Annotated in this window: 48 protein-coding genes and 2 pseudogenes (2 of these 50 cut by a window edge); 17 read left to right on the top strand and 33 right to left on the bottom strand. The window is 60.0% G+C overall.

The annotated features are described in order from the left end of the window. From FQ182_RS08430 to iolC, 12 genes are all read right to left on the bottom strand, one after another. A protein-coding gene (locus FQ182_RS08430; protein WP_178114411.1) for an ABC transporter permease crosses the window boundary here: on the bottom strand, nt 1-433 show its 5' portion. It extends 620 nt beyond the left edge of the window; the window shows 433 of its 1053 coding nt (coding positions 1-433); the start codon lies at nt 431-433; its stop codon lies off the left edge, out of view. Between the two features lie 60 nt (nt 434-493). Continuing rightward, nucleotides 494-2053, bottom strand: a complete 1560-nt coding sequence (locus tag FQ182_RS08425; protein ID WP_149412704.1) for a sugar ABC transporter ATP-binding protein — start codon at nt 2051-2053, stop codon at nt 494-496. Nucleotides 2054-2120: 67 nt separating this feature from the next. Beyond that, nucleotides 2121-3056, bottom strand: a complete 936-nt coding sequence (locus FQ182_RS08420; RefSeq protein WP_149412705.1) for a sugar ABC transporter substrate-binding protein — start codon at nt 3054-3056, stop codon at nt 2121-2123. Between the two features lie 374 nt (nt 3057-3430). Further along, nucleotides 3431-4483 (bottom strand): Gfo/Idh/MocA family oxidoreductase, encoded by a 1053-nt coding sequence (locus FQ182_RS08415; protein WP_149412706.1) that lies wholly within the window; start codon nt 4481-4483, stop codon nt 3431-3433. A gap of 12 nt (nt 4484-4495) precedes the next feature. Next, nucleotides 4496-5356 carry a sugar phosphate isomerase/epimerase family protein gene (locus FQ182_RS08410; RefSeq protein WP_149412707.1) on the bottom strand — a complete coding sequence of 287 codons (861 nt, stop codon included), beginning with the start codon at nt 5354-5356 and terminating at the stop codon, nt 4496-4498. Nucleotides 5357-5374: 18 nt separating this feature from the next. Beyond that, nucleotides 5375-6385, bottom strand: coding sequence for a Gfo/Idh/MocA family protein (locus tag FQ182_RS08405; RefSeq protein WP_149412708.1), 1011 nt, complete (start codon nt 6383-6385; stop codon nt 5375-5377). Nucleotides 6386-6400: 15 nt separating this feature from the next. Continuing rightward, complete coding sequence (iolD, locus tag FQ182_RS08400; protein ID WP_149412709.1) at nt 6401-8332, bottom strand: 3D-(3,5/4)-trihydroxycyclohexane-1,2-dione acylhydrolase (decyclizing); 1932 nt, start codon at nt 8330-8332, stop codon at nt 6401-6403. A gap of 64 nt (nt 8333-8396) precedes the next feature. Beyond that, nucleotides 8397-9218, bottom strand: coding sequence for a TIM barrel protein (locus tag FQ182_RS08395; protein ID WP_149412710.1), 822 nt, complete (start codon nt 9216-9218; stop codon nt 8397-8399). 27 nt (nt 9219-9245) lie between these two features. Further along, the gene (locus FQ182_RS08390) at nt 9246-10748 is read right to left on the bottom strand and encodes a CoA-acylating methylmalonate-semialdehyde dehydrogenase (RefSeq protein ID WP_149412711.1); all 1503 of its coding nucleotides are present in this window, start codon (nt 10746-10748) and stop codon (nt 9246-9248) included. 21 nt (nt 10749-10769) lie between these two features. Continuing rightward, nucleotides 10770-11564, bottom strand: coding sequence for a 5-deoxy-glucuronate isomerase (iolB, locus tag FQ182_RS08385; RefSeq protein ID WP_149412712.1), 795 nt, complete (start codon nt 11562-11564; stop codon nt 10770-10772). Then, nucleotides 11561-12469, bottom strand: coding sequence for a myo-inosose-2 dehydratase (gene iolE, locus FQ182_RS08380; protein ID WP_149412713.1), 909 nt, complete (start codon nt 12467-12469; stop codon nt 11561-11563). The genes iolB and iolE overlap by 4 nt, the downstream gene beginning before the upstream one ends. 157 nt (nt 12470-12626) lie before the next feature. Then, nucleotides 12627-14564 (bottom strand): 5-dehydro-2-deoxygluconokinase, encoded by a 1938-nt coding sequence (gene iolC / locus FQ182_RS08375; protein WP_149412714.1) that lies wholly within the window; start codon nt 14562-14564, stop codon nt 12627-12629. Nucleotides 14565-14865: 301 nt separating this feature from the next. Here iolC and FQ182_RS08370 point away from each other — a divergent pair, with 301 nt between their 5' ends. The 3 genes from FQ182_RS08370 (at nt 14866) to FQ182_RS08360 (ending at nt 18016) form a co-directional block, all read left to right on the top strand. Beyond that, nucleotides 14866-15786 carry a MurR/RpiR family transcriptional regulator gene (locus FQ182_RS08370; RefSeq protein ID WP_149412715.1) on the top strand — a complete coding sequence of 307 codons (921 nt, stop codon included), beginning with the start codon at nt 14866-14868 and terminating at the stop codon, nt 15784-15786. A gap of 174 nt (nt 15787-15960) precedes the next feature. After that, nucleotides 15961-16644: a response regulator transcription factor gene (locus FQ182_RS08365; RefSeq protein ID WP_133101168.1), complete on the top strand. Its 684-nt coding sequence runs from the start codon at nt 15961-15963 to the stop codon at nt 16642-16644. Then, entirely contained in the window at nt 16622-18016 is a 1395-nt protein-coding gene (locus tag FQ182_RS08360; protein WP_149412716.1) for a HAMP domain-containing sensor histidine kinase, read from the top strand. The genes FQ182_RS08365 and FQ182_RS08360 overlap by 23 nt, the downstream gene beginning before the upstream one ends. A gap of 479 nt (nt 18017-18495) precedes the next feature. On the opposite strand, the gene FQ182_RS08355 is transcribed toward FQ182_RS08360, so the two are convergent. The 3 genes and pseudogenes from FQ182_RS08355 to FQ182_RS08345 form a co-directional block, all read right to left on the bottom strand. After that, the gene (locus tag FQ182_RS08355; RefSeq protein ID WP_149413639.1) at nt 18496-18912 is read right to left on the bottom strand and encodes an SRPBCC family protein; all 417 of its coding nucleotides are present in this window, start codon (nt 18910-18912) and stop codon (nt 18496-18498) included. Between the two features lie 112 nt (nt 18913-19024). Next, nucleotides 19025-19798, bottom strand: a complete 774-nt coding sequence (locus FQ182_RS08350) for an L-iditol 2-dehydrogenase (RefSeq protein ID WP_149413640.1) — start codon at nt 19796-19798, stop codon at nt 19025-19027. Nucleotides 19799-19870: 72 nt separating this feature from the next. Next, nucleotides 19871-20263: pseudogene (locus tag FQ182_RS08345) on the bottom strand (extracellular solute-binding protein); the annotation flags it as partial. Nucleotides 20264-20499: 236 nt separating this feature from the next. Here FQ182_RS08345 and FQ182_RS08340 point away from each other — a divergent pair. Continuing rightward, on the top strand, nt 20500-21447 hold the full coding sequence (locus FQ182_RS08340) for an AraC family transcriptional regulator (protein ID WP_149413641.1): 948 nt from the start codon (nt 20500-20502) through the stop codon (nt 21445-21447). Here the strand turns inward: FQ182_RS08340 and FQ182_RS08335 are convergent. Next, a complete protein-coding gene (locus tag FQ182_RS08335; RefSeq protein ID WP_149413642.1) occupies nt 21417-21608 on the bottom strand; it encodes a hypothetical protein in 192 nt (63 codons plus the stop codon). The two genes, FQ182_RS08340 and FQ182_RS08335, sit on opposite strands and share 31 nt — an antisense overlap. Nucleotides 21609-21831: 223 nt before the next feature. Between FQ182_RS08335 and FQ182_RS08330 the strand changes: the two genes are divergently transcribed. The 3 genes from FQ182_RS08330 to FQ182_RS08320 all read left to right on the top strand — a co-directional run bounded on the left by FQ182_RS08330 (nt 21832) and on the right by FQ182_RS08320 (nt 24297). Beyond that, nucleotides 21832-22788 carry a nucleoside-specific channel-forming protein Tsx gene (locus FQ182_RS08330; RefSeq protein WP_149413643.1) on the top strand — a complete coding sequence of 319 codons (957 nt, stop codon included), beginning with the start codon at nt 21832-21834 and terminating at the stop codon, nt 22786-22788. 46 nt (nt 22789-22834) lie between these two features. Beyond that, nucleotides 22835-23872 (top strand): purine nucleoside permease, encoded by a 1038-nt coding sequence (locus tag FQ182_RS08325; protein WP_149413644.1) that lies wholly within the window; start codon nt 22835-22837, stop codon nt 23870-23872. 188 nt (nt 23873-24060) lie between these two features. Then, a complete protein-coding gene (locus tag FQ182_RS08320) occupies nt 24061-24297 on the top strand; it encodes a DUF6555 family protein (RefSeq protein ID WP_149413645.1) in 237 nt (78 codons plus the stop codon). 84 nt (nt 24298-24381) lie between these two features. On the opposite strand, the gene FQ182_RS08315 is transcribed toward FQ182_RS08320, so the two are convergent. The 3 genes from FQ182_RS08315 to FQ182_RS08305 form a co-directional block, all read right to left on the bottom strand. After that, nucleotides 24382-24552: a metallothionein gene (locus FQ182_RS08315; protein ID WP_149413646.1), complete on the bottom strand. Its 171-nt coding sequence runs from the start codon at nt 24550-24552 to the stop codon at nt 24382-24384. 90 nt (nt 24553-24642) lie between these two features. Then, the gene (locus FQ182_RS08310; RefSeq protein WP_133101180.1) at nt 24643-25095 is read right to left on the bottom strand and encodes a DMT family transporter; all 453 of its coding nucleotides are present in this window, start codon (nt 25093-25095) and stop codon (nt 24643-24645) included. A gap of 4 nt (nt 25096-25099) precedes the next feature. Beyond that, the gene (locus FQ182_RS08305) at nt 25100-25591 is read right to left on the bottom strand and encodes a DMT family transporter (RefSeq protein WP_133101181.1); all 492 of its coding nucleotides are present in this window, start codon (nt 25589-25591) and stop codon (nt 25100-25102) included. A 116-nt stretch (nt 25592-25707) separates the two neighbouring features. Here FQ182_RS08305 and FQ182_RS08300 point away from each other — a divergent pair, with 116 nt between their 5' ends. Next, the gene (locus FQ182_RS08300) at nt 25708-26640 is read left to right on the top strand and encodes a LysR family transcriptional regulator (RefSeq protein WP_149413647.1); all 933 of its coding nucleotides are present in this window, start codon (nt 25708-25710) and stop codon (nt 26638-26640) included. Here FQ182_RS08300 and FQ182_RS08295 read toward each other — a convergent pair whose 3' ends face one another. The 4 genes from FQ182_RS08295 to FQ182_RS08280 all read right to left on the bottom strand — a co-directional run bounded on the left by FQ182_RS08295 (nt 26641) and on the right by FQ182_RS08280 (nt 30416). Further along, nucleotides 26641-27960, bottom strand: a complete 1320-nt coding sequence (locus FQ182_RS08295; RefSeq protein WP_149413648.1) for an Nramp family divalent metal transporter — start codon at nt 27958-27960, stop codon at nt 26641-26643. It abuts the gene before it with no gap. 41 nt (nt 27961-28001) lie between these two features. Next, nucleotides 28002-29555 carry a DUF726 domain-containing protein gene (locus FQ182_RS08290; RefSeq protein WP_149413649.1) on the bottom strand — a complete coding sequence of 518 codons (1554 nt, stop codon included), beginning with the start codon at nt 29553-29555 and terminating at the stop codon, nt 28002-28004. Between the two features lie 197 nt (nt 29556-29752). Continuing rightward, a complete protein-coding gene (locus tag FQ182_RS08285; RefSeq protein ID WP_149413650.1) occupies nt 29753-30058 on the bottom strand; it encodes an XRE family transcriptional regulator in 306 nt (101 codons plus the stop codon). After that, nucleotides 30051-30416 (bottom strand): type II toxin-antitoxin system RelE/ParE family toxin, encoded by a 366-nt coding sequence (locus FQ182_RS08280; protein WP_149413651.1) that lies wholly within the window; start codon nt 30414-30416, stop codon nt 30051-30053. The genes FQ182_RS08285 and FQ182_RS08280 overlap by 8 nt, the downstream gene beginning before the upstream one ends. 335 nt (nt 30417-30751) lie before the next feature. On the opposite strand from FQ182_RS08280, the gene FQ182_RS08275 reads away from it, so the two are divergent. Together FQ182_RS08275 and FQ182_RS08270 are read left to right on the top strand one after the other, a co-directional pair. Then, nucleotides 30752-32560 carry a monovalent cation:proton antiporter-2 (CPA2) family protein gene (locus FQ182_RS08275; protein WP_149413652.1) on the top strand — a complete coding sequence of 603 codons (1809 nt, stop codon included), beginning with the start codon at nt 30752-30754 and terminating at the stop codon, nt 32558-32560. A 71-nt stretch (nt 32561-32631) separates the two neighbouring features. Further along, nucleotides 32632-33198 (top strand): hypothetical protein, encoded by a 567-nt coding sequence (locus FQ182_RS08270; RefSeq protein ID WP_149413653.1) that lies wholly within the window; start codon nt 32632-32634, stop codon nt 33196-33198. A 26-nt stretch (nt 33199-33224) separates the two neighbouring features. Here the strand turns inward: FQ182_RS08270 and FQ182_RS08265 are convergent, their stop codons facing one another. From FQ182_RS08265 to FQ182_RS08225, 9 genes and pseudogenes are all read right to left on the bottom strand, one after another. Beyond that, a complete protein-coding gene (locus tag FQ182_RS08265) occupies nt 33225-33968 on the bottom strand; it encodes an alpha/beta hydrolase (protein ID WP_149413654.1) in 744 nt (247 codons plus the stop codon). 11 nt (nt 33969-33979) lie between these two features. Continuing rightward, nucleotides 33980-34735, bottom strand: coding sequence for a precorrin-6A synthase (deacetylating) (cobF, locus tag FQ182_RS08260; RefSeq protein ID WP_149413655.1), 756 nt, complete (start codon nt 34733-34735; stop codon nt 33980-33982). Between the two features lie 56 nt (nt 34736-34791). Next, nucleotides 34792-35349 carry a histidine phosphatase family protein gene (locus FQ182_RS08255; protein ID WP_149413656.1) on the bottom strand — a complete coding sequence of 186 codons (558 nt, stop codon included), beginning with the start codon at nt 35347-35349 and terminating at the stop codon, nt 34792-34794. A 338-nt stretch (nt 35350-35687) separates the two neighbouring features. Then, nucleotides 35688-37229 (bottom strand): annotated as a pseudogene (locus FQ182_RS08250) (transporter substrate-binding domain-containing protein); the annotation flags it as partial. Between the two features lie 43 nt (nt 37230-37272). Further along, nucleotides 37273-37899, bottom strand: a complete 627-nt coding sequence (locus tag FQ182_RS08245) for a response regulator transcription factor (protein WP_149413658.1) — start codon at nt 37897-37899, stop codon at nt 37273-37275. Nucleotides 37900-38288: 389 nt separating this feature from the next. Continuing rightward, nucleotides 38289-39005, bottom strand: coding sequence for an MgtC/SapB family protein (locus FQ182_RS08240; RefSeq protein WP_149413659.1), 717 nt, complete (start codon nt 39003-39005; stop codon nt 38289-38291). A gap of 13 nt (nt 39006-39018) precedes the next feature. Continuing rightward, a complete protein-coding gene (gene mgtA, locus FQ182_RS08235) occupies nt 39019-41721 on the bottom strand; it encodes a magnesium-translocating P-type ATPase (protein ID WP_149413660.1) in 2703 nt (900 codons plus the stop codon). Nucleotides 41722-42196: 475 nt separating this feature from the next. Beyond that, nucleotides 42197-43534, bottom strand: coding sequence for a lysine N(6)-hydroxylase/L-ornithine N(5)-oxygenase family protein (locus FQ182_RS08230; protein WP_149413661.1), 1338 nt, complete (start codon nt 43532-43534; stop codon nt 42197-42199). A gap of 125 nt (nt 43535-43659) precedes the next feature. Then, the gene (locus FQ182_RS08225) at nt 43660-44139 is read right to left on the bottom strand and encodes a sigma-70 family RNA polymerase sigma factor (protein WP_149413694.1); all 480 of its coding nucleotides are present in this window, start codon (nt 44137-44139) and stop codon (nt 43660-43662) included. A 305-nt stretch (nt 44140-44444) separates the two neighbouring features. Between FQ182_RS08225 and FQ182_RS08220 the strand changes: the two genes are divergently transcribed. Genes FQ182_RS08220 through FQ182_RS08210 form a run of 3 tightly spaced genes read left to right on the top strand, consistent with a single transcriptional unit; the run spans nt 44445 to nt 48993 of the window. Beyond that, nucleotides 44445-45617, top strand: coding sequence for an efflux RND transporter periplasmic adaptor subunit (locus tag FQ182_RS08220; protein ID WP_149413662.1), 1173 nt, complete (start codon nt 44445-44447; stop codon nt 45615-45617). Then, nucleotides 45618-47591: a MacB family efflux pump subunit gene (locus tag FQ182_RS08215; protein WP_149413663.1), complete on the top strand. Its 1974-nt coding sequence runs from the start codon at nt 45618-45620 to the stop codon at nt 47589-47591. Between the two features lie 7 nt (nt 47592-47598). After that, on the top strand, nt 47599-48993 hold the full coding sequence (locus tag FQ182_RS08210; RefSeq protein WP_149493977.1) for an efflux transporter outer membrane subunit: 1395 nt from the start codon (nt 47599-47601) through the stop codon (nt 48991-48993). A 40-nt stretch (nt 48994-49033) separates the two neighbouring features. On the opposite strand, the gene FQ182_RS08205 is transcribed toward FQ182_RS08210, so the two are convergent. Next, the gene (locus FQ182_RS08205; RefSeq protein ID WP_149413665.1) at nt 49034-50659 is read right to left on the bottom strand and encodes a PvdJ/PvdD/PvdP-like protein; all 1626 of its coding nucleotides are present in this window, start codon (nt 50657-50659) and stop codon (nt 49034-49036) included. A gap of 358 nt (nt 50660-51017) precedes the next feature. Here FQ182_RS08205 and pvdM point away from each other — a divergent pair, with 358 nt between their 5' ends. The 4 genes from pvdM to FQ182_RS08180 form a co-directional block, all read left to right on the top strand. Further along, nucleotides 51018-52367: a pyoverdine-tailoring dipeptidase-like protein PvdM gene (gene pvdM / locus FQ182_RS08195; protein ID WP_149413667.1), complete on the top strand. Its 1350-nt coding sequence runs from the start codon at nt 51018-51020 to the stop codon at nt 52365-52367. Between the two features lie 33 nt (nt 52368-52400). Next, nucleotides 52401-53294 carry a formylglycine-generating enzyme family protein gene (locus tag FQ182_RS08190; RefSeq protein ID WP_149413668.1) on the top strand — a complete coding sequence of 298 codons (894 nt, stop codon included), beginning with the start codon at nt 52401-52403 and terminating at the stop codon, nt 53292-53294. Nucleotides 53295-53411: 117 nt separating this feature from the next. Beyond that, entirely contained in the window at nt 53412-55061 is a 1650-nt protein-coding gene (locus tag FQ182_RS08185; RefSeq protein WP_149413669.1) for a cyclic peptide export ABC transporter, read from the top strand. A gap of 263 nt (nt 55062-55324) precedes the next feature. Continuing rightward, on the top strand, nt 55325-57671 hold the 5' portion of the coding sequence (locus FQ182_RS08180; RefSeq protein ID WP_256666311.1) for a TonB-dependent receptor. It continues 80 nt past the right edge of the window; the window shows 2347 of its 2427 coding nt (coding positions 1-2347); its start codon is at nt 55325-55327; its stop codon lies off the right edge, out of view.

The raw sequence follows: 57671 nt of genomic DNA, 5'->3' as shown, positions 1-57671 counted from the left end.
CCCCCGCCAGTAGCCCGACCCCCAACCCCACTACCACCGGAATCCACACCGGCAAGTCGGTCAGCGACGGAAACACCGCCCGGGAAAAATCGGACGTCTGCGCCAGGCTGGCGGCAATCATCGCCGACAACGCCAATACCGAGCCGGAAGACAGGTCAATACCGGTGGTGATGATCACCTGCGTCACGCCAATCGCCAGCAACCCGATGATCGACACTTGCAGGATCATCAGCACCAGGCGCTGGGAGTTCATCAAAAAACTCTGGTCACGGACGATCCAGCCGAACACTTCGAACACCAGGCCGATACCGATCAGCACCAGGAAGATGCTCAGTTCCGTGGGGAACCGCCGACGGCTCTTGACCGGCGCCGTGAGTGGTTTGTTTTCCGCCGGCTTTTTTTCCGAAGATTGGTTTTCCAGTATCGCGTTCATAACCACTCACCTTTTTTATTCCGTTGCGCCAGCCAACCGCAGGCTCGCGCGCTGTGTTCGTTAGTGGACCGCCGTCATACCGGAAGCCAGTTGCATGACTTTTTCCTGGGTCGCCTCAGCGCGGTCCAGGGTGCCCATCAGGTCGCCTTCATGCATAACCATCACCCGGTCGCTCATGCCCAGCACTTCCGGCAGCTCCGAAGAAATCATGATCACTGCCATGCCTTCGCTGGCCAGGTAGGAAATCAGCCGGTAAATCTCGGCCTTGGCGCCAACGTCGATACCACGGGTGGGTTCGTCGAGAATCAGCAAGCGCGGGTTGGTCATCAGCCAGCGGGCCAGCAAGGCCTTCTGCTGGTTGCCACCGGAGAGAGTATCAATGCACTGTTCAAGGGACGGGGTTTTCACCCGTAGCTTCGTACACATGTCTTCGCACAACGCCCGCAGGGCTTTCTGCTGGATAAAGCCGTTGCCCGAATAATGCGGTATCACGGCCATTTCCATGTTTTCCAGGACCGAGAGGCAAGGGAACAGGCCACTGAGCTTGCGGTCCTCGGTCAACAGCGCAAAGCCTTTCTCGATGGCCATGTGCGGGTCGCTGATGCGCACCACCTGGCCGTCGAGCTGGATTTCGCCACCGCTGCTGGGGGTGATGCCGAAAATGGTTTCTGCCACGTTGGTACGACCCGACCCCATCAGCCCGGCGATGCCGAGGATCTCGCCGGCATGCAGATCAAAAGACACGCCCTTGAACACACCGTCCAGACGCAGGTCGCGCACCGACAACAGCAAATCGCCAATGGGTTTCTCGCGCTCCGGGAACAGCTGGCTCAGCTCACGGCCCACCATCATCGAGATCAGGCTGTCGCCGTTCATGCTGTCGGCCCGCTGCAGGCCGATATAGGCGCCATCGCGAAACACTGCCACTTCATCGGCAATGGCAAACACTTCGTTCATTTTGTGGGTGATGTAGATGATGCCTTTGCCCTGGGACTTGAGGTCGGCAATGATCGAAAACAGATGGGCGACTTCCTTGTCGGTAATCGCCGAGGTGGGTTCGTCCATGATCAGGATGTCGGAGTCGTAGGACACCGCCTTGGCAATTTCCACCATCTGCCGCTCGGCGATGCTCAGGTTGCCGACCTGCTCCTCCGGGTCCAGGTTGATGCGCAGGCGCTCCAGCAACTGCGCGGTGCAGCGGTGCATTTCCCGGTGATTGACCATGCGCAGGCTGTTGAGCTGTTCGCGGCCGATCCAGATGTTCTCGGCGATGCTCATGTGGGGCATCAGGTTGAGTTCCTGGTGGATCATCGCGACCCCCGACTGCAATGCCGCCAGCGGCGTGTCGAAAACGATCGGCTTGCCCCGCAGGCGGATTTCACCGGAGTCCGGCTGGTAGATGCCAGCGATGATCTTCATCAGCGTCGACTTGCCCGCGCCGTTCTCGCCCATCAGCGCCAGCACCGAGCCCGGACGCACCCGCAGTTGCACATCGTCCAGGGCTACGACACCGGGAAAACCTTTGCTGATATTGACGATTTCCAGCAGGTAGGGTTCTTCCAGCGCCGTTGGCTGGATACCGGCCAGCGGGGCCTGCGAAGCAGTCGCTTGAGCGAACATATCGGGTACTCCATCAGCAGGGCTGCCGTGGCGCCCTGCCGGCTTATTGTTGTTATTAAGTGAAGGACTATTTGAAATCTTTAACGTTGTCCGGGGTGATCAATTTGAACGGCACCAAAAGGTTCTGCTCGACCGGCTCGTTCTTGGCCATTTTGACCGCCGCCTCCACCGAACCGACAGCCTGGCCGTTGGCATCCTGGAACACCGAGACCGCCATATCACCCTTGGTGATCGCGTTCAAACCGTCCGGCGTACCGTCGACACCGCCGATCAGCACACTGCCTTTCTCGACACCCGCAGTTCTCAGGGCCATGGCAGCACCGATGGCCATCTCGTCATTGTTGGAAACCACCGCGTCGAATTTACGGCCTTGGGTCACCCAGTCGTTCACCAGCGTCATGCCCTTGTCCCGCAGCCAGATCCCGGTCTGCTCCTGTTCAATCTTGATGCCCGGGTATTTGGCCAAGACTTCTTTTACACCTTTGGTGCGGTTGGTCGTGGCGTTATTCGCCAAGTCCCCCAGCAGAATCACGATGTTGCCCTTGCCGCCCATCTTCTCGGCCAGGTATTGCATTTGCAGGCGGCCAGCCTCTACGTCATCGGAAGCCACGGTGACCACGCCCTTGGGCAGGTCCTTCTGGTCAGGGCGGCGGTTGACATAAATCAGCGGAATACCGGCGTCGACCGCCGCTTTGGTGATTCTTGCGGTGGACGCCGTGTCTACCGGGTTGACCACAATGGCGTCGACCTTCTGGCTGATAAAGTTTTCTACCTGGCTGAGCTGCTTGACCACATCGGCGCGGGCGTCTTCGAACTGCAGTTGTACGCCTTCACCCTTGGGATAGGACTTGGCTTGCTTGTCCATGTCCTCACGCAGGTAGGTCAGCCAGGTGTCGTCGAACTGCGACATGCTCACACCGACCTTGATGTCGGCGGCCGTGGCCACACCACTGGCAAGCATCATGGACAGGGCCAGCGAGGCAAAACGGATATTGGTCTTCATGAACGGTCTGTCTCCAATTTCTTGTTGGTTTTTTGGACGTTGCGTTTTTCAGAGCATTATTTTGGCGACGGCAGCCGAACAATCGGCGCCCCCGGAATGCAGCACACCAGGGCGCCCTTGCTTTCGACGCAAAGGACATTAAGGAAGGAAAAATACAGCGGCCGTGCACGGGGCACATCGCGGGGCGGGAAGGCAGAGTGTAAAACTCGCAGTGCAGCGTTGAAGATTTTCATCTGACGGTACCTGGTTGTTTTTGTGTCTTGTTTTTGTTGAGTCGTCCTCCACCGCCTCAACGGCAGATCGGGACGTCACTATGAGCAACCTGGAAATGACTTTATTGGAAAATAATTTCCACATCAACAAGTTTTAGAATTTTATTCTATTTTTGTTCCATAACCCTCGACAGCGGCCATTTCCACTACTTGTTGACGCTCGGCGCTGAGCCGTGCGGCGTCCAGCACACGGGTGGTCTCCAAGGCATCACGGGCATCCACCGGCAATGGACCCTGGCCTTGAACAGCGGTTTGCAGCTGGCGATAGAATTGGTTCCAGCAACCCTTTTCCGAGGGCACACGCTCACGCTCCGGACCTTGTTCGAACCAGCCCCAGCGTCGGTGTTCTTCCGCGCCCCAGTGCTCACCCTCGGTTTTCGGGGTTTTGCCGGCCATCAACGCGTCTTCCTGACCATCCAGGCCTTCAACGGTGTAACAGCCTGCGCTGCCGTTAACCCGAAAACGCGGCGCCTGGCTGTTTTGCAGGGCGCTGCCCCACAGGTGCGAGATCACCCCGTTGGCGTGGGTCAGGGAAACAAAGAAGCCATGGTCGAGGCTGGGGTGTTCAGCGCTGTAGTGCAATTGCGCGAAGACCCGATCCACCGAGCCAAACAATTGCATCGCCTGGTCCACCAGATGGCTGCCAAGGTCACGCAGGAACCCGCCGCCACTGGCATTGCCCACGGACGCGGGGTTGTAACGCTCCACTCGGGATTCAAAGCGGGTGATGGTGCCCAGGGCGCCGGCGTTGATCAGCTTGCGCAGGGTGAGGAAATCCGAGTCCCAGCGCCGATTCTGGTAGACGCTCAGCAACACGCCCTGACGCTCGGCAGCAGTAATCAAGGCCCCCGCCTGGGCGGCATTGCTGGCGAACGGTTTGTCGCTGACCACCGCCACACCGTGTTCGATCGCTTCCAGTACCAGCGCTGGGCGACCTTTGAGTGTGGTGGAGATCACCAAGGCGTCGACACCGGCCTCAACGATCTGCTCGATGCTGTCGAAGGCCTTGACCTCAGGGTGTTCGGTCGCCAGTTGCTGGCGCCGCTCGGGTGAACGGGTGACAACACCGACAAAGGTTGCTCCCGGCAGACTGGCAATCAGCGGTGCGTGAAAAAAACGGCCACCGTGGCCGTATCCGACTAGTCCGATTCGCATGGGTCGATTCCTTTATTGGCAAAGTTCGCGGGTCACCCGTTCCAGCATCATCCGGTTGGACTCATCCGGCCGGTCTTCCCAGGCGAACACCGAGACCGTGGCGATGCCATCAAACTTGATCTCCCGCAAGGTGCCGAAAAACGCGTCCCAGTTCACCTCGCCCTGGCCGATATCCAGATGTTGATGCACGGTGGCAGTGACGCCCGGCGGGTTGACGATGTAGCGCAAGTTGGAGGACGCCCGGTGGTTGTAAGTGTCGGCGATGATCAGGTGGCTAAGCTTGGAGCCCGCGTACTTGAGCATCGAGGCGATATCACCCTTGCCGTCGTCGTAGAAAAAGGTGTGGGGCGCGGCATACAAGTAGTTGATCCAGTCGCGATCCAGCCCGCGAATGATGTCCACTGACTCGTTGTTGCGCTCGCAAAAGTCATAGGGATGAGCCTGGATATCCAGCTTGATGCTTTCGCGCTCGAACTCGGGCATCAGTTCGTCCATGGAACGCATGAACTGGTTTTCGCACACCAGCGGGTTGTCAGACTGGCCGGTGAACTCGGTATTGACCAGCTCACAGTCCATTTCCACGGCAATCTGAATCGCGCGCTTCCAGTTGCGCACGGCGGCGACGCGCAAGCCTTCATCGGCGGCGGCCCAGTGGTACATCGGCAGCAGGGATGAAAGCTGCACACCGGTGTCGCTCAGGGCCTTGCGAAATTCCTTGATCCGCGCCCGGTCGACCCGAGCGGCTTTGTAGAACGGGAGGAAATCCTCCCGGGGTGAAAGTTCGATGTGCTGGTAGCCGAGTTCGGCGACTTTATCGACCATCTTGCCCAGGGGCAGGTGGCGGTACATGTAAGGGTCCAGGGCGATACGCATGGATAGATTCTCCTATGATCAGCCGTAGAAATGTGGGCGCTCTGGCAGGCCGACTTTCACAATCTGCCCACTGTTTTGCGCCTCGATGCACGCATCCGCCGCCACCGCCGCCGCAAAACCATCCCACGCCGATGGCCCGCCCACCTGCCCAGCGCGCACGCCGTCGATAAATGCCTGCAACTCAACGTCATAGGCCGCAATAAACCGGTCCTTCCAGTCCATCAGAATCGCATTGGACAGCTTGGCGCCGCTGCGCAGTTGCACTTGGGAAGGTTCCGGCAGCCTGGCGATGCCGGTCTCCCCCACCACTTCGCACTGGATGTCGTAGCCGTACTGGCAGTTCACAAACACTTCCACGTCGATGCGCGTGCCCTTGGCGGTTTCCAGCAGGACGATCTGCGGGTCACGCAGATGCCCGTGAGCCTTGCTGGTCTTGCGCGGGAACACCACTTGCACCGACACATAGTCATCGGCCAGCAACCAGCGCAACACGTCCAACTCGTGGATCAAGGTGTCGGTGATCGCCATGTCGGTCTTGTAGTTCTCGCCCACGGTAGGGTTGCGGTGAGCGCAGTGCAGCATCAACGGCTCGCCGATCTGGCCGCTGTCGATCACCGCTTTCAAGGCTTGATAGCCCTGGTCGTAGGGGCGCATGAAACCCACCTGCACCAGACGCTTGCCGTGGGCCACTTCGGCCTCGACGATCTTGAGGCAGCCTGCGGCCGTCACCGCCAGGGGTTTTTCGCAGAACACCGGCTTGCCGGCGGCGATGGCGGCCAGCACGAACTCTTCGTGGCTCGGCCCCCAGGAAGTGACCAGGATCGCTTCGACTTGCGCCGAGTTGATGAGCGCGTGGCCGTCGGGGTAGACCTCGGCGGTGAGTTTCAAGTCGGCGACGACCTTGGCGGCCTGCTCAAGGTTGATGTCGGTGACGGCGACAACCTGGCTGTTGAGCAAGGTCTGGCTGCAACGACGGATATGATCCTGGCCGATGGCGCCAGTACCGATAACACCAAGTTTCAAAGACATGTAAGGACTCCTTTATCAGTACTGCCGGGCTTTGGCCAAGCGTTCATTGAGGGTTTTTGCCACCGCGTCGGTGCGCTCGCTGGTGGACGCCTGCGCCACACCGACCCGCCACCACGACAGGTATTTGTGAATCATGGTTTTGGGCAGAACCTTGATATCAATCAGCGTCGACACGGTTTGCGTACGCGCATCGGCCAACGCCGCCTGTAACTGCTCCACGGTGCTGACCTTGTAGGTTTTGCAGCCATAGGCCGCCGCGCTCATAGCGAAGTCCACCGGCACAAAACCACCGTCGAGCTTGCCGCTCTCGGGGTTGCGGAAACGGAACTCGGTGCCGAAGCTGTCCATGCCGTGCTCCATTTGCAGGTTGTTGATGCAACCAAAGGTCATATTGTCCAGCAGCACCACATTGATCTTGCGCCGCTCCTGGATCGAGGTGACCAGCTCCGAGTGCAGCATCATGTAGGAGCCATCGCCCACCAATGCGTACACCTCACGCTCAGGCTCGGCCAGCTTGACGCCCAAGGCGGCGTTGACCTCATAACCCATGCACGAATAGCCGTACTCGACGTGATAGGTATTCACGCCCTTGCTGCGCCAGCTGCGCTGCAAGTCACCGGGCAGGCTGCCGGCGGCGGCAACGATGATTGCGTCGTCGGCCAGGGTTTCATTGAGCACGCCCAGCACGCGGCTTTGAGTCAGGCAGGAGCCGGTCAGCTCGATAAACTCGCGCAGCACGGCCGGGTCCATGTGGTCGTTGATTTCCGGAACGAAGTTTTCGCTCTGGTATTGGGCCTGGTAGATGCGGTCAACTTCGGCATTCAACTGCGCCTTGGCGTCCCGTGGTTGATCGCCCCAGCTGGAGCGGTAGTCGCCCAAGACTTCGGACAAAGCCTCCAGGCCCACCTTGGCATCCGCCAGCAGCTGCACACCGTCCAGTTTCAACGCATCGCAAGGGCTGATATTGAGGTTGAGAAACTGCACCTCGGGATGCTTGAACAATGACTTCGATGAGGTGGTGAAGTCGGTGTAGCGAGTGCCGATGCCGATGATCAGGTCGGCCTCCGGGGCCAGCAGATTCGCCGCCAGGCAACCGGTTTCGCCGATACCGCCGAGGTTCAGCGGATGGGCTGAGACCACGGCGCTCTTGCCCGCCTGGGTTTCCGCGAAGGGAATGTCAAAGCGTTCGGCAAAGGCTTGCAACGCAGCATTGGCGCCAGAGTACTTGACCCCGCCACCGCAGATGATCAGCGGTTTACGCTTGCCCTTGAAAGCCGCGATCGCGTCGCCGAGCATGGCTTCGGTCGCCGGGCGGCGGTCGATACGATGCACGCGCTTTTGCAGGAAATAGTCGGGGTAGTCCCAGGCTTCAGCCTGCACATCTTGCGGCAAGGCCAGGGTCACGGCGCCGGTTTCGGCGGGGTCGGTAAGCACACGCATGGCGTGGATCGCCGCGCTCATCAACTGCTCGGGGCGGTTGATGCGGTCCCAGTATTTGCTGACGGCGCGGAAGGCGTCGTTGGTGCTGATGCTCAGGTCGTGGAACTGCTCGATCTGCTGTAGCACCGGGTCGGGCTGGCGGCTGGCGTAGACATCGCCGGGCAACAATAGCAACGGGATGCGGTTGGCCGTGGCGGTGGCCGCAGCGGTGAGCATATTGGCGGCGCCGGGGCCAACCGAAGAGGTGCAGGCGTAGATCTTGCGCCGCAGGTGCTGCTTGGCAAAACCGATGGCGGCATGGGCCATGCCCTGCTCGTTGCGGCCCTGATGCACCACCAGGTCACCGCTGTCCTGCTCAAGTGCCTGGCCCAGGCCCAGCACATTGCCGTGGCCGAAAATCGTGAAGATACCGGCGACGAATTTGCTCTGCACGCCATCGACTTCGATGTACTGGTTGTCGAGGAACTTTACCAAGGCCTGGGCCATGGTCAATCGTGTGGTAGTCATGCTGCCCCCTGCACAAAAAATAAACTGTAGGAGTGAGATTGCTCGCTCCTACAGGGGATCTGGGTCAGGCCAGAGATTGTTTTAGATGGGCCATGCTCGCCCCCAGCGCCTGTTTGATATCTGCCAGGCCGTGCACGCTCTCGGCAAACGGCTCAAACGACAGGTAGCCGCTATAGCCGGTGCTGAGCAAGGTGTCGATCTGCGCCGCGTTGCCGAGGATATCGCCCTCGCCTACCAGCACTCGATGGCCGTCACGAATGGTCGCCAACGGTGCCTCGGCATCTTCCACGCCGGAGATATGCACCAACCCGGTCAATTCCGGGAAAAACTCATGCTCGCTGGCCAGGTGATGGTGAAAGGTGTCATGCACCAGGCGAAACACATCCAGGCCGCCCATGGACTTGATCGCGTCCACCGCCGTCTGTTTGCGCCGCAAGGAACATTCCTCGAAGCCCAAAGGCTCGATGAAGCCCAGAATCCCGTATTCGCGCAGGATCGGCGCCAGTTCGCTCAACGCCGTGCGCAAACCCGCCGCGCGCTGGGCCTCATTGCGCGAATCAGCGCGATCGTTCAGTGGGCACATCACCAGGCCCTGTGCGCCGCATTCGCGGGCATAGGTCGCCAGCTTCACCGCCTGGGCGCGGCGCTCGTCATTCCATACATCGAAGGGGTACAGGGCGTTGATCGACAGCACGGTGATGCCGTGCACCGCGCACAACTCGCGCACGCGACTGGCAGGCGTGCCGTCTTCAATCTCGATGCCCGCAAGGTCGTTGCGGATCTCGATGGCGTCGCATTTCAAGGTCACCGCCAGCTCGATAAACTCCGGCAGGGAAAGGCTGGGGGCGACCATGCGGTTCAGGGCGAAACGTAGAGGCGAGTTCATTGTTGTTGTGCTCCACACTCGAAAAAATTACTTGGCGGTTGGCATGCTGAATTCAGGACCCTTGGCAATGCTGTCAGGCCAACGCTGCATCACGCTTTTGTAGCGGCTGTAGAAACGAATACCTTCTTCGCCATAGGCGTGGTGGTCGCCAAACAGCGAGCGTTTCCAGCCACCAAACGAATGCCAGGCCATCGGCACCGGGATCGGCACATTGATGCCAACCATACCGACCTTGATGTTGCGGGCAAAGGCACGGGCGATGCCGCCGTCGCTGGTAAAGCAGGACACGCCGTTACCGAACTCATGGGCATTGATCAACGCCACGGCGCTGGCAAAATCCGCCATTCGCACAATGCCCAGCACCGGGCCAAAAATCTCTTGATGGTAAATACTCATCTCGGTCGTGACGTTATCGAACAAGGTCGCGCCGACAAAAAAGCCACCCTCCGCACCCGGCACCTTGAAGCCCCGGCCATCGACAATCAGCTTCGCGCCCTGGGCCACGCCCTGGTCGATAAAGCCTTCCACCTTGGCCTTGTGCTCAGCGGTGACCAACGGCCCCATTTCGCTGTCCTTGTGCATACCGTTGCCGACCTTCAACTGGTCGATACGCGGCAGCAATTTGTCAATCAGCTTGTCACCGACATCGCCCACCACCACGGCAATGGAGATCGCCATGCAACGCTCGCCGGCCGAGCCGTACGCCGCGCCGATCAAGGCATCCGCTGCCTGGTCCAGATCGGCGTCGGGCATCACGATCATATGGTTCTTCGCGCCACCCAAGGCCTGCACGCGCTTGCCGCGCTGGGTGGCCTGCTGGTGGATGTACTCGGCAATGGGCGTGGAGCCAACAAAGGAAATCGCCTCGATATCGGGGTGCTGCAACAGGCCGTCTACCGCGCTCTTGTCGCCCTGGACCACGTTGAATACGCCATCGGGCAAGCCGGCCTGGGTCAGTAATTGCGCCATCAACAAACTGGCGGACGGGTCACGTTCGGAGGGCTTGAGGATGAAACAGTTACCGGTGGCCAGGGCCAGCGGGATCATCCACAGCGGCACCATTACCGGGAAGTTGAACGGCGTGATGCCGGCGCACACACCCAAAGGCTGGCGCAGGTTCCAGTTGTCGATACCACCGCCAATGTTGTCGCTGAAATCGGTTTTCAACAGGTTCGGCGCGCCGCAGGCGTACTCGACAATCTCGATGCCACGGGTCACTTCGCCCTTGGCGTCGGAGAACACCTTGCCGTGTTCGCGGCTGATGATCTCGGCCAACTGGTCATGGTGCAGGTCGAGCAATTCCTTGAACTTGAACAGCACCCGCGAGCGGCGCAGGGACGATTGCTCGGACCAGGCCGGGAATGCCTTCAAGGCCGAGGCCACCGCTTCGTCGACGGTCTTCTGGCTGGCCAGCCCGACTCGCGCCTGCACCTCGCCAGTGGCCGGGTTGAAGACATTGCTGAACCGCTCGCTACCGCTGTCCTGCACCTGGCCGTTGATGTAATGGCCGATCACCTGGGCGTTGCTCATTGTTGTTCTCCGTCGAAGTCGTTAAAGGTCCAGCAGCCAGCTGTGCTGCGGGTCGTTATGGAAGTGCCAGGCGCGCTTGGGCCCAGCCATCACGTTCAGGTAATACGACTCGTAGCCGTAGGGCACGCTGACCGGGTGATAACCCTTGGGCACCACCACCAGGTCGCTGTTTTCCACGGCCATGGCCTGGTCGATGCTGCGGTCATCGGTGTAGACCCGCTGGAACACAAAACCCTGTGGCGGGTTGATCTGGTGGTAATAGGTTTCTTCAAGAAAGCTCTGATGCGGCAAGTCGTCGGTGTCGTGTTTGTGGGGCGGATAGCTCGACGAGTGACCGGACGGCGTGCGAACTTCCACCACCAGCAGGGAATGGGCCGGCTCGGTGTCTGGCAGGATGTCGCAGACGTAGCGCGTATTGGCTCCCTTGCCGCGCACGCTGCGCTTGCACTGTTCGGGGCGGATCAGCCGTGGAACGAGACCGGCAGCCGGGGAACCTGGGGCGGCGCAGACGGCGATTTGCACGTCGCTCAAGGCGCTCACCTGAGCGGTGCTGCCCGGCGGCAGGTAAGCGGCGAACGGTGACTTGTCTTCGAACACCGATTGGCGATCACCGAGGTTTTCCCAGTTAAAGCCTTCGCCCTGGATATTCACGCGACCGCTGAGCAGCACCAGGCACAGCTCTTTATCGCCAGCGCTGACCGGCAGGGTTTCGCCAAGGCTCAAGCGGTAGGCGGTAAAACCCACGTACTCCAGGCGGCCCGGCTCCAGCTCAACCATGGTCTGCCCACGTTGGTTGCTTTTGACTAACAGGCTCATTGTCCGGCACTCCCTTTCACAAGAGCGGCGCTCAGCAGTTCACGCAAGGTGTCGTAGCCCTTTTTTGCGTAGGCGTAGCTGGGCGCCACCGCCGGGTCTTGCTCGGCTTCCACCACCAGCCAGCCGTGATAGTTGGCGGCCAGCAGTACGTCCAGCAGCGCGGCGAAGTCGATGTCGCCGTCGCCCGGCACGGTAAAGGTGCCGTTGATGATGCAGTCGGGGAAACTCCACATGTTGTTGCGGGCTAGTTGCACCACCGGCTTGCGCACGTCCTTGAAATGCACGTGGCAGACGCGATCGATGTGCTTGCGCAACACTTCGATGGGCTCGCCGCCGCCCATGTAGCAGTGACCCGAATCAAACAGCAGGCCGACTTCGGGGCCGGTAAGGCTCATCAGTTTGTCGATATCTTCAGGGGATTCGACGTAGGCGCCCATATGGTGGTGGTACGCCAGACGCACGCCCTGGGACAGGGTGAAACGCGCCAATTGCGTGAGTTTTTCGGCGTATTCCTGCCAGGCCTGTTCGCTGTGAAAACGCGGGCGCTCGATCAGCCGGATCGGTGAACCCTGGATTGAGTCGGCGACTTCGCCGTAGACCAGCACTGTGGCGCCATTCTCGCGCAGCAGTTCGACGTGACTGCCGATGGCGTCAATTTCCTCAGCCACCGAACGCCGCGCCAGGCGGCTCGAATACCAGCCGGAAACCAGCGCCAGGTCATAGGGGCGTAATACATCGCCGACGCCCTTGGCGTCCTTGGGGAATTTGCCGTTGAGTTCGAAACCTTCGTAGCCGATTTCCTTGCCTTCGCTCAACGCGGTGCTCAGGGGCGTTTCGCCACCCAGGGCCGGAAGGTCGTCGTTGCTCCAGGAGATCGGGTTGATGCCAATTCGGATAGCGGGCATGGCTGCACCTTTTATTGTTTTCAAATTAACCTGAGAACGGGCTCTTTGTAGGAGCGTGCTTGCTCGCGAAAAACTCAAAGACGCCGCGTTTACTCAGGATGCCAGCGTCATCGTTAACGACCATCGCGAGCAGGCTCTCTCCTACAGTTGAAATCAATTAACCGCGGGAACTACGCCAGGCATTGATCAACTGTTCGAACGTGCCCTGCACCTGCCGGATCAATGTCTCATCATCAATCTCCCCCGCCATCCACGCCCGGCTCGGCTCCTGGAAGATCGTGCGGCCCACGGCAAAACCACAGCAAGTTTGGCTCTGGCTGGCCTTTTGAAAGCCATCCGCCAGGCATTCGGCTGAGGCGTTCAACCCCAACAGCACCACGCCCCGGCAGTAGGGATCGCGCTCCTGAATCAGCTCGTCGAGCTTTTTCCAGTCCTCGGCAGACTGCGCCTCGATCTTCCACCAGGCCGGGTAGATGCCCAGGTTGTACAGGCGCTTGAGGCTGCGGTAGAGCACGTCGGGATGAACGGACGGATGATCCTTGGGGGGGATGATTTCCAGCAGCAGTTCATGGCCGCTGACTTGCGAGGCCTGGTACAGGCCCTTGAGTTGCGCTTCCTGCTCCAGGCGCAACAACGGTTCGTCGTCGGGGTGAAACTGCACCAGGCACTTGATGATTTGCTCATGGGGCCAGGCAATCAGATTGCTGCCAATGGAACGCCCATGTTCGAAAGCCAGCGGCCGCGAGCCCTGGACTTCCACCGGTCGCGCGACCCACCAGCCGCGACCGGTGGCGGCGTTGAGGGCGTCCTGGCCGAAGCGCTGGTCAGCCAGCAGGCCTACATCAGCGTCGATGCCTTGCTCGCGCAGTTTGCTTTCAACCCGCTCCACCGCCTTGATAAACAGTTGCTTGATGGCGCTGATCCGCGCGGGGTCCTGTCCACCCTTCTGCGCCAGTTCCACCAATTGCCAGCGATGGTCGAAGGCGAACACGAACAGCTGCTTCCAGGCTTTGCGCGGCACGCTGACCTGATGCAGGCGTTGCAACACCGCGTCCTGATCGGGCCGGGTAATCGGCACTGGGCTGTTAAAGAGGTAGTCGAGTTCGGCGCGAGTCGGCATGGCAGGCGCGCAGGCATGGCGGGAGACCACCAGGCCGCCGCAGGCATTGGCCAACTGGCAGCAGCGCTCGTCGCTGGCGTCTTCGAGCCAACCGCTGAGGAAGCCCGACATAAAGGCATCACCGGCGCCCAGCACGTTAAGCACTTCGACGCGTACGCCGGGGTAGATCGCACCGTCTTCCAGGCGCGCCGGAATGTCGCCGTGAATCACCGTGCAACCTTGCGGGCCGAGCTTGACCACCAGGGTTGCCGGCGTCAGGCGGCGCACGGTGCGCAACGCCGTCAGCAAGTCTTCGCTGCCGCCGGCAATCAGGAATTCTTCTTCGGTGCCGACGATCAGGTCAAAACGCGGGAGGATTTTTTGCACATGCTGGCTGACGTTCTGGTCGGCGACAAAGCGGGTTTCACCGTCAGCCTTGCCGGCCAGCCCCCAGAGAACCGGGCGGTAGTCGATGTCCAGCACACGCTTGACGTTGTGTTTTTCGGCGTAGTCCAGGGCCTGGATACTGGCCTGGTACACGCCGTCAGTGGAGAAGTGAGTGCCGGTGATCAGCAGCGCTTTGCTGGAGGCAATGAAGGCCTCGCTGATGTCTTCGCCGCACAGGGCCATGTCGGCGCAGTTCTCGCGGTAGAACACCAGCGGGAATGTTTCGCGGTCCTTGAGCCCCAGCAAGACCATGGCGGTCAAGCGTTGCGGATCGACCTTGATACCGCTGACATCGCAGCCTTCACGGGCCAGGGACTCCACCAGGAAGCGGCCCATGTGGTCGTCCCCCACCCGGCTCAACATCGCAGACTTGAGCCCCAACCGTGCGGTACCGAACGCAATATTGGCGGAGGAACCGCCCAGGTACTTGGCGAAGCTTGTGACGTCCTCCAACCGCGCGCCCACTTGTTGGGCGTAGAGGTCGACGCCCAGGCGTCCGAGGCAAATCAGATCCAATTGACGCCCACTGGCAAAACGAGTCTGGCCCATGCTGGCTCCTGTTATTTTTATCAGCCTGCGTCTGTCGTCGTGGCGGCGGCAAACGCTCTTGGTGGATGCAGACTAGAACGTCTGACAGCACCAATCAATAATTATTCTATAAATATTTTTTATGGAATATATTTTCCAATACGCCATCATAGAACTGATCCAGTAACAGTGCATCGTTTCAGCAACGGCCACACGCCATGATGCGGGGTATTTTTTTACGCCCACCCTGTAGACTTGCGCCCATCGACCTATTGTCTGGGGCGGCCTCATTCCCCGTAAGCACAAGCCAGAAGGATTCCCTATGCCCCGCACCGATCAGCCGGCTAACCCAGAGAGCGCCCCAGAAGAAGCGCTCGCCAGCCCCCCGATCAATGCCGAGCGCCTGTTGCAGCTGATCACCGACGAATACGAGAGCTTGCCGCGCCAGCTCAAGCGCATTGCCAGCTACATGAGCCAGCAAAGCGACCGGATCATGGTCGACCGCATCAGCGACATCGCCCGGGAATGCGAAGTCCACCCTTCGGCCATCGTGCGGTTTTCCCAGCGCTTCGGTTTCAGTGGCTTCAGTGAGATGCAGGCGTTGTTCCGCGAGGCCTACACCCACAAGACCACCCCGGTACAGAACTACCAGCAGCGCATCCGCAGCATGATCGCCAACAAGTCGCAGAAAGCCAGCGGCGGCGACCTGGCTCGCGAATGTGTCAACGCCACGTTGTCGGGTATCGAACGCTTGGGCCTTGAACTCGATGATGTGGCCTTCGACAAGGCCGTGGACCTGGTGGTCAATGCCGACAATATCTATGTGGTCGGCGTGCGGCGCTCCTTTGCCGTCGCCGACTACCTGGTCTACAACCTGCAGCACACCAACAAGCGCATCCATCTGGTGTCCGGCCTGGGCGGCAGCTACCGCGAACAGATGCGCAGCGTGCGGGCCAATGACCTGGTGATTGCCATCAGCTTCACGCCCTATGGCAAGGAAACGCAGCATTGCCTGCGCATTGCCCAGCATCATCAGGCCAAGACCTTGATCATCACCGACAGCAACCTCTCACCCCTGGCCAAGCGGGCGAATGCGGTGTTGCTGGTCAATGAAGGGTCGTCGTTTGCGTTCAGGTCATTGAGTGCAACGTTGTGCCTATGCCAGGCGTTGTTTATTGCCGTGGCGTATCGGCTGGAGTTGAAGGTCGATGAGATTCATGAGCAGGTTGGGTTTGACGACTGACCCTGTCTTGCGGGACGGCTAACGGGCCATGGCGGGGTTCCTTGCTCGGAGTGGGAACAATCATCAGGAAAATCGTGTTGCTTTTACCAACATGAATTTTTATTTAGGAAGCCGGCTATCATTTCTTGGCAAAATGCCCCGACTTCAGTGTGAATTGTTCACCAGGTACTCCTTATGACCCGTATTTTGACCATCGAAGACGACGCCGTAACGGCCCGCGAGATCGTCGCCGAGCTGAGTAGCCATGGACTGGAAGTAGACTGGGTAGACAACGGCCGCGAAGGCCTGGTCCGGGCCGTCAGCGGCGATTACGACCTGATCACCCTCGACCGCATGCTCCCCGAGCTGGACGGCCTGGCCATCGTCACCACCTTGCGTACCATCGGTGTGTCGACGCCGATCCTGATGATCAGCGCACTCTCCGATGTCGATGAGCGGGTGCGCGGCCTGCGGGCCGGTGGCGATGATTACCTGACCAAACCCTTCGCCTCCGACGAGATGGCCGCGCGGGTCGAAGTGCTGCTGCGCCGCAAGAACACCGTCAAGGAATTCGAAACCGCCCTTCGGGTGGCAGACCTGGAGCTGAACCTGATCAGCCGCGAAGCCAGCCGCGCCGACCAGCCCCTGAGCCTGTTGCCCACCGAATACAAGCTGCTGGAATTTTTGATGCGCAACACCGGGCAAATCCTCTCGCGGATGATGATTTTCGAGGAAGTCTGGGGTTATCACTTCGACCCTGGCACCAACCTGATCGACGTGCACATTGGCCGCCTGCGCAAGAAAATCGACCCGCCGGGCCTTACGCCGTTAATCCGCACGGTGCGAGGTTCGGGTTATGTCATTGCTGAACCCCTCTAAAGGCTGGCGTTCTTCCAGCAGCCGCTTGCTGGCGCTGTACAGCACGTTGTTCGTGGCCTGGAGCTGCATCCTCATGGGGGTGCTGTACTACGAAGTCTCCGGCTACCTGAGCAACCTCTCGCGCCATTCGTTGATGCAGCGCCAGCACCTGTTCCAGCGCTTTGAGGGCGAGCAACTGGTGGAAGCCCTGACCACCAGCATGACCTTCGACATGAAGGGCATCGACGCCTACGGCCTGTTCGATGAGCAATATAAGCCCCTGAGCGGCCCGATCCGACAGATCCCGCCTGACTTGCCCCTGGACGGGCACATCCACGCCCTGGCCAATTGCATCGATTCCGACGACCCGAAACTGCCCCAGGACAGTTGCGACGCCGTCGCAACCCACACCCAGGATGGCCGCTGGCTGATCCTGGTGCGCGATAACGGCTCGCTGTTCGGCGTGACCCGGATCATTCTGCATGCCTTGCTGTGGGGAATTTCCCTGACCATCATTCCCGGCGCTGCCGGCTGGCACTTGTTGCGCCGACGGCCGCTGCGGCGCATTCGCGCAATCCAGGCCAGCGCCGAGGCAATTGTCGCCGGCGACCTGACCCATCGCCTGCCCCTGTCCAACCGCCGCGACGAGCTGGACATGCTGGCCGCCATCGTCAACGTCATGCTCGACCGCATCGAAAAGCTGATGAACGAGGTCAAGGGTGTGTGCGACAACATCGCCCACGACCTGCGCACCCCGCTGACCCGGCTGCGGGCGCAGTTATACCGGATCAAGCAACAGGCCGACGAAGGCTCGGCTCATGCCTTGCAACTGGATGAAGTGATCAGTGAAACCGACACGCTGATGGCACGTTTTCGTGGTTTGCTGCGCATTTCCGAACTGGAAGACCATCAGCGCCGTTCCGGCTTCCTGGTCCTCGACCCCCTGCCCTTGCTGCAGGAACTCCACGATTTTTACCTGCCCCTGGCCGAAGAAGGCCAGATGGACTTGCTGCTGGAAACTCCCGAGTCGCTGCCGTGGATCACGGGCGACCGGGCGCTGCTGTTCGAGGCCCTGGCCAACTTGTTGAGCAACTCGATCAAATTCACTCCGCCGGGCGGCGAAGTGATTTTGCGGGCGGTCAACGATGCCGGCAGCACGCGAATCGAAGTCCTCGACTCCGGCCCCGGCATCCCGGAGGCGGAACGAGCAGCGGTGTTCCAGCGTTTTTACCGAGTCGATGAAAGCAGTCAGCAAGGCGGGTTTGGCTTGGGCCTGTCGATTGTGGCGGCGATCATCAATCTGCATGGTTTCAAGCTGGAAGTGGGCACCAGCGAACGTGGCGGTGCGCGGCTGGTGCTGGAGTGTCGGCAGCAGTTAATGCCCGAGGCCTGAAGAACAAGCCGGGCTTACTCGCGAAGAACCTGAGGGCACCGCGGTGATTCAGAAAGCCAGCGTTATCGTTAACGACCATCGCGAGCAAGCTCGCTCCTACAGTGGACAGTAGATCCGCTTTTGCTTCTCACCACTCAGGTCGGCTACCAGGCCGCCGTGCTTTTGCTTTTGATCTTGATCTAAGGCGCCCCGTTAACCACGATGGCTGAACGCAGGTATTGAGCCGTGGGTAAACCGGCAGGACGCCGGTTTAGCCGCGCTGGGCCAAGGATGGCCCATCGCGGCGGCCCACGGAGCAATGCCGCAGAGAAGGCATGCCGAGCCACAGCGAGGCACCAAGTGGTGGGGCAAGAGCGCTTTGGTTACTTTGCCGCTTTTGCAAAGTGACACGCCGTAAGGGCGTAACCCTAATCCGCCCTGACCAAAATAACGGATATGCACCCAACCCAACCCAGTCGCACCACCGCCCCCCCACATTCTCAGGCCGGAAAGTTAGCCCGCAAGGCCTCAAGCCCACCGCTGTAAACACCGGAAAACAACTCCTCCACCGCCGCATCCGTCACCCCAGCTACCGGGGTAAACACCCCGGACCAGGTCACTTTCGCGGTGCTGTCCGTCAGCGCCTCAACGCGCAAAGTCGCCAGGTACTCACCCACCGGAAACGGCGACTCGCTGATGGAGTAGCTGTAGGTGCGCGCTGCTTCATCAAAGGCCTGCAGACGTTCAACCACCACGCCACCATCGACGGCTTGCAGGTGGCGCAAGCGACCACCTTCACTCGGTTCGCTTTTGGCGATCAAGGGCAGCCAGTCGGGCAGCGAGTTGAAACCGCCAACCAATTGCCAGACCTGCTCGGCCGACACCGGGATTTCAATTGCAGAGGATGCTTTGGCCACGACAGAACTCCAATCAATAAGTAGGGGAAAACTCAACTCACCATACGCTCACAGCATCGAACCCAGGAGTATTTGATCGCCACCGACCACCGGCAACTCATTGCTTGACCCTTTAGCTCAGCCAATTCCCACCATCGACGTTATAAGTCTGCGCCACCACATACTCGCTGTCCTTCGACGCCAGGAAAATCGCCATCCCCGTCAAATCCTCAGCCGTGCCCATGCGCCCAAACGGCACCTCTTGTCCCACCAGTCGTTTCTTCTCGCCCAAAGGCCGGCCCTCATGCCTGGCGAACATGGCATCGACCCCATCCCAATGCTCGCCATCCACTACACCCGGTGCGATGGCATTCACGTTGATCCCGTGCTTGATCAGGTTCAGCCCCGCCGATTGAGTCAAGCTGATTACCGCCGCCTTGGTGGCGCAGTACACCGCCACCAACGCCTCGCCCCGGCGCCCGGCCTGGCTGGCCATGTTGATGATCTTGCCGCCGTGGCCCTGGCTGATCATCTGTCGAGCGGCGGCTTGCAAGGTAAAAAGCGTACCGGCGACATTGATGGAAAACAGCCGGTCGAAGCTCTCGCGGGTGATGTCGGTGATCGGCGCCAAATCGAACAGCGCAGCGTTGTTGATCAGGATGTCGAGTTTGCCGGTCTGTACCACTACGGCGGCAATCGCGGCATCTATGGAGACCTGGCGGGTCACGTCCATCTCTATCGCGTAAGCGTTGGGGCCCAGCTCTAACGCCGTAGCCTGGGCTCGCTGCAGGTTGATGTCAGCGATGGCGACAGTAGCGCCCTCATTGATATAGGCCTGGGCAAAGGATCGGCCGATACCGCGTGCGGAGCCGGTGACCAGGGCGCTTTTACCTTCCAGTCGTTTCATTGGGTGCTCATCCATTAAGGGCTATTTCGGATAACCGGCGCGTTTCATCTCGCGCTCGGTGGTGGACTGTGCAGCGGCAAGTGCCTGATCCACTGACATCTGCCCGGTGAGCGCCGCCGGGAAGATGTCTTGCACGTCGTAGTCGGCAGGCAGTTGGGTGAGCGGTTCCAGCCAGTGTTTGGCAGCCCACAGCGGGGTTTAGTAAGTGCCTATGGTGAGCACGTCGAATTGGCCGCCCTGGGTGGCGATATCGGTGGTCAGGCGTTGGCGCAGAACGTTTTCTTCCAGCACCACCCAGTTGAGTTTCACCTCGGGATGCTGCTGTTCAAACACTTTTGAAAGCCGCTGCATGCGGATCATGTCGCTGTTGTTGACCGTGGCGATGGTCACCGTTTCTGCCGCATGGCTGGCCATCGCCACACACAGGCCGGTCACCAGCAAAAGCCTCTTCGGGATAGGGGTCATGGTGCTCTCCACCCGCGCCATTGGCGACGGGAGCTATTGTTTTTGTTTTTGACCACTCGATTACAGCAGCTTGGAGAGGCCCGAACAAACGAATGGCGGATGCACGACTGGTACTTTTTTAACTGTCGCTTACAGGGTCAAAAAAGTATCAGTGGCAAGCAAAACACCAGGTAGCCGCCTACCAGGAAAAGGGCGTACTTTGATCGTATTCCAAGAACCCATTAAGGGGCCAAGACATGCCAGACAGCCGCGCAGCCTTGTTCGAGCAGCGCCCCGCCGAACTAGAGGTCATTCTCCCCGAGGCCGAGCATGGCTTTCGCTGGTACGAACATGACTATCCCTACGCGCTGGCGCGCTGGAATCACCACCCTGAATTCGAAATCCACTTGATTCGCCAGGGCAGCGGCAAGCTGGTGGCAGGCGACTATATCGGCGCCTTTGGTGCAGGCCACGTGGCGCTGATCGGGCCAGACCTGCCCCATGACTGGATCGGCGACCTGGCCCCCGGCGAACATCTGCACGGGCGCGACGTGGTGCTGCAGTTCGACGGTGCCGCCCTGCTCGCCCTGGGCAAGACGTTACCGGAGCTGGGCGACCTGCAGCACATGTTCGACCTGGCCCGTCGTGGCCTGGAGTTCACCGGGGCCACCGCCCTCCAGGCCGCCGAACTGCTTGAACAGATCGGCCCGGCCCTGGGGCTCAAGCGCTTGATCCTGTTTCTGCAATTGCTCGACACCCTGATCAAGGCGCCGGCGCTGGAGGTACATGCCCTGGCCAGCACCTGCTACGCACCAACCCTGGATGCCCGCAGCTCAGAGCGTATCAACAAGGCTTTCGACTATCTGATGAGCGAGTTGACCGGTGACGTGCGCCTGTCGGTGATCGCCCAGCGCCTAGACATGAGCGAACCGGGCTTCTCGCGGTTCTTCAAGCGCATCACCGGCCACGGTTTTATCGACCTGATGCGCAAGTTCAGGGTCCAGCGCGCCTGCCGGTTGCTGCTGCAAACCGAGATGTCCGTCGCCGACATCTGCTTTGAAGTGGGCTACGCCAACCTGTCCAACTTCAATCGGCATTTCCGCATCGAAATGGACCAGACGCCCAGCGAGTACCGCCGGGAGACGGCGATGTATCTGTTCACTCGCAACGGTGATCAGGCATTGCCGTTTACCAAGGCCCATTGAGCCAATGCCTGTTGCGCCAGTCGTGCAACTTGCAGGCTTACATCCGCCCGATCCCGCTCCTCATCCTCCAGGAACCAGGCTGCCGACAACCCGGCGTGGGCCACCACCCATTGCAGCAGACCACCGAGTTTTTCTTCAGGCGTATGGGCGATTTTCAGCATCGCGGGCTCTCTGTTCATTGCCCGACAGGATGCCATAAACGCTAAGTCACGTTTCTGACCAAAAGGTCGGCTAATTCGACATTTTTCTATCCGTTTCAAACCATTGACCAAAGTTGGTACAGCCTATGCAAACGTTTGCGGATCGGACTTGACGGCAAATTACCGGCACGTTCGCCCTTTCCCGGCCAGCCGGGTCTAAACCGCACACGAACAGGGATTTTCAATGCAATCGACTTCCAGACGCCCCGCGTCCGCCACAATCTCTGGTGTTTCTCTGCTACTGGCAGCCGTTACGGGAGTACTCAGCGGCCCCACTTTGGGGCAGGAAAAATTCGCCGATGATTCAGCACAAGGCGAAACCCTGAGCGCGGCGGCGGCCCCGAAGAAAGACGGCCCTTACCTCTCCGACTGGTTCAACCAAGACCTGACGATCATTGGCAGCAAAGACATCAGCTTCGGCCCCAAGCCTGCCGATGACATTTACCTGGAGTACGAGTACTTCGGCCGCAAGGGGCCGTTCGAGCTATACGGTTATATAGATGTGCCAAAGATCTTCGGTATTGGTAACAGCAATGACAAAGGCGTCTGGGACCATGGCTCGCCAGTGTTCATGGAACACGAACCGCGCATCTCCATCGATTACCTGGCCGGCCGCAGCCTGGCCGTAGGGCCGTTCAAGGAATGGTACGTGGCCTTCGACTGGGTCTACGACCACGGCAGCAACAAGGCCAACCGCGCCAACACGTTATATAGCGGCCTGGGCACCGACATCGACACCCACTCGCGGGTCAACCTGTCGGCCAACTTCTACGGGCGTTACCAGTGGGAAAACTACGGCGCCAGCAATGAATATTCCTGGGACGGCTACCGCGCCCAAATGAAATACATCGTGCCCATCGGCAGCTTCGACAACGGCGCTTCGCTGACCTACATCGGTTTCACCAACTACGATTTCGGCTCGGATTTGCACAAGGACAACCCAGCGCGCACTGCCAACTCCCTGGTTGCAACCAATGTGCTGTTGTATTCCTTCACGCACCTGCGCTTCACCCTGGTGGGCCGTTATTTTCATAACGGCGGCAACTGGCAGGACGGCAGCGAGCTGAATTTCGGCGACGGCAACTTCCGCGCCCGCTCCAACGGCTGGGGTTACTACGCCGGGGTCGGTTATCAGTTTTGAGCGGCACGTTGGAAGCCGTTCATCATTCATTTCGTAGGGGGATTTTATGCACGTATTGACTCGTCTTTCTGTAGCCGTTGGTTTGGTCTTCGGCACACTGATAGCCTCCAACACCTTCGCTGCACAGCCTGCACCGATCAAACCCAAAGTGATGCTGATCACCATGTTTGCCCCCGAGGCACAGCACTGGATTGATCGCCTGGAACTCAAGCAGGAGGTCCGCGTGCCGGGCCTGTCGGCCGAGTACCCGGCAATCCGCTGCAACACCCAGGACGTGTGCCTGCTGGTGACCGGCATGGGCCAAACCAACGCCGCCGCCTCCACCCTGGCCCTGGCGTTGTCACCCAAGTTCGACCTGCGCCAGAGCTATTTCCTGATCGCCGGGATTGCCGGCATCAACCCGCACCACGGCACCATCGGCACCGCAGCCTGGGCCCACTACCTGGTGGAGTTCGGCACCCAGTGGGAAATCGATTCCCGGGATGCGCCCAAGGACTGGCCGACCGGTTATATCGGTATCAACACCAAAGGCCCGAATGAGAAACCGCCGCTGGACTACAAGACCGAAGTATTCGAGCTGAACCAGAAACTTCAGGCCAAGGCATTCACCCTGTCGCAAAAGGTCGAACTCAGTGAAAGCAAGGAATCCACCGCGTGGCGCAAACACTATCCGTACGCCCCGGCCAACCAGCCGCCTCAGGTCACCCAGTGTGACACCCTGGCCGGTAATACCTGGTTTTCCGGCACACGCCTGAGCGAACGCGCCGAAGTCTGGACCCAGTTGCTTACCGACAACAAAGGCGTTTACTGCACCACCCAGCAGGAAGACAACTCCACCTACGAAGCGCTGCTGCGGGCCAGTCGTGAAGGTCTGGTGGATATCCAGCGCCTGGCCGTGGTACGCGCAGGCTCCGATTTCGACCGGCCGTATCCGGGTTACAGCGAAGTCGACAACCTGCTGAAGTACGCGGACCAGGGCGGGTTCGTGCCAGCGTTGGAGAACCTGTACCGCACCGGCAACCCGTTGGTGCAGGCGATTCTGAAGAACTGGTCGGCGTGGGAGAACGGCGTTCCCGAGGTGTAAATCCCTCTTGCTGTGGGAGCAACTGTCTTGATGACCTTTATTTGCGCATCGTTTCCATGACCAGACAAACACCCACAGCCCCAGGCCATGCAGTTTTCTTTCTAAGGAAATAACCGTAGTCGACAATCCGAATGAATTTTTACCGCTCTGAGTGATCACTTAAAGACACAAGGAGGGTCAACAGGTCCATGAACAACGCAAATTTTTTCGTGATCGACTACACGCTGCATGGCACGCCCAAGTCTTTCATTATTCGCCTGGAAAAACTCGACACCGCAGAAGCCTGGCATTGGGCAAGCTGCGATGCCGGCATAGGCCGCATCGGCCGATTTGCCCGGGAACAGGTGAAAAAGACCAGCCAGCCCCAGGCCGAGAAATTTGGCATCGAAAATGTGCAATGGCGCCGCTCGGGCGCGCGCTCTTGAACCTGTCAGGGAGGCACAGCCTAGACTGGCACTGGAACCGCAATAACCCTGTAGGGGCCGCTCGCCCCTACAAGCGTTTCACATTTAGCCATGCGCCGACTTGGCACACTCACACCCCGTAGACGAAGCACACGGCTCACCATGGGCATGATGATCGGCACAGCCCTGGCAGCAATAACTCTTACCTTCTTTCATCACCGCCGTTTGCCCCACCAGGCAGTTGCAGTGAGGGCAGGCACAGGTTTTTTCTTGCATGATCAGACTCCTTCGTCATGGTCGTCCCGGTGCGGCGAACGCCGACACCTTAAGCAGTGACTGCCCGACACCACCGTTGGTTCAAAGTCGTTAATCGGCGCGGGTACTGCTGCGATACATGAACACCAGGGCCAGCGCCAGGCAGAGCATCGCCACAATCCGGCTGCCGGACAGTTCGATGGCCGGGTTGCCGAGCCAGCCAAAATTGTCGATCAGCATGCCCATGCCCAATTGCCCAACGATCACCGCCACAGTCGCCACCGCGGTGCCAACAATCGGTACAGCACCGACCATGACCATCATGTACACCACCCCAAACAACGCCCCGGTCAGTTGCCATTTCGGCACATCCAACAGGCTAACCGCGTGAGCCGGCTCAAAGAACAGAACCAGCAGGCCGGTGCTGATCGCCCCGACCACAAAGGTCAGCAGACTGCTGCGCAATACACCCACCGTCTGCCCCAGCCGACCATTGATCGCCGCCTGCACACTCAACACCGCACCTGCGGCCACCACCAATACCAACAACACAATCAGATTCATCGTCTTAACCCCGTGCAATCAAAACAAGTGCCGCCACAATCAACAGCAGCGCAATCCAGCGCTCACCGTTGACCCGTTTGCGCGTGGTGCCGAACCAGCCGAAGTGGTCGATCAACACACTCTTGCCCACTTGGCCGGAGAGAATTGCGATCATGGTCATGGCAATGCCGATATGCGGCGTGGCCAGGGTCAGCACCACCACGTACATCGGGCCCAGGAAGCCGCCGATCAACTGCCAGCGCGGCAGATCGGTGAGGGCCGGGCCTTTTTGCGGGCCACTGAACAGCAATAGCAAAAACAGAATCGCGGAGCCTACGCCGAAAATACTCAAGGTCGCCCACAAGTGCCCGACCTGCACGCCCAACGGCCCCAGCAAACCGGCTTCCACCGACAAGCCCATGCCGGCGAAAATCACCAGCGGCAGTAACAGTAGCCGAAGAAAGGTTTTCGGCTTGGCTTGAGCCAGGCCCGCACCGTCAAGAGAGGAAGTTTGCATAGAACACCTGCGCATTAGAGAGGAGCGATGGCGTGCATTATCCGGTGGCAGTGCCTTGCGATAAATGGGATCATGACGACAACACCTTTGCGTATTTCGCACAGAACGGAGTCATTATGCAGGGTTTGAGCGAGTTGAGTTTCAAGGCGCTTCGCCTGTTTGTCGCGGTACTGGACTACGGCAGTTTCTCCGAAGTCGCCCGCCGTGAGGGCTTGGCGCCCTCCTCCATCTCCCGGCAAATCCAGTTGATGGAACAGGCCCTGGGCCAACAATTGCTGTATCGCCACACTCGTGCCGTCAGCCCCACCGAGGCCGGGCGTTTGCTGGGCCATCACGCACGCTTGGTGCTGGAGCAACTGGAAGAAGCCGGACAGGCCTTGCAGGAACAGGAAAGCGAGCCCAGCGGCCTGGTGCGGATCAACGCGCCGATGGTGTTCGGCCAGCGGCACCTCTCGCCATGGTTGGGTGAGCTGTGCCGGCGCTATCCCAAGCTGCAACTGGATATCCAGCAGACCGACACCTACGTCGACCCGCTGCAAGGCGGTACAGACCTGCTGTTTCGCATCGGCGTACTCAACGATTCCGGCATGCAGGCGCGCATTTTCGCCCCGCAGCGTTTCCGCATCGCCGCCAGCCCTGCCTATCTGGCGCAATACGGTACGCCACAACACCCCGATGAACTGGTGAACCACCAATGCCTGGCCTACAAAGGCGTCACCGGCCAGCAGCGCTGGTTCTTTCGCCGCGACCAGGGCGACTGGACGCCCTACAGCGTCAAGGGCCCAATCACCGGCAACCACGCCGATACCCTGACCCACGCCGCCGAGCAAGGCCTGGGCCTAGTGGTATTTCCGTCGTGGTTGATCGGCGAAGGCCTGCGTGCCGGGACCTTGCAGGCTGTGCTGACTGACTATGAAGTGGCCACGACCCTGGAGCCGCAACAGATTGCTGCACTGTGGCCCGGAAGCCGACGCCTGTCGGTGAAGGTTCGTACGGTGATCGACTACTTCGTCGAATGCTTCGGGCCGGTACCGTACTGGGATCGCTGATTAGAACAGCCATTGCCCGATCAACCAGGCATTGGCGCCGCTGATCACCGCAAATAGGGTCCAGGCCAACAGCTTTGTGGGCAGGCGATTGACGAACGGTCCCATCAGCTGTTTGTCGCCAGTCATGCGAATCAACGGGTACAAGGCAAACGGCAACTGCAGGCTCAACACCACTTGACTGAGGATCAGCAACTTGCCAATGGCATCGTCCCCCATCAGCCACACCCCGAGGAATGCAGGAATCAGCGCCAGCCCACGGGTGATCAGGCGCCGCTGCCAGCAGGGAATCCGCAGGTTGAGGTAGCCCTCCATGATCACCTGGCCGGCGATGGTGCCGGTAAAGGTGGAGCTTTGCCCGGACGCCAGCAAGGCAATGCCGAACAGGATACTAGCGAAGGCGCCGCCCACCAGTGGGTCCAGCAGGTGGTAGGCGTCCTGAATTTCCACGACCTCGGTGTGGCCGGTCTGGTGGAAGGCAGCTGCCGCCAGCACCAGAATCGCCGCGTTGACCAACAAGGCCAGGGCCAGGGAACCAATGGTGTCGATGCGCGCCAGCTTGACCGCGTCCTGGCGGCTGGCTAAATCCTTGCCGAACAACCGAGTTTGCACGATGGAGGTGTGCAAATACAGGTTATGGGGCATCACCGTCGCCCCTAGAATGCCGATGGCCAGGTACAGCGGCGCGGCATCGCTGATGGCCGACAGCGACGGCGTAAAGCCACGGAGCACGTCTGGCCAGTAGGGTTTGATCAGCACTAGTTCAATAAAGAAACACACGCCAATGGTCGCCACCAGTGCCAGCATGATTGCTTCCAGGCGGCGGAAACCACGGTTTTGCAGAGCCAGGATCAGCAGCGTATCGAAGGCAGTGATGACGATGCCGGTGGTCAGGGAAACCCCCAGCAGCAAGTGAAAAGCCAAGGCGCAGCCCAGGACTTCGGCGAGGTCGGTGGCGATGATCGAGATTTCCGCCAATACCCATTGCGTGCGCGCCGAGCGTTTGCTGTAGCGCTCACGGCACAGCTGCGCCAGGTCCTTGCCGGTGGCGATACCCAACCGCGAACACAAACACTGCACCGCCATCCCGGCCAAACTGGCCAGCAACACCACGAACAACAGGTTGTAACCATAGCGTGAGCCGGCCTCGATGGCCGTCGCCCAGTTACCCGGGTCCATGTAGCCGATGGAGATCAGCAAGCCGGGGCCAGCGAATTTCAGCAACCGTTTGAAAAATGAGGCACTGGGATCGACTGCAATGGAGCCGGCGACTTCCGGGGGGCAGAACGGAGCAGTAGCGATTTTCGGCAAGCTAAATTTCACGCGGGGTACCCGGTAAACACACAGAACAAGGGCACAGTTTATCAGTCAGACGAGACCGTACGCATCACCGTTTCCCTGGGCAGATCAAACGCCTCCACCACCTTTACCACCAGGTCCATCTCTTGATTCAGCGCCTCGCGCTCCAGGCGCTGACGAATCACCCCGAGCACCAGCACCGCCAGGGTAGTGATGGAATACGCTGGCCCAGAAAACGCCCGCACCCCACTCACCAACAACATCGCCGCCGCCAGCGCCTGCCCCACCACCGGAATCGCCGTGGCCGCGCCCCGGCGCAGGATAAAGCCGGTCAACCCGGCCAGCGCCGTACCACTCAAGGCCGTGGTGGCCGAGCGCCCGACATCGAAGCGATTGAAAAAACCCTGTTCCTTTTGCGCAGCCGCCTGGAGTTCGGCCTCGAAGACCTTGCGGTCGGCCAGGCTGAGCTTGTCCTTGTACTGCTCGATCAAGGTTTCGGCGACCCGTTCTTCAAGGGCCGTGAGCGCCACGCTGTCGAGGGGCTGGTCAAACTTGATCCCCACGCGCTGGACCACGTCCTGGGCCATTTCGCGATAGCTGACGCCATGGCCCCGCGCCAGGTTCATAAAGCTGTCGCCGCCCATGCGTTGCAACTCCACGGCCAGTTTCAGCGGCTCGCGCACGCTGACATCGATGGACGCACTGTGTTTTTGCGCCATTAATTCAGCAAGAAACTTCAGTTCATCCGGCCGCGCCTGCACCAGCAGCGGGAACAGGTCGACATCATCCTCGGCAAACCGCACCTCGCTACTACGCTGATCGGCGCGGATCATGCCCCGGCGCTCCTGCAGCAGGTCGGTGTATTGCACCACCGTCTTCAATTGTGGCCAGTAGGCAGCGTGATCAAAGGTGGTCAAGTGCACGTTGGCCACCTTGTCCTTGAGGGACGGGGTCAACGGGATCGCATAACGGCCGATGCACCGCTCGGCATCCGGCTTGAGCGCCAGCGCCCAGTCCTTGCTGGAGTGGCAGTTGATCACCCGGCCCTTCAACGGCGCCGACACCTGGTCCCAGGGGCTGGAGGTGCAGATCGCACCGCCCATCAACAGGAGGTTGTTCAACGGCAGTTCACGAGCCAGTTCGGGGCTTGCCAACAAACTCTTGACCAACAACCGCGCGCCCAGCGAATGGCCAATCAGGTTGATTTTCTGCACCTGGATAGACTCGCCGTGCAGGTAGTTAGCTAACTCGGGCAGCAGGCTTTTGGCGACTTCATCAACCCGGGCTTCGACGCTTTTGTAGTGGTCGAGAAAATAGGCAATCGCCTTGCCCAGGCCAATGGTCGCCGCGCCCAGGGTGCCGCCGCCGAGCATTGAAGCGATGACGTCCTTGAACGGCGCAAACAGGTTTTCCAGGAAATGCCCCGCCGGCCAGAACAGCATCAGGTTGGTCGAGCCTTCGATGGTCGCCAGTTGCGCCTTGAAGTTGCCCAGCTGTTGCTGATTGAAGAAGGCCGAGTAACCGTGGACGTAGAGATTGAGCACTTTCCCTTGGGGCTCGCCGCACAGGACGAACGTGGGCTTGCGGGTGCGGTGCATTTCATCCCACTGGTGTTGCATGGGGCGGTGACTCCTGATGACGGTGGAGGGCGATAGTAGCAAAGGGTGGGTTGAGGCAATGTAAAAACCTCGGTGGGTTAAGGAACCCTCTGTCCATACACATGGACAGGCATGCCCTAAATCAGGGATTTTGTTCCGATATTCAGTTCTCTAGCATCCTCCACTGATGCTGAGAGACGCCGGTAACGCTGAACGACTCAACTGGCGAAGTTCTCGATCTTTACCTGACCGTCAGGAAAGGTCGCGACAATCTCCAACTCGCCACCCATGGCCCGGATGTAGTTACGCAGGGTGCTGATGTACATGTCGGTGCGCCGTTCCATTTTTGAAACGGCCGCTTGGTTGATATTCAGTACCTTGGCCAGACTCTCCTGGCTCATCTGCTGAGCTTTACGCAGTTCATGCAGAGGCATTTCTTTCAAGTGCTGCTGGAAAACCCGCTCGGCGTCGGCGCGTGCCTCGAGGGTCATGCGAGCTTGAAGTTCAGCAAATTTTTTAGCCATGATTACGGCCCTCTTTACGCAGTGTTTCCAAATGTTCGTCATACAGCTTTTCCGCCACAAGGACGTGTTCGTCGTACCACCGGTGCTGTCCGGTTTTATCGCCGCCGATCAACAATAAAGCGCATCGGCGCGGATCGAACGCATACAGCACGCAATAAGGTCGCCCCCTATGCTGCACCCGTAACTCTCGAAGATTGCCATGCCGAGAGCCTTTGATATCGCTGCTGTGGGGAAAGCGCAGGCCCGGCCCCAGGAGGCCTAACAAATCTACGCTAGCTGATACCGAGGATTGCGCCTTTGCATCCAAGCCACCCCACCAGTTACCGAATTCGTCCGTGTATTCAATATCCCAGCCCATGGAAATATGCCACCCAAGGAATATAAACTCAAGGGCATAACTTTATTTGCTTTAGCCGTCATAGGGCCCGCCAGGTTTTCCGACAAATTGTTTTCAGTTCGTGCACTGCATGCCTGCACGTCGCCCGCAGCCTGATCACTACCCAGTCCCCCGGACCACTGTCGCCAGGGTGTGCTTCAGGATGCCAGCGATGTGTTTGCAGTGATAACAGAGCAGGACAGTCCCCAGCGAACACTGGCTACCCATGTATTTTCTCTGCAAAAATTCAGATTTCAAAATGTAAAAAAGCGTTCTAATAGCGCTCTGTTGATTCGAAAAAGATCCTGGAGTAAGCAATGCCCCATGAAGGCAACCTGTTACAAGCGGCCGTGGTGTTCCTGTTCGCCGCAGTGCTCACCGTACCCTTGGCCAAGCGCCTGCAATTGGGCGCGGTACTGGGCTATTTGCTGGCTGGGGTGATCATCGGCCCGTCGGTACTGGGGCTGGTGGGCAACCCGCAAAGTGTCAGCCAGTTTTCCGAGTTAGGGGTGGTGTTGCTGCTGTTCATCATTGGCCTGGAGCTTTCGCCCAAACGTTTATGGGTGATGCGCAAGGCGGTGTTCGGCGTCGGCCTGGCCCAGGTGATGCTCACCGGGACGGTTATCGGCGTGCTAGCGCTGTGGGTATTTGGCCAGTCGTGGAACAGCGCCATTGTGCTGGGTCTGGGCCTGGCCTTGTCCTCCACTGCCTTCGGCCTGCAAAGCCTGGCCGAACGCAAGGAACTGAACCAACCCCATGGCCGCCTGGCGTTTGCCATTCTGCTGTTTCAGGACATCGCGGCGATCCCGCTGATCGCCATGGTGCCGCTGCTCGCTGGCAGCAATCACACCACTACCGCCGCCCAGGACCTGAACCACGGCTTGCAGGTATTGGGCAGCATCGTCGTGGTGATCATTGGCGGTCGTTATCTGTTGCGACCGGTGTTTCGCATTGTCGCCAAGACAGGGCTGCGAGAAGTGTCCACCGCAACGGCCCTGCTGGTGGTGATCGGCACGGCATGGTTGATGGAGCTGGTGGGCGTGTCCATGGCCTTGGGTGCGTTCCTCGCAGGCCTCTTGCTGGCTGACTCGGAATACCGCCACGAACTGGAATCCCAGATCGAACCGTTCAAGGGGCTGTTGCTGGGGCTGTTTTTTATCAGCGTCGGCATGGGCGCCAATATCAGCCTGTTGTTCAGCGCGCCGATCGTCGTGCTGGGGCTGACCCTGCTGCTGATCGCCATCAAGCTGCCGCTGCTGTTTTGCATCGGCCAACTGGCGGGTGGTCTCAATCGCGAAAGTGCACTGCGCCTGGGCGTGGTGCTGGCCGCAGGCGGTGAGTTCGCCTTCGTGGTGTTCAAGATCGGCCGCGACCAGGGCCTGTTCGAACCGCGGCTCTACGACATCCTGGTGCTGACCATCACTCTGTCCATGGCCCTGACCCCGTTGCTGTTGCTGCTGTGTCCGAAACTGTTCAAACCCAAGAGCAAAACCGTCAAAGTACCCGAGGAATACCGCGCCATCCAGAGCGATGCGCCACGGGTGGTGATCGCCGGCATGGGCCGCATGGGGCAGATCGTGGCGCGTATCCTGCGAGCACAAAACATTTCGTTTATCGCCCTCGACACCTCGGTGGAAACTATCGAGCTGACCCGCAGTTTTGGCGGCATGCCGGTATTCTACGGCGACCCACAGCGCCCGGAAATCCTCCATGCGGCCAAGGTCGACCGGGCGGAGTTTTTCGTGATTGCCATGGATGATCCCGAGATCAACATCAAGACCGCCGAACTGGTGCGCAGTCTGTACCCGCACATGAAGATCATCGCCCGCGCCCGTAACCGCCAGCACGTCCATCGCCTGGTGGACCTGGACGCGTCACCAGTGCGCGAGACGTTCTACTCCAGCCTGGAAATGAGTCGTCGCACCCTGGTGGGACTGGGCCTGAGCCAAAACCAGGCCGATGCGCGGATCAACCGCTTCAAGAACCACGACCTGCAACTGCTGGCCGCCCAGCATGCGGTGTACGACGACGCGGCCAAGGTCATGCAGTCCGCCCAGGAGTCTCGCACGGAACTGGCGCGGTTGTTTGAGATGGATCGGTTGGAGGAAGAGTCCGACAAGACGTGAGGATGGACATGAACGATATTGCGAATATCTGACAGAATACGGCGCAATTTCGTTCTTTCCTGGAGAGCTTCATGGCCACCCTCACCAAGACCGCAGCCCTCTTGGCGCTCATGCTGACCGCAAGCTTGGGCGCCAGCCAAGTGTTCGCCGCCGACAAGCCAGCCGGCCAGACCATCTCCACCTTGGACGGCAAATTCACCTTCAGCCTGCCCAAGGCCTACACCGCCGATGCACTGCCGGCCGGCGATGAAGCCCACGGCACCGCTGGCGCCAGCGGCACGATGTACACCAACCAGGTGGGCAAAAGCGTGGTGATCGTGGCTGAGACCCTGCGTAATGACGGTATCACCATCAAGGACAACGACCCGCAATTTCTCGACGGCGCAGTGACTGGGTTCGTCAAGGAGCAAAGCGCCACCCTGCCAGACTTCAAGAAACTGGGCGAAAAAAAGCTGGTCCTCAAGGGCTTGGGCATGCGTCAGGTTGACAGCACGGCGACCATGGGTGGCGGCAAGACTCTGACCTCGACATTCTTTGCCGGCTCCGGCAATCACCTGCTGGTAATCCAGGCGATTTCCCGGGCCGATGATGCCAAGGGTCATGGCGTGCTGGTGAAGCAGATTACGGGCGGCAAGTAAGCCGTTTTCCACGGGTATAGCTTTGTTTAGGGCAGGCTCTTTTGGAGCCAGTTCTTCAGGTCCTGCACTTGGGCATTACTGATGGTATGGGTCATGCCCGGATAACCATGAAACTCCGGTTTCAGCCCCAGGCCCGACAACACCTCATTGGCCCGCGTGGCCGAGGCATACGGCAACGCTTGGTCCAACGTGCCATGGCCGATAAAAATCGCCAGCTTGCCCAGTTGCTCATCCGGCTTGAGCTGGGCCTTGAACTGAGCCTTGAGCTGAGCCTGGAGCACCGGCAACACGCTGCCACTCAACGCCGCGATCCCCCGCAGCATTTGCGGCTGCCGTAAGCCCACCTCGTACGACATGATCGCTCCCTGGCTGAACCCCACCAGGAATACTCGGTCGCTCTGGGTGTGGTACTTGGCCGTGGCCTGGGCGACAAAGTCCTCGATCAGCCGTGCGCTGCTCTGCAAATCGACGGTCTCGCCATCGTAGTCGCCATTGCCGGGCGTCTTGCGAAACCAGCGATAGCCATCCTCATCCACCGTTCCCGGTGCTCGAACTGACAGGTAGCTCCAGGCCGACGGCAGTTCATCCCTGAGACCGAAAAGGTCCTGCTCATTGCTGCCAAACCCGTGGAGAAAAATCACCAGGGGCTGGTTGCGTGAATCACTTTGAGTCTGCTCCAGGTACGACAGCGGCAAATCCGTGTGCAGGGCAGATTGGGCGTGGGCGACACCCGCATACAACGTCAGCGCCAAGACGATCAGTTTGAACATGGGGATCAACCTCAAGGCTTGCGCAGCAAATAAGTGTCCATGATCCAGCCGTTGGCCTGGCGCGCCGCCTTGCGCACACGCTCAATCTCATCGGCAACCTCAGCCACCTTGCCGCTGATGAGTATCTCGTCCGGCGTACCAAGGTAGGCGCCCCAATAGATATCCAGGTCCTTATCCGCCACGGTGCGGTAGGAGTCCTCGGCATCGAGCATCACCACCAACGTATCGGCGTCACTGACCTTCCCCGCCGCCAACCGGCGGCCGGTGGTGATCTCGATGGACCGGCCGATACGGTTCAGCGGCACTTTGTGCTGGGCCGCCAGGGCCTGGACGCTGGTGATGCCGGGGATGACTTCGAACTCGAATTCACAGCGGCCAGTGGCGAGGATTGCCTGGAGGATGCGGATGGTGCTGTCGTACAGCGCCGGGTCGCCCCACGCCAGGAATGCGCCCACTTCACCGTCGGCCATTTGTTCGTTGATCATCCGCTCAAAGGTCTGCTGCTTGTCGCGATTCAGGTCCTGCACAGCGGTGGTGTAGTCGATTTCACCGCGCACTCGCTCGGGGCAATCCGCCTCGACAAACCGGTAGTCGTGATCGGTGATATAGGTCTCGCAGATTTCCCGACGCAGGTCGATCAGCTTGTCCTTGCTCTGGCCCTTGTCCATCAGGAAAAACACGTCGGTGCGGTTGAGCGCCTTGACCGCCTGCATGGTGATGTAGTCGGGGTTGCCGGCGCCAATGCCGATGATCAGGATGCTCTTCATGGGAAAGTCTTCATGAGGTGTTCTCAATGCGGGGCGGCGATTTTGCCATGTTCCGGCTACGAGGCGTGAGTTTCCAGGCGCAGGCGCCAGACACCGTTGAAACGCAGCTCGGTGGATGACAGCGGCTCCACGTCGATCAGGTAGAACATCGCGACCGGGCATTGCATGACGTGCAGCAAGGCAGCACGGATGATGAAGGGATGGGTCACCGCCACCACGTGTCCTGGATTAGCTTCGAGGGTTTGCATCCACTGCCCTACCCGCTTGCAGACCTGTTGCACCGATTCGCCACCATGAGGGGCGCTGGTGCTGTCGGTAAGCCAGGTCATCAACTCGTCGCGGTCGACCTCGTCAATATCCTGGCCCTGCCAACTGCCGAAATCACCCTCGCGCAAGGCTTCATCGACCTTTGCGCCGTTGCCGAACAACGTTGCCGTTTGCCGGGTTCGGGCTTCAGGACCACAGAGCAGGCGCAGGTTTTTCTTGAAACGCCCGGCCAGCGATAACGGCACCTGCTGCCAATCCATCTCCAGAGACTGGTCGACAGGGAATTGACCGCGTTTCTGATACGGCGTCGTGGCGTGGCAAACAAGGGTCAAACGTGTGGCCTGCATCCCCTTCTCCTCTGATGTGGGAATCACGTGTGCAGTCAATACTGCGCCACCCCCTTGTCTGAAAAGCCAATTGTTCACAAACTTCCCCGGCAAGTTGACCAACGGTCACGGGATTATTCAGATGCCGCCCTGTTTCAGGTGCCACTACTGTCGCCGACATGGCGCAATACGGCAGTAAGGTCGAGATTGTCACTCGCGAATAGATCGAACTGTACCCGTACCGGCAAAACCGCTGCTGGCAGCAAGGCCGGCATTGCTCCACCTTGACGCAGGAGTTACCCCCCAACTCTCTGAACGACTGAAAACCAGGTTCGCATACCAGTCAATGCTGATTGCAATTCGATGACTACTTCAGTGCGCCAGCGATTGGTCAACTCATCCATTTCCTGAGGTGTAATGCTCAATAGCGCCTTGTCAAGGATCGAGTACAGCTCCAGTTGGCTGCGGTTGACCCCAAAGGTGATGCGGGCAGGCTGCGAGCCAACCGTGCTGGTCACGCGCAAACGATCACGGTACTGACGGGCAATTACGTAGCGGGCGCTGATCAGCGAGTTGAGCGCCGCATCAGCCTCGCCGCTGGCCACCAGCTCCATGGCCTGCACGGGACTCTGCACCTCCACGAACTTGATGCCGGGATAATCCTGGGTAATTCTTTCACGCAGGACGTTGCCACCAATCATCGCAAGGCGCTTGCCCGGCATGTCCTCCAGTGTGAGCGGATTGCCCGTGCCGCTGCGACTGACCAGCACGAAGGGGTTGGTCAGGTACGGGCGGGTAAAACGTATCTTCTCTTCGCGCTCCATGCTGGGGGTGATAACCCCCATCATCTCGACAGCGCCAGCGTTGACCTGATCAACTTGCCAGGGAAGCGAGCCGCCGCGCACCACATCGAACTTGAGCCCGGTACGCAAGCTGACCTGGGCCAGGACCTCCGCACTCAAGCCCTGAAACTGGCCCTGTTCGTTGAAAAATGAAATCGGCACAAACTCGTCGAGCACCGCTACCTTTACCCGCGGATGCTTGTCCAGCCAGCGCTGCTCACTGGCACTCAGACGCAGGCGTACCTTGCCGATGAAACCGAGATTGCCAGCGCTCCAGCGGCGCAAGATCTCCATTTTCTCGCTGACCGGGATCACTTGCAACGCCGCATTGACGATGCCCAGCAGACGGGTGTTGTCGCGCGAGAATGCGAAAGCGAAAGGATTGACCTCCAGTGTAGAAAAGTCGGCCATGCGTACGTTATTGAGGTGGTTTTTAATGATCAGGTAATTGGTGCTGATCGCATCCCCCAGGTAGACATCCGCCTGGCCGAACGCAACAGCGCCAATGGCTTCGAAGGTCGACGGGAAAAGTTGCAACCGGGCGTTGGGGTAAAACGCCTCTACCGCCGCCGGTTGCATGTAGTGATAGAGCATCGCCAAGCGCTTGCCCGCCAAGTCGGGGCTCAGGGCCTGGCTGTCATCCATGCGCGTCACCAGCGTCGGTTGGTCGTTGGCATACGAACGCGACAATACAAGCTGCGGGTCCGCCGCCTCGTAACCGTTAGCCGATCCCAGAAAGTCCACCTCGCCACGCTTGAGCGCCGCGATAACCTCATTGCGATTGTCGTAGCACCGAACCAGGACCGTGACGTTCAAGGCCTGGGCGATCAGCCCTGCGTAATCGGCAGTAATGCCCTCTAGGTCACCATTATTATTAGTCAAATCAAACGGCGCATAATCGGGGCCGGAGACCCCCATCACCAACGTGCGCCGCTCTCGCAACCAACGCCAGTGCGGCTCACCCAGGGTCACCGGCTGACCGTCAAAGTGGGAGTGCCCCAGCAAATGCAGGGACCGTGGTTCGCCAAAGGCCAAGCCCGCCGTGGATAACAGGCTCATCAACAAGAATGCTGTGAACCACTGGCCCAAGGAAACTGACATTTCAGATCAAATGGTTGCGCTGGGCGAACTTGGACAAGTGCACCACCGACGACATGTGCAGTTTCTCCTTCAATCGGGTTTTATAGGTGCTGATGGTCTTGTGGCTCAACAGCATATCCTCAGCGATATCCTTGTTGCCCAGGCCGAGGGCCAGTTTCTGCAACACCGTCAACTCACGGTCCGACAATGCAGCCACCAGTTGTTGCTCGGTGGATTGCAAGTCATCCCGGCGCACAGAGCTTGTGGGCAGGCTGGGAAAGCAACTGTAGTTGGACATGACGGCCTTGATGGCTTTTTGTAACTCATCCAACTCGCCGGTTTTTGCGACAAAGCCCATCGCACCGGCACGCATGCAGCGCGTTGAGAAAAACACTGCCAGGTAGGAGGTCAACACCAGGATTTTGCACGGCAGGCCCAGCGCCTTGATCCGGCTGATCACCTCCAGCCCTCCCAGCTTGGGCATGGCCAAGTCGAGGATGACCAGGTCGGGCCGCTCCTCCCTGGCGATCTGCATGGCGTCAGCACCATTGCCCGCCTCAAAAATCTTGTCGAAGCCTTCCTGCTTCAACAGATATTTAACGGTTGCACGAATGAACGGATGATCATCCACTATTAACGCTTTGCTCATGCGACTCCCCTGGGAAGACACCACCCTGATTGATTCCATTACCGACGACTCGATCATTTCATCAAGGTGTCAGTACCCTTGCACATCACGCGAGGCCTATCTACCTGTGAGAAATCACAGTTCCGACGAGCGGCGCTGTGTAAACAGGAACAACTCAGATATGCCTGGCCCCGGTTCTTGAAAAAACAGCACCTTCAATCCCCGCTAGGCGCAAGGGCGCAACATTAGCAATGAAAGGACGCTTCAACTGAAGGGCAAGTCCTAGTGTCTTGTAGGACTTATCCTCATAAAAACATAGTCAACGTTGCTGACTCACTGGGTGGGAGGCAGGGCGCGTGGCCCCGCGACATGGCAAAAAACTGCTGTGGGGTTGGGTTGAGGGACGAAGGCTACTCGGTGGTACTGGGGCTCCAGAACGCTTGAACTACCAGTGTCGACGTGGAAATGCGCGCTACCAGCGCATCCAGCTCATCCCCGTCTACCGACGTCACCGCCAGGGTGGCTTCGATTTCCACCTCATCACTACCAAATGGCCGCACGTCGACATCACTGGCCGGGTAGTTACAGCGCGCCAGTTCCGCCTCCAGCAACGCCAGTACGGCCTTTTGCTGAGTACGCCGGGCGATCACGTAAAGAACGTTGGTGACCTCGGCAGACACCACATCCAGCGGCTGGCGGTTGATATTGTTGACGATCGGCCGCAACAAGGTATTGGCCGCCAGTACAAACAACGTGCCGAGCAACGCTTCAAGGATCAGGTCGGCACCGGCGCAAGCCCCGACGGCCGCCGAGGCCCACAGCGTGGCTGCGGTATTGAGCCCACGCACATTGCCTTCCTCGCGCATGATGACCCCGGCGCCAAGAAAGCCGATGCCGGACACCACGTAGGCGACCACCCGTACCGCGCCTTCGGCACCGCCCAGGCGGTTGGCCATGTCAACGAAAATTGCCGCCCCCACCGCCACCAGCACGTTGGTGCGCAGGCCCGCGGTGCGCTGGCGGTACTGACGTTCAAAACCGATCAGCCCGCCGAGGATGAACGCGGCACTGAGGCTGACCAGGGTATCGATCAGGGAATTGAGGTTAATGTTGTTGATGGCTTGCATCAGAAATCTCCATTTATTGCCAGCCAAACCGGCGGATGTAAAAGCCTTTTACCGCCTGGGTCAGCGCCATGTAGGCCAACAGAATCAGCGGCAGGAACACGAAGTACAGCGACGGCAGCGCCTGCAGCTTGAAGTAATGGGCCAATGGCCCCATCGGCAGGAAAATCCCCACGGCCATGATCAAGCCGGTCATCACCATCAACGGCATCGCCGCGCGGCTTTGCAGGAACGGGATTTTCGGCGTGCGGATCATGTGCACGATCAGCGTCTGGGTCAGCAGCCCCACCACGAACCAACCCGACTGGAACAAGGTTTGATGGTCCGGGGTATTGGCATCGAATACGTACCACATCAAGGCGAACGTGGTGATGTCAAACACCGAACTGATGGGGCCGAAGAACAGCATGAAGCGCCCGACTTCACCCGGCTGCCAGCGCTGGGGGGTGCTCAACATCTCCTGATCGACGTTATCGAACGGAATGGCGATCTGCGAAATGTCATACAACAGGTTCTGCACCAACAGATGCATCGGCAACATCGGCAAGAACGGGATAAAGGCACTCGCTACCAGCACCGAGAACACGTTGCCGAAGTTGGAGCTGGCAGTCATCTTGATGTACTTGAGCATGTTGGCGAAGGTGCGACGGCCTTCCAGCACGCCCTCCTCCAGGATCATCAGGCTCTTTTCCAGGAGGATGATATCGGCCGCTTCCTTGGCGATGTCCACCGCGCTGTCCACCGAAATGCCGATATCGGCGGTGCGCAGGGCCGGGGCGTCATTGATGCCGTCACCCATGAAGCCCACCACATGACCGTTGGCCTTGAGCAGGCGCACGATGCGCTCCTTGTGGGAAGGCGTCAGCCGGGCGAACACGTTGGTGGTTTCCACCGCCTCGGCCAGTTGCGCGTCGCTCATAGATTCGATGTCGTTGCCCATCAACAGGCCTTGCTGCTCAAGGCCCACCTCGCGGCAGATCTTCGCCGTCACCAATTCGTTGTCACCGGTCAGGACCTTCACCGCCACGCCGTGAGCGGCCAGGGCTTTGAGAGCCGGGGCTGTGCTTTCCTTGGGCGGATCGAGAAACGCCACATAACCGATCAGCGTCAAATCACACTCATCCGCCACGCTGTAGATGTCGCCCACCGCGACCGGTTGCGCCGCCACCGCTACCACTCGCAAGCCTTCCTCGTTGAACGCGGCGGTGACCTGGCGAATCCGCGCCAGCAGTTCATCGGTCAGTACTTCATTGACGTCGCCATGGCGTACGTTCTTGCAGACCGCCAGGACTTCCTCCACGGCGCCCTTGCAGATCAGCAGATGAGGCCGCCCTTGCTCGGCCACCACCACCGACATGCGCCGGCGGTTGAAGTCGAACGGGATCTCGTCGATTTTCTGGAACGCGGTGCCGACCTTCAGCTCGCGATGGACTTCAACGTGCTCCAGCACAGCCACATCCAGCAGGTTTTTCAGGCCAGTCTGGTAGTAGCTGTTGAGGTAGGCCATCTCCAGCACGTCGTCGGACTCTTCGCCCCAGACGTCCACATGGCGCGCCAGGAAAATCTTGTCCTGGGTCAGGGTGCCGGTCTTGTCGGTGCACAGCACGTCCATCGCGCCGAAGTTCTGGATCGCGTCCAGGCGCTTGACGATGACCTTCTTGCGCGACAGGAACACCGCGCCCTTGGCCAGGGTCGAGGTGACAATCATCGGCAGCATTTCCGGGGTCAGGCCCACGGCAATGGACAGCGCGAACAGCAAGGCTTCGGTCCAGTCGCCCTTGGTGAAGCCGTTGATGAACAGCACCATCGGCGCCATCACGAACATGAAGCGGATCAACAGCCAGCTGATTTTATTGACGCCGTGCTGGAACGAGGTCGGCGTTCGATCCGTGGCGCTGACCCGCTGGGCCAGGGCGCCAAAGTAGGTGCTGTTGCCGGTGGTGAGGATCACCGCCGTGGCCGCGCCGGACACCACGTTGGTGCCCATAAACAGAATATTTTCCAGGTCCAGGGGGTTACGGGTGTTGGCGTCCCGTTGCAGGGCGAACTTCTCCACCGGCATTGACTCACCCGTCATCGCCGCCTGGCTGACGAACAGGTCCTTGGCAGTCAGTACGCGACAATCGGCGGGAATCATGTCGCCGGCCGACAGCACAATCAGGTCACCCGGTACCAGTTGCTTGATCGGCAACTCGATGCGCTTGCCTGCGTCCCGACGCAACACCGTGGCGGTGTTGCTAACCATCGCCTTAAGGGCATCGGCGGCCTTGTTCGACTTGGCCTCCTGCCAGAACCGGAGCAAGGTCGACAGCACCACCATGGAGAAAATCACCGTGGCAGCCTTCATGTCTTCAGTCAGCCAGGAGATCACCGCCAGTAAGGTCAGCAGCAGGTTGAACGGGTTTTTGTAGCAGTGCCACAGGTGCACCCACCACGGCAGCGGCTGCTCGTGTTCGACTTCGTTGAGGCCGTACTGAACCCGTAGGGCGTCGGCTTCCTGCGTGCTCAAGCCATCGACGTGACTGGCCAGGGAGCCCAGCAGTGCCTGGGCCTCACTGTTGGCCCCATTGACCAGGGTTTGCGCCAGGGTCGGCGGCACTTCGCGGCTGACGCTGGAATCGGTCAGGGTTTCGAGCAGGGCCAGGCGCCGGAAGTGCCGGGTGATATGCCGGGTCCGCACGAAGCCGGCGAAGAACTCTTTCAACAGGGTGAGTTTCATGGTGTTACTCCTGCGCGAGGAAGCCTTCGTGCAGGTACGGCCCGTCTATACCGCGCCCGAATCACGGGCACGGCAGGCTTGGCCCGCCTGTCGCAAACGACAGGCGCGTCCGTAGTCCCGTGAGATGAGTCACGGACTGTTCAGCGTCGATGAGAGGGACGTCGGGGTGCAGGCCTGGAATGGCCGCTACCGGGATGCCGCTGCTCGCTTATTCGGCGAGACAACGGCATGGGATATGCGCGTTATCTTGCCGAGAATGTGCCGGTTACCGAGACCGGCCGACAACTGTCACTCGAACAAGTACCCACTGAGGGTCTCCGCTATTGATGAAAACGCGAGAAGCTTACGCCCCGATTTCTGGAGAGTAAACCGTAGGAGAGTTTCCGTATGGGGAATAAGAAGATTCTTCAGGAAGGGTTCAGGTAGCACGTCTGCAGGAACCAGGCGTTCCCCTGGCGCCTACAGTTTTTCGCTATCAACTGGCCGTCGCGAGCAACAAATCCCGCATCGACCGCCCCTGCCCGCGACTACGATCATGCTCATACAACGAAGCCGCAATCTCATCCGCCCGAATCGGCAAGATCGACAGCAACGTATCACTCAAGCCATGACTGGCCTGGCTAAACCCCTGCATGTAGATCCCCGCCTTGCACCGCTCATCGGTCACCATCCGGTAATCACGGCTGACCTCAAAGTCACCCATGTACGCCTCTAGCGGCGCCAGCAACTGGCGATGCATCTGCCGCTCATACCCGGTCGCCAACACCACTGCATCATAGTGATTCAGGCTGGTTTCCCCGGTCGCGTTATGACGCAACACCAACTCGACACCCAAAGACCCGGCGCTGGCTTTTTCAACGGTGGTGAGGGTACGGAACGCATGGCGGGCAATGCCGGAGACTTTTTGGCGATAGAAAATCCCGTAGATCCGCTCGATCAAGTCCAGGTCCACCACTGAATAGTTGGTGTTGTGGTACTCATTGACCAGGCGCTCACGCTCGCTGCTGGCCTGCTGGAACACCAGGTCGGTGAACTCCGGGGAAAACACCTCGTTGACGAACGGGCTGTCATCCGCCGGCTTCAACGCCGAGCCGCGCAGGATCATGTCGACTTGCACCGACGGAAAGCTGTCATTGAGGTCGATAAAGGCCTCGGCCGCGCTCTGCCCGCCGCCGATGATCGCGATACGCATCGGCTTGCCGTCGACACACGGCTGCTGGGCCATGCGCGCCAGGTATTGGGAGTGATGGAACACCCGCCCGTCATCCTTGAGCGCCTTGAACGCCTCGGGAATTCGCGGTGTACCGCCGGCACTGACCACCACCGAACGAGCGGTGCGAACCAGCTGTTCGCCCTGGGCATCACGGGAGATCACTCGCAGCGCTTCAACCTGCTGTTGGTGCAGGATCGGCTCGATGGCCAGCACTTCCTCGCCATAGCGGCTTTGTTCGCCAAACTGCCCGGAGACCCAGCGCAGGTAGTCGTTGTACTCCATGCGGCACGGGTAAAACGTGCCCAGGTTGATGAAGTCCACCAAGCGGCCGTGAGCCTTGAGGTAGTTGACGAAGGAATAGGGGCTGGTGGGATTGCGCAGGGTGACCAAGTCCTTGAGGAAGGAAATCTGCAGTTCACTCTGGCTTACCAGGGTATTGCCGTGCCAGCGGTAGTCAGCCTGCTTGTCGAGAAACAGCACGTCCAGCTTGCCCTGGGCCTTCTCGCGCTCTTGCAGGGCGATGGCCAGCGCCAGGTTCGAAGGGCCAAAACCGATACCGATCAGGTCGTGAACCGCGGGCGATGCAATTGCCTGTGTCATTCCAGTGTCCTCTGGATAAGCCCCGGAGCAGTGGGGCGGGAAAACCTCAGAGACCTGTAGGCAGAACAACAGGTCGTGTGTTGATAGGAAACGAGGACAATGAAAAGAAATTTAACAGCGACGGTTCAGTGGCTGTCCCACTCGCGCATCCGTACCCGGCAATGCTTCATGGCGTTGACGATATGTTTTTCCACCACGCTGCGGGAAAGGTTGAGGCGTTCGGCGATTTGCAGATGGGACAAGCCCTCAAGCTTGCGCAAAAGGAAGCTGTCGCGACACGGCGGCGACAACTCGGCCAGGGCGCTGCCGAGCATGTCCAGGCGTTGACGGTGGTCGAGGCTGACTTGTGGAGAGGGACTGAAGAAGCGCTCTTCACTGTCCAGCACCTCCAAAGGCTCTGCCTGGCGCAGGGTGTTGCGCCGATGGCCGTCGATCACCAGGTTCAGGGCGGTGCGATAAAGGAAGGCGCGGGGTTGCTCGATCGGTGTATCGCTGGCGCGCTCAAGTACCCGGACATAGGCGTCATGCACTACATCCTCGGCCACCTGACGGTTGCCCAGCTTGGCGTTGAGGAAACATATCAGCTCGCGATAGTAGCTTTCCAACATGACTCCCAACCGCATTGATGGCGGCTTATGACCCTTTAAGCGTGAAGACCACTGTCAATGCAATGCAGTGATGGCAGTTTGAACATGCGTAATTTATAGTAATTCTCATATAGATTTAAAGAAGACTTGCACTAACAGTCAAAAATTGTTCCCCCCAGAGCTGTAACCGCATATGTAAGCAACTAAATTTCAGGGCGAATTTCTCGTTTACCTGACAGCTTCCCGCGCCTGTCGCCCTCTCGACAGCACTCAAATCTACCCGTTTGAGCCGCGGCCCGATCTTCCCTGGCTGGAACCTGTGCATGAAACGTCCTCGACACACCCGTCGCGCCCTGCTTGCAGCACTTTGCCTGATCCCCGTTGCAGCCTTCGCGGCCTGGCAGCTCATCCCCCCAGGACGGGATAAATTTGCCACCCTGCAAGTGCAGCGGGGCGATATAGAAAGCAGCGTTACCGCGCTCGGCACCCTGCAACCGCGGCGTTACGTCGACGTGGGCTCACAGGCCTCCGGGCAGATCCGCAAGATCCATGTCGAAGCGGGCGACCAGGTCAAGGAAGGCGACCTGCTGGTGGAGATTGACCCTTCCACCCAACAGGCCAAGCTCGACGCCACGCGTTTTTCCATCGCCAACCTGCAAGCACAACTACAGGAGCAACGTGCGCAGAACCAGTTGGCCCGGCAGAAATACCAGCGTCAGCAACGCCTGGCTGCCGGCGGCGCCACCCGTGACGAAGACGTACAAACGGCCCACGCTGAACTGGACGCCACACAGGCCCGCATCGACATGTTCAAGGCCCAGATCAGCCAGGCCCAGGCCAGCCTGCGGGTTGACCAGGCCGAACTGGGCTACACGCGCATCTATGCGCCCATCTCCGGCACCGTGGTCGCCCTCGACGCCCGTGAAGGCCAGACCCTCAACACCCAACAACAGACGCCGCTGATCCTGCGCATCGCCAATCTGTCGCCGATGACCGTTTGGGCGGAAGTCTCGGAAGCTGATATCGGCCACGTCAAACCCGGCATGCAGGCCTATTTCACCACCCTCAGCGGCGGCAATCGGCGCTGGACCAGCACCGTACGCCAGATCCTGCCGGTACCGCCCAAGCCCCTCAACGAAGCCAGCCAGGGCGGCGGTAGCCCCAGCAGTTCCGGCAAGAGCGGCAGCGGCCGCGTGGTGCTCTACACCGTGCTGCTGGACGTGGATAACGCCGACAACGTACTGATGGCGGAAATGACCGCCCAAGTGTTTTTTGTCGCCAACCAGGTCTCCGGTGTACTGACGGCTCCGGTTGCAGCCTTGCAAGGCAGCAACCGCGCCGACACCCAAATTGCCAGGGTTGTGACCCAGGACGGCCGCATCGAAGACCGCGAAGTACGGGTCGGTATCAGTGACCGCCTGCGGGTCCAGGTCCTCGATGGCCTCAATGAAGGCGATCACCTGCTCATTGGCCCGGCCGACGGCAGCGGAGGTTGAATGTTGACCCCGCTGATCGAACTCAAGAGCATTCGCAAATCCTACGGCGGCGGTGATACACCGCAAGTCGATGTGCTGCGGGGCATCGACCTGTCGATCCACGCGGGCGAATTCGTGGCGATCGTCGGTGCCTCCGGCTCCGGCAAGTCCACCCTAATGAACATTCTGGGCTGCCTCGACCGCCCGACGATGGGCGAGTACCTGTTCGCCGGGGAAAACGTGGCCCAACTCGACAGCGACGAACTCGCCTGGCTGCGGCGCGAGGCCTTTGGTTTCGTGTTCCAGGGCTATCACCTGATTCCGTCCGGCTCGGCCCAGGAAAACGTCGAGATGCCGGCGATCTACGCCGGCACGCCCGCCGTTGAGCGCCACGCCCGCGCCGCCGCCCTGCTCACTCGCCTGGGGCTGGCCGGACGCACCGAAAACCGCCCCCACCAGCTTTCCGGCGGCCAGCAACAAAGGGTGTCGATTGCCCGGGCATTGATGAACGGCGGCCACATCATCCTCGCCGACGAACCCACTGGCGCCCTCGACAGCCACAGCGGTGCCGAGGTGATGACCCTGCTGGACGAGCTGGCGAGCCAGGGCCATGTGGTGATCCTGATCACCCATGACCGGGAAGTGGCGGCGCGGGCCAAGCGCATCATCGAAATCCGCGACGGCCTGATCATCAGCGACGCACCCAACACCGCCGATAAAACACTCACCAACGCCAATCCAGGAGGTTTGCAAGCCGTGGACCTGCGCCAGCGGCTGGCCGACGGCGCCGAACACAACGGCGCCTGGAGGGCCGAACTGCTGGACGCCGTGCAGGCCGCCTGGCGAGTCATGTGGATCAACCGTTTCCGTACCGCGCTGACCCTGCTGGGGATCATCATCGGCGTCGCCTCGGTGGTGGTCATGCTCGCCGTGGGCGAAGGCAGCAAGCGCCAGGTGATGGCACAAATGGGCGCCTTTGGCTCCAATATCCTCTACGTCAGCGGGTCGGCGCCCAACCCGCGCACACCTCCTGGCGTGATCACCCTCAGCGATGTCGCCGCCATCGCCGCCCTGCCCCAGGTCAAGCGCATCATGCCGGTCAATGGCGCCGATGCTGGCATACGCTTCGGCAACGTCGACCACACCGCCTATGTCGGTGGCAACGACACCCATTTCCCGACGATCTTCAATTGGCCAGTGGTCGAAGGCAGTTACTTTACCGAAGCCGATGAGCGTGCTGGCGCCACCGTGGCAGTGATCGGCAAAAAGATTCGCGACAAGTTGTTCAAAGACATTCCCAACCCCATCGGCCAATACATCCTGATCGAAAACGTACCCTTCCAGGTGATCGGCGTGCTGGCGGAAAAAGGCGCCAGCTCCGGCGACAAGGACAGCGACAACCGCATTGCCATCCCCTACAACGCCGCCAGCATTCGCCTGTTCGGCAACTACAACCCCGAATACGTGGTGATCGCCGCCGCCGATGCGAGCAAGGTGCACGATGCCGAACAGGCCATCGACCAGTTGCTGCTGCGCCTGCACAACGGCAAGCGCGACTATGAGCTGACCAACAACGCCGCGATGATCCAGGCCGAAGCCCGGACCCAGAACACCCTGTCGCTGATGCTCGGTTCCATCGCCGCGATCTCACTGCTGGTGGGCGGTATTGGCGTGATGAACATCATGCTGATGACCGTGCGCGAACGCACTCGGGAAATCGGCATCCGCATGGCCACCGGCGCACGTCAGCGGGACATCCTGCGTCAGTTCCTGACCGAAGCGGTGATGCTCTCGGTGGTCGGCGGAGTCACCGGGATCGCCCTGGCGCTGCTGGTGGGCGGCGCGCTGATCCTCAGCAGCGTCGCAGTGGCCTTCTCGTTGTCGGCGGCTATCGGTGCCTTTGCCTGCGCCCTCGTCACCGGAGTCATCTTCGGCTTCATGCCGGCCCGAAAAGCTGCCCGGCTCGACCCCGTCACGGCCCTTACCAGTGAATGATCGCCCTATGAAAGCGCACCTGACCCTCCTCGCCGCCAGCCTGCTGCTGGCCGCCTGCGCCAGCCCCCCTCCGCGCCCGGACAGCGGCCTGCAAGCGCCATCCGCCTGGCAGATGGCAAGCAAAGCCGGCGCCCTGCAGGACAACCAGCAATGGTGGACGACCTTTGCCAGCCCGCAGCTCAACCACCTGATCGAGCAGGCCCGCAGTGGCAGTTACGACCTGGCCAGTGCGGTCGCCCGGGTACGCCAGGCCCAGGCCAGCGCCGTCATCGCCGGCGCACCGTTGCTGCCTGAACTCAAGGGAGGGCTCAACGCCAACCGCCAGAAACTGCTGCGGGGCAACGGCTACAGCCAGCTGGATGCCGACAGCGACAACAAGGCGGTGGACTATTTCGATGCGAGCCTGACCGCCACTTACGAAATAGATTTCTGGGGCGGCAAACAGGCGGCGCGGGACAGCGCCGAACAAGCGGTTCGCGCCAGTGAGTTCGACCAGGCGACCGTGGAACTTACCCTGCTCAGCGGCGTAGCCACGGCCTATATCCAACTGCTGTCTCTGGGCGAACAGCAGCGCATTGCCGAGCTGAACCTGGCCAATGCCCAAAGCGTCCTCAAGCTGGTACAGACTCGTCACGACGCAGGGTCGGCCACCCGCCTGGAACTGGCGCAACAGAAAAGCCTGGTGGCGGCCCAACAACGACAATTACCTGAAGTCCAGCAACGGGCCGAAGAAGCCCTGATCACCCTGGCCGCCCTGCTCGGCCAACCAGTGCAGGCACTGCGCCTGAGCCCGCAGTCGTTCGATGAACTGCGCTTTGCAACCATCGCCGCCGGCATTCCCAGCAACCTGCTCAGCCGCCGCCCAGACATCGCCAGTGCCGAAGCGCAACTGGCCGCCGCCCAGGCCGACATCATCGTAGCGCGCGCAGCCATGCTACCCAGCGTCACGTTGACCGCGAACCTGGGGTCTGGCGCCAACCAGGCTTCGGACATCCTGCGCAACCCGTTCTACAACCTCACAGGCGGGCTGATCGCGCCGATCTTCAATAACGGACGCCTCAGTGCCGAGCGGGACAAGGCCACGGCACGTCAGGAAGAGCTACTGCAAACCTATCGCGGGGCGATCATCAATGGTTTTGCCGATGTGGAAAAAGCCCTGAGCAGTATTCGTCGCCTGGATGAACAACGTCAGTGGCAGCATGAGGAATTGACGCAGGCGCAAACCGCGTTCCAGATCGCCCAGAGTCGCTATGAGGCGGGGGCTGAAGACTTGCTTACCGTGCTGGAAACCCAGCGCACGCTGTATGCGGCGCAAGACCTGAATGTGCAACTGCGCCAGGCGCGGATTGGGGCGAGTATTGCGCTGTATAAGGCGCTGGGCGGGGGGTGGCGGGAAGGTTGAATGTGGAACATTGGCGGCCTGGTAGCCAACACCCCAGCCATCAAGGCACCCGTTCCTTAACCTTCAAATGCCGCGCATACCAAGGCCGTTTGGGCACCTTGCGAAACAAATCCTCAAGCTTATCCTCAGCCCCAAAGGTAATCCGCAACGCCAACTTCATAGTCTCCGGGTCCATCTCCACCGACTTGCCCATCTGCAACCCCGGCGTAGTACTGCAACCATGAGTCACCGGCCCCAGCCAGGGGTCCCCCACCTCGACCCAACGCCCCGGCGCAAACCACTGCACCCCGTTGACCTCAAGACGACTCACCTCCCCCGGATGAAACCGTTCATGAGCCCGAAACCAATCCTCAAGCCGATCATCAATCCAGCCATGAAAATGCCAGAACACCGGATTTACATGGGAAGAAAACGGATCACCGAGAAAGTCGTTCTGCGCCGTATACCAACGTGCGGCAAAGTCCGCCGGATCACGGGCGAAAGGCACCGGCGCGCCATTGGATGGATCTCGCGGCACCGACGCCCAGCGCATGTGCAGCCAGTCATGCAGACCCAACTCAACCTCTGAACCAAACTGCCCCAAGGTCAACCGGGCCAAATAACGCGGGTCGCGGTACTGCGACTCCCAGACCTGAAAGTTGCCGTGATAAGTCTCGGCCGCCTTGATGTCACTGACCCACTGCGTGTATTCACTGTCATCGGCAGCCAGCCAGGTCGGCGGCAAGGCGAAACCGTCGTGGTTGTCGAAATACCGGGCAAATCCCCGGCGGTCACGCTCAAGGGCCGGCTGGGGCTCGGGGAAGCGCGGCCAGGATGGCAGGTCCTGCATCGAGCGCGCCGCGCCGAGCATGTGCCGGTGCATGAAGAAAAAGTCGATCCCCGAGCCGTTGCGGTCCTTGCGCGGGCCACGGGCATCGCGCTCTTGGTCCCGTGGGCCGGGCTGCCAGCCGATCCCGCGCAACGCGTTGCGCTTGTCTTCGGACAGGTTGTGCCACTGGTCCCGCGAGGCGTGCCAGAGCTGATGAAACAGGCGGTGTTCGGGTGAAATCAGCCAGGCCAGCAACGTCGAGTTCAAGCCGATGCGTTCCCGAGCCTCGGGAAACAGTTGCTTGGTGGCGATAAAACGACTGTCCCGCTCGGGCAAGGCCAGTGGCCTGTCCAGTGGCAGGATTTGCCCGCTAAGGGTGCCACTGCCGGCGTTGCCAAATTCAGCCCAGACCTCATCGAGGGTCATCTTAAATTCGTAGGTGGGCGAGCCGTCTGGCGACTCCCGGTCAATCAGGCGCCAATACAGCAGGGCCGCATTGCCCGGCGCCAGATCACCCAATACCTGATAACGCGGCTCACCGTCAGAGCGCAGTTGCTCGGAGGTGTCCAGGTAACCGCGCAAGCCTCGACCCCGCGGGGCAATATCGAGAAACAACTCCAGGCCATTGACGGGCAGGCCTTTCAGGCCGGCGTCGCGCCCTTCCAAACGCAGGCTCCAGACGCCACGCAGGGTGTCGGCCATTTGCTGGCCGGCGGTGTCCGCCAGATCCACCGTGGCCTCCCCCGGCGTGATCGGGAACTCTTCACGCGTCAACTCGCGATGGGCATAAAAGGCTGCGGGCACTGCGGCGCCCGTCAGCGCCAGGCCTGCGATGAACCCTCGTCGAGAAATCGTCATTGTCCTACCTGTGTCAGCCCTGAAGCAGGCTTTATCCAAGCTAGAACGTTTGCATCGACGGGAAATTTACCAGCCCTGGTGCCTAATGCCGATCAGTTAAGCCAACTACTGTAGGAGCGAGGGGGACGCCTAGTTCTTGCTCGCGAAGAACCTGAGGGCACCGCATTCATCCAGGAAACCCGCGTCATCGTTAACGACCATCGCGAGCAAGCTCGCTCCTACAGGGGGGGCTCGTTCGCTTAACTGATCGGCATTAGCCTTGGCGGCCCGCCTAAATTTCCAAGCCCACCGCTCGTTCTTCCCAGATAGCAAAGGGCCCTTGCGCCTGCACCTCGACAGCGAACCGACTGAGATGGCAATGACAAAACCACGTTCGAAAAAGGCTCTATATATCGGCCTGCCGCTGGCCCTGGCCATTGGCGCCGGGGCAGGTTTTCTGGTCTGGGATTACTGGTTCAAGGGCAACGCCGGGTATCCGTTGGAAGTAATCAAGCAAGCGGATGAACTGCACAATCGGCTGCTGTCTTTCGACAGCCATATCACCGTGCCCCTGGACTTCGGTACCGCGGGCAATGAAGCCGACAAGGATGGCAGCGGCCAGTTTGACCTGGCCAAGGCCAACCGCGGGCGCCTCTCCGGGGCGGCACTGACCATCTTCGGCTGGCCGGAAATGTGGAACGGCCCCAACGCCCCGCACAAACCCACCGAAGGCTTTGTCGAAGAAGCGCGCCATCAGCAGGAGGTTCGCTACCAGATCATCTCCGGCATGGTCCGCGACTTCCCCAATCAGGTCGGTATTGCCTACACCCCGGATGACTTTCGGCGCCTGCATGGCGAAGGCAAGTTCGCGGTCTTTATCAGCATGCTCAACGCCTACCCGCTGGGCAATGACCTGAACCTGCTGGACCTGTGGACGGCGCGGGGCATGCGCATGTTCGGCTTCAGCTATATCGGCAACAACGCCTGGTCGGACTCATCGCGCCCACTGCCGTTTTTCAATGACTCGCCGGACGCTCTCGACGGGCTCTCGGACATCGGCAAACAGGCAGTTCATCGCCTCAATGACCTGGGGGTGATTATCGATGTTTCACAAATGTCGACCAAGGCCCTGGAACAGGTCGCACACCTGAGCCGCACACCGATGGTCGCCTCCCACTCGGCACCGCGCGCCGCCGTGGACATCCCGCGTAATCTCAGCGACAAGGAAATGCAACTGATCAAAAACAGTGGCGGCGTGGTCCAGGTGGTGGGTTTCCCGGCCTATCTGAGGCCCCTCAGCCAGCCTACTCAGGACAAGCTCAACGCCCTGCGCGCCCGCTTTGATCTGCCACCACTTCCCAACCTGGCCATGGCGTTGATGCCTGGCGACCCGATCATTGCGGCCTGGCCCGAACAGAAGTTCGGCCAATACGCCCAAGGGCTCTACGCCATTCTCGAAGAAGAACCCAAGGCCACCCTCAAGGACCTGGGCGACGCTATCGACTACACCGTGGGCAAAATCGGTATCGACCACGTCGGCATCGCATCGGACTTCAACGAAGGCGGCGGCGTCAAGGGCTGGGAAAACGTCAGCGAGGTGCGCAACGTGACCGCCGAGTTGATCCAGCGCGGCTACTCCGAAGCGGACATCGCCAAGCTGTGGGGCGCCAACTTCCTGCGGGTCTGGGACCAGGTGCAGAAAGCCGCCAAGCCAGTGGCCAATCGTTGACGCCTGCCCTTTTTCAATTGATCGAGATCTCCCATGAACAGTGATATCCCAAGCCTCCATCGCCAACGCCTTAAACCACTGGCAGCCCTGGCCCTGACTGCGCTGTGCGGCGCGCTGCTGCCCGGTATCGCCCAGGCCGCCATCCCTGCACCGGGCAAGGTGTTCAAGGACTGCAAGGATTGCCCGGAAATGGTCGTGCTGCCGGCCGGCACCTTCACCATGGGCACGCCGGAAGATGAAGTCGGCCGCGAGCCCGATGAAGGACCGATGCACGAGGTGACCTTCGCCAAGCCCTTCGCCATGAGCCGGTTCCAGATCACCGCTGCCGAGTGGGACAGTTATGTGCGCCAGACCGGGGTCAAGATCGCCAATGGCGATGAGCGTCCCGGCCGCGAATGCATCGCCAGCAAGCCACGCTACCCTCAAGGCCCGCGCCAGCCGGCGGTGTGCATGGACTTTGACGATGTGAAGAGCTACGTCACCTGGCTGTCGAAAATCACTGGGCAACGCTACCACCTGGTCAGCGAGGCCCGGCGCGAATACGCCGCCCGCGCTGGCTCCACCGGGCCGTTTCCATTCCCGTTCGATGAAGGCAAGGAATACAGCATCGCCAAACATGCCAACACCTACGGCCCGGCAGATGGCTACAGCTACAGCGCGCCCGTGGGCAGCTACCCGCCCAACGCATTCGGCATGTACGACATGCACGGCAACGTCTACGAGTGGGTAGCCGACTGCGAACATCCCAACTACATCGGCGCACCCACCGACGGCAGCGCCTGGGTAGAGCCGGGCTGCGAGTCCCTGCAGATTCGCGGCAATGACTGGGGCGAAGCACCGATCTTTTCTCGCTCCGGCAACCGCAACAACATCTACCCGCAAACCCGTGGCGACTGGATCGGTTTTCGCGTCGTGCGCGATCTCTGAAACGCCCCCGCAGGCTTTGGAAAAACCGGTCGCCACCAGTCGGCGGCCGGTTAAATTAAATCCCTGGCCAGACGTTCTACTGGGTATCTGCCTCGATCCCCAAGGAACTCACCTCTCATGACCCAGCCCAAGCGCGGTGCAATTCATGAATTGTTCACCCTTCTGAAACCCTTTCGACTGGTGGTTGCCCTGTCCATCGCGCTGGGCATGGTCGGCGGCCTGAGCGTGACGGTGCTGCTGGCAACGATCAACAACGCCCTGCACTCACAAACAGGCCTGACCCAAGGGGTCGTGGCACTGTTTGTCAGCCTGTGCGTACTGGCCTTGATCAGCGCGATCTGCTCGGACATCGGCACCAACTACGTCGGCCAACACATCATCGCCAAGCTGCGCAAAGAGCTGGGCGAGAAAGTGCTGTCGGCGCCCATCGAACAGATCGAACGCTATCGCAGCCACCGGTTGATCCCGGTGCTGACCCACGACGTCGACACCATCAGCGACTTCGCCTTTGCCTTCGCCCCGCTGGCCATTTCCCTGACGGTCACCCTCGGCTGCATGGGCTATCTGGCGATGTTGTCGTGGCCAATGTTCCTGCTGATGGTGGTGGCCATCGTCATCGGCACCGTGGTTCAGTACCTGGCACAAGGCGCGGGAATCAAGGGTTTCATGGCGGCGCGGGATGCCGAAGACGATCTGCAAAAGCACTACAACGCGATCGCTGAAGGCGCCAAGGAACTGCGCATCCACCGCCCACGTCGCCAGCGCATGTTTGTCTCGGGCATTCAGTCCACCGCCGACTTCATCTGCAAGACTCAGGTGCGCTCGATCAACACCTTTGTCATCGCCAAGACCTTCGGCTCGATGCTGTTCTTCGTGGTCATCGGCCTGGCCCTGGCCCTGCAAACCCTCTGGCCCAGCGCTGATAAAAGCGTGATGAGCGGTTTCGTGCTGGTGCTGCTGTACATGAAAGGCCCCCTGGAGCACCTGATCGGCACCCTGCCCATTGTCAGTCGTGCGCAGATTGCCTTTCGCCGCATCGCCGAGCTGTCAGAACAGTTTTCCTCGCCGGAGCCGCACCTGCTGCTCAACGACCAGGGCGACAAGGCCAGCCCGGTGCATAGCCTGGAGCTGAACAACGTCAGTTATGCGTTCCCTGAAGTACCGGGCAGCGATCCATTCCGCCTAGGGCCGGTCAACCTGAGCATTCGTCAGGGCGATATCGTGTTCATCGTCGGTGAAAACGGTTGTGGCAAAACCACCCTGATCAAGTTGCTATTGGGGCTGTATGCGCCGCAGCAGGGGGAAATCCGCCTCAACGGCCAGGCCATCGACGCCGCGAACCGCGACGACTACCGCCAACTGTTCACCACGGTATTTGCCGACTACTACCTGTTCGATGACGTGGTCCAGGGTGACCAGCAGATTCCCGAAGACGCCAACAAATACCTGGAACGCCTGGAGATCGCCCACAAGGTCAGCGTCAAGGACGGCAATTTCACCACCACCGACCTGTCCACCGGCCAGCGTAAACGCCTCGCCCTGGTCAACGCCTGGCTGGAAGAGCGCCCGGTGCTGGTGTTCGATGAATGGGCGGCGGACCAAGACCCGACCTTCCGGCGGATTTTCTATACCGAGTTGTTGCCGGACCTCAAGCGCCTGGGCAAGACCATCATCGTCATTTCCCACGATGACCGTTACTTCGACGTCGCGGACCAACTGGTAAGAATGGAATCCGGGCGCGTCATGGTCGAGGCAGAAGTGGCCTGACCCCAGCCCTGCGGATCGACCGAAGCCCCTGGAAACAAGTGTTCCAGGGGCTTTTTTATGTGCCGACTAAATTGCTGAAGGCCCGGTTCGTCTTTACAGCAGCACAGAAACATACCGGCGCCTTCACCCGCGGCTTTCAACATTTATCCCCTGCTTTGTTTTTTTTGGAGAACTTTCCATCCGGTTTTTCGTCCGCGATGCGTCTAATAATAATTCTTATTAACAAAAATTCTGACCACACTTCTCTGGAGCCCCTTCACGCGATGAACACCTCAATCCTGCGCCGTCCCGTCCTGGCGACCCAAGCCCGGCGACCGATCTTCAAGCGGACCCTGCTGTCCAGCGCCGTACTGAGCATGGCCATGGCCGCTACCCAGTCCCAGGCCGCTCCGGTGCCGTTGAATATCCCTGCACAACCGCTGTCCAGCGCCTTGCAGTCACTGGGTCAGCAAGCCAACGTGCAAATTCTGTACGGGCAGGACACGGTTATCGGGCTTCAATCCAAACCGGTGAATGGCACGCTGGAGCCAGCACAGGCGCTGGAAACCCTGTTGCAGGGCAGCGGCATCAACTATTCGCAGACCGGTAATACCATTTCGCTGACCCCAGCCAGTACCGACGCAGCGCTGCAGCTGAACGCCATCAGCATCTCCGGCAAGGCGCCGGGTTCGACCACCGAAGGCACCGGTTCCTACACCACGGACTCGTCCAGCAGTTCGACGCGGCTGAATATCCCCCTGAAGGAAACGCCACAGTCGATCACGGTCATTACCCAGCAACGAATCCAGGATCAGCACCTGACCAACCTCACCGACACCCTTGAGGCCGTTTCGGGCATCACCGTGGTGCGTGAAGGCCTGGGTGCCGACTCGGACGCCTACTACTCCCGTGGCTTCCAGATCAACAACTATGAAATCGACGGTGTGCCCACTTCCTCGCGCCTGGACAACTACACCCAGAACACCGCCATGTATGACCGCATTGAAGTGGTCCGTGGCTCTACCGGCTTGATCAGCGGCATGGGCGATCCGTCCGCGACCATCAACATGATCCGCAAACGCCCCACTTTTACCCCGCAACTGGTCATCGGCGGTGAAGCCGGCAGTTGGGATCGCTACGGCACCAGCGTCGACGTGTCCGGCCCGCTGACCGAAACCGGTAACATCCGCGGCCGCCTGGTCATGGACTACAAGACCCAGGGCGCCTGGGTCGACCGTTTCAAGCAGGACCGCAACCTGGTCTACGGCATCACCGAGTTTGACCTGAGCGAAAGCACCCTGCTCACCGCAGGCTTCAGCTACCTGACCGTACACACCAACCAGCCTCCGCGCAGCGGCTTCCCGCTGACCTACAGCAACGGTAACAAAACCGACCTCAAGCGCGCCTTCAACACCTCTGCCGACTGGTCCTACTTCGATCACGAACAGACCACCTTCTTCACCTCCATCGAACACCAGTTCGATAACGGTTGGAGCGGCAAGGCCGAATACAGCCGCAACGAAAACAAGTACGACTCGGAGATCGTCTTCCTCGCCGGCAGCATCGACCAGAACACCGGCCTGGGTGGCTACGTGATGCCGAACAAGTTCAAGGGCAACCCTGTACAGAACGCCGTCGACGCGTACCTCACCGGTCCTTTCCAGTTGTTTGGTCGCGAACACGAGCTGATTACTGGCGTCACCCTGTCGCAGATCCGTAACGAAGATGCCCCGGACTACGGCGGCTGGATACGCCCCGGCAACTCTGCCGGCTACAACGGGACCATCGGCCCGATCAACGACTGGAACGGCAACGTCGCCAAGCCGGACTTCGTCAAGCAAGGCGAGCAGAACTTCAAGGAAAACCAGTACGCGGCCTACATGACCTCGCGCTTTCACCTCAACGACGATACCACCCTGATCGTCGGCGGCCGGGTGATCGACTGGAAACAGGACGATGAAACCCGCTATTACTCCGGCGACGTCAGCCAGAACAAGCGCACGGAAACCGGGGTCGTGATTCCCTACGCCGGCCTGGTGTATGACCTGAGCGAAATCTGGTCGGTGTATGCCAGCTACACCAAGATTTTCAACCCGCAGTCCCTGGAGTCGGTCAGCGGTGCCTACCTGGACCCTCTAGAAGGCACTGGCTACGAAGCCGGGGTCAAGGCGGCCCTCAACGACGGCAAGCTCAATACCAGCCTCGCCTTGTTCAAGGTTGAGCAGGACAACCTGGGTGTCTACGACGGCACCAACTTGACGCCTTCCAGCTCGCAAGCCTACAAAGCCACCAAGGGCACGACCTCCCAGGGCGTGGAATGGGAGTTCAACGGCGAACTCGCCCAAGGTTGGCAAGCGGCGGGTGGCTATACCTATAGCGTCAGCACCGATCAGGATGACAAGCGGATTGCCACCCAGATCCCGCGTCACAGCCTCAAGGCATTCACCAGCTACCGCCTGACAGGGCCTCTGGACAAGGTCACAGTCGGTGGTGGTTTCAACTGGCAGAGCAAAGCGGGCTTTGACCTCAAAACCAATGAGCAGAAGCCTTACACCGTCGCCAACCTGATGGCGCGCTACGACATCTCGGAAAACCTGTCGGCCTCGGTAAACCTGAACAACGTGTTCGACC

The organism is Pseudomonas sp. ANT_H4 (assembly GCF_008369295.1).
Lineage (GTDB): Bacteria > Pseudomonadota > Gammaproteobacteria > Pseudomonadales > Pseudomonadaceae > Aquipseudomonas.
The sequence above is the reverse complement of the archived record's forward strand: the minus strand, read 5'-3'. Positions and strand labels throughout refer to the sequence as shown.

Excerpts from the sequence above, each read along its gene's own strand:
- FQ182_RS08425 (WP_149412704.1), bottom strand. The coding sequence starts at position 2,053 with ATGTTCGCTCAAGCGACTGCTTCGCAGGCCCCGCTGGCCGGTATCCAG.
- FQ182_RS08420 (WP_149412705.1), bottom strand. The coding sequence starts at position 3,056 with ATGAAGACCAATATCCGTTTTGCCTCGCTGGCCCTGTCCATGATGCTT.
- FQ182_RS08415 (WP_149412706.1), bottom strand. The coding sequence starts at position 4,483 with ATGCGAATCGGACTAGTCGGATACGGCCACGGTGGCCGTTTTTTTCAC.
- FQ182_RS08410 (WP_149412707.1), bottom strand. The coding sequence starts at position 5,356 with ATGCGTATCGCCCTGGACCCTTACATGTACCGCCACCTGCCCCTGGGC.
- FQ182_RS08405 (WP_149412708.1), bottom strand. The coding sequence starts at position 6,385 with ATGTCTTTGAAACTTGGTGTTATCGGTACTGGCGCCATCGGCCAGGAT.
- iolD (WP_149412709.1), bottom strand. The coding sequence starts at position 8,332 with ATGACTACCACACGATTGACCATGGCCCAGGCCTTGGTAAAGTTCCTC.
- FQ182_RS08395 (WP_149412710.1), bottom strand. The coding sequence starts at position 9,218 with ATGAACTCGCCTCTACGTTTCGCCCTGAACCGCATGGTCGCCCCCAGC.
- FQ182_RS08390 (WP_149412711.1), bottom strand. The coding sequence starts at position 10,748 with ATGAGCAACGCCCAGGTGATCGGCCATTACATCAACGGCCAGGTGCAG.
- iolB (WP_149412712.1), bottom strand. The coding sequence starts at position 11,564 with ATGAGCCTGTTAGTCAAAAGCAACCAACGTGGGCAGACCATGGTTGAG.
- iolE (WP_149412713.1), bottom strand. The coding sequence starts at position 12,469 with ATGCCCGCTATCCGAATTGGCATCAACCCGATCTCCTGGAGCAACGAC.
- iolC (WP_149412714.1), bottom strand. The coding sequence starts at position 14,564 with ATGGGCCAGACTCGTTTTGCCAGTGGGCGTCAATTGGATCTGATTTGC.
- FQ182_RS08370 (WP_149412715.1), top strand. The coding sequence starts at position 14,866 with ATGCCCCGCACCGATCAGCCGGCTAACCCAGAGAGCGCCCCAGAAGAA.
- FQ182_RS08365 (WP_133101168.1), top strand. The coding sequence starts at position 15,961 with ATGACCCGTATTTTGACCATCGAAGACGACGCCGTAACGGCCCGCGAG.
- FQ182_RS08360 (WP_149412716.1), top strand. The coding sequence starts at position 16,622 with ATGTCATTGCTGAACCCCTCTAAAGGCTGGCGTTCTTCCAGCAGCCGC.
- FQ182_RS08350 (WP_149413640.1), bottom strand. The coding sequence starts at position 19,798 with ATGAAACGACTGGAAGGTAAAAGCGCCCTGGTCACCGGCTCCGCACGC.
- FQ182_RS08340 (WP_149413641.1), top strand. The coding sequence starts at position 20,500 with ATGCCAGACAGCCGCGCAGCCTTGTTCGAGCAGCGCCCCGCCGAACTA.
- FQ182_RS08335 (WP_149413642.1), bottom strand. The coding sequence starts at position 21,608 with ATGCTGAAAATCGCCCATACGCCTGAAGAAAAACTCGGTGGTCTGCTG.
- FQ182_RS08330 (WP_149413643.1), top strand. The coding sequence starts at position 21,832 with ATGCAATCGACTTCCAGACGCCCCGCGTCCGCCACAATCTCTGGTGTT.
- FQ182_RS08325 (WP_149413644.1), top strand. The coding sequence starts at position 22,835 with ATGCACGTATTGACTCGTCTTTCTGTAGCCGTTGGTTTGGTCTTCGGC.
- FQ182_RS08320 (WP_149413645.1), top strand. The coding sequence starts at position 24,061 with ATGAACAACGCAAATTTTTTCGTGATCGACTACACGCTGCATGGCACG.
- FQ182_RS08315 (WP_149413646.1), bottom strand. The coding sequence starts at position 24,552 with ATGCAAGAAAAAACCTGTGCCTGCCCTCACTGCAACTGCCTGGTGGGG.
- FQ182_RS08310 (WP_133101180.1), bottom strand. The coding sequence starts at position 25,095 with ATGAATCTGATTGTGTTGTTGGTATTGGTGGTGGCCGCAGGTGCGGTG.
- FQ182_RS08305 (WP_133101181.1), bottom strand. The coding sequence starts at position 25,591 with ATGCAAACTTCCTCTCTTGACGGTGCGGGCCTGGCTCAAGCCAAGCCG.
- FQ182_RS08300 (WP_149413647.1), top strand. The coding sequence starts at position 25,708 with ATGCAGGGTTTGAGCGAGTTGAGTTTCAAGGCGCTTCGCCTGTTTGTC.
- FQ182_RS08290 (WP_149413649.1), bottom strand. The coding sequence starts at position 29,555 with ATGCAACACCAGTGGGATGAAATGCACCGCACCCGCAAGCCCACGTTC.
- FQ182_RS08285 (WP_149413650.1), bottom strand. The coding sequence starts at position 30,058 with ATGGCTAAAAAATTTGCTGAACTTCAAGCTCGCATGACCCTCGAGGCA.
- FQ182_RS08280 (WP_149413651.1), bottom strand. The coding sequence starts at position 30,416 with ATGGGCTGGGATATTGAATACACGGACGAATTCGGTAACTGGTGGGGT.
- FQ182_RS08275 (WP_149413652.1), top strand. The coding sequence starts at position 30,752 with ATGCCCCATGAAGGCAACCTGTTACAAGCGGCCGTGGTGTTCCTGTTC.
- FQ182_RS08270 (WP_149413653.1), top strand. The coding sequence starts at position 32,632 with ATGGCCACCCTCACCAAGACCGCAGCCCTCTTGGCGCTCATGCTGACC.
- FQ182_RS08265 (WP_149413654.1), bottom strand. The coding sequence starts at position 33,968 with ATGTTCAAACTGATCGTCTTGGCGCTGACGTTGTATGCGGGTGTCGCC.
- cobF (WP_149413655.1), bottom strand. The coding sequence starts at position 34,735 with ATGAAGAGCATCCTGATCATCGGCATTGGCGCCGGCAACCCCGACTAC.
- FQ182_RS08255 (WP_149413656.1), bottom strand. The coding sequence starts at position 35,349 with ATGCAGGCCACACGTTTGACCCTTGTTTGCCACGCCACGACGCCGTAT.
- FQ182_RS08245 (WP_149413658.1), bottom strand. The coding sequence starts at position 37,899 with ATGAGCAAAGCGTTAATAGTGGATGATCATCCGTTCATTCGTGCAACC.
- FQ182_RS08240 (WP_149413659.1), bottom strand. The coding sequence starts at position 39,005 with ATGCAAGCCATCAACAACATTAACCTCAATTCCCTGATCGATACCCTG.
- mgtA (WP_149413660.1), bottom strand. The coding sequence starts at position 41,721 with ATGAAACTCACCCTGTTGAAAGAGTTCTTCGCCGGCTTCGTGCGGACC.
- FQ182_RS08230 (WP_149413661.1), bottom strand. The coding sequence starts at position 43,534 with ATGACACAGGCAATTGCATCGCCCGCGGTTCACGACCTGATCGGTATC.
- FQ182_RS08220 (WP_149413662.1), top strand. The coding sequence starts at position 44,445 with ATGAAACGTCCTCGACACACCCGTCGCGCCCTGCTTGCAGCACTTTGC.
- FQ182_RS08215 (WP_149413663.1), top strand. The coding sequence starts at position 45,618 with ATGTTGACCCCGCTGATCGAACTCAAGAGCATTCGCAAATCCTACGGC.
- FQ182_RS08210 (WP_149493977.1), top strand. The coding sequence starts at position 47,599 with ATGAAAGCGCACCTGACCCTCCTCGCCGCCAGCCTGCTGCTGGCCGCC.
- FQ182_RS08205 (WP_149413665.1), bottom strand. The coding sequence starts at position 50,659 with ATGACGATTTCTCGACGAGGGTTCATCGCAGGCCTGGCGCTGACGGGC.
- pvdM (WP_149413667.1), top strand. The coding sequence starts at position 51,018 with ATGACAAAACCACGTTCGAAAAAGGCTCTATATATCGGCCTGCCGCTG.
- FQ182_RS08190 (WP_149413668.1), top strand. The coding sequence starts at position 52,401 with ATGAACAGTGATATCCCAAGCCTCCATCGCCAACGCCTTAAACCACTG.
- FQ182_RS08185 (WP_149413669.1), top strand. The coding sequence starts at position 53,412 with ATGACCCAGCCCAAGCGCGGTGCAATTCATGAATTGTTCACCCTTCTG.